The organism is Ectothiorhodospira shaposhnikovii, assembly GCF_016584105.1.
Lineage (GTDB): Bacteria > Pseudomonadota > Gammaproteobacteria > Ectothiorhodospirales > Ectothiorhodospiraceae > Ectothiorhodospira > Ectothiorhodospira shaposhnikovii.
On sequence record NZ_NRSM01000007.1, the window covers coordinates 1 to 57,671 of the forward strand.

At 61.3% G+C, this 57,671-nt stretch carries 45 protein-coding genes and 1 pseudogene (1 of these 46 running past the window's edge); 9 read left to right on the forward strand and 37 right to left on the reverse strand.

All coding sequences use genetic code 11. The features are described 5' to 3' along the window. Positions 1-421 precede the first annotated feature (421 nt). Both CKO35_RS05405 and CKO35_RS05410 read left to right on the forward strand, forming a co-directional pair. Positions 422-1,417: a glycosyltransferase family 2 protein gene (locus CKO35_RS05405; protein ID WP_200173400.1), complete on the forward strand. Its 996-nt coding sequence runs from the start codon at positions 422-424 to the stop codon at positions 1,415-1,417. A gap of 40 nt (positions 1,418-1,457) precedes the next feature. Beyond that, the gene (locus tag CKO35_RS05410) at positions 1,458-3,014 is read left to right on the forward strand and encodes an asparagine synthase-related protein (RefSeq protein WP_200173402.1); all 1,557 of its coding nucleotides are present in this window, start codon (positions 1,458-1,460) and stop codon (positions 3,012-3,014) included. On the opposite strand, the gene CKO35_RS05415 is transcribed toward CKO35_RS05410, so the two are convergent. The 12 genes from CKO35_RS05415 to CKO35_RS05470 form a co-directional block, all read right to left on the reverse strand. Further along, on the reverse strand, positions 2,965-4,785 hold the full coding sequence (locus tag CKO35_RS05415) for a hypothetical protein (protein WP_200173404.1): 1,821 nt from the start codon (positions 4,783-4,785) through the stop codon (positions 2,965-2,967). The two genes, CKO35_RS05410 and CKO35_RS05415, sit on opposite strands and share 50 nt — an antisense overlap. A 28-nt stretch (positions 4,786-4,813) precedes the next feature. Beyond that, on the reverse strand, positions 4,814-6,220 hold the full coding sequence (locus tag CKO35_RS05420) for a putative O-glycosylation ligase, exosortase A system-associated (RefSeq protein WP_200173405.1): 1,407 nt from the start codon (positions 6,218-6,220) through the stop codon (positions 4,814-4,816). Further along, positions 6,221-6,910: a tetratricopeptide repeat protein gene (locus CKO35_RS05425; protein ID WP_200173407.1), complete on the reverse strand. Its 690-nt coding sequence runs from the start codon at positions 6,908-6,910 to the stop codon at positions 6,221-6,223. Between the two features lie 157 nt (positions 6,911-7,067). After that, the gene (locus CKO35_RS05430) at positions 7,068-7,775 is read right to left on the reverse strand and encodes a GNAT family N-acetyltransferase (RefSeq protein WP_200173408.1); all 708 of its coding nucleotides are present in this window, start codon (positions 7,773-7,775) and stop codon (positions 7,068-7,070) included. A 36-nt stretch (positions 7,776-7,811) separates the two neighbouring features. After that, a complete protein-coding gene (locus tag CKO35_RS05435; protein WP_200173410.1) occupies positions 7,812-8,693 on the reverse strand; it encodes a hydrolase 1, exosortase A system-associated in 882 nt (293 codons plus the stop codon). Beyond that, entirely contained in the window at positions 8,690-9,493 is an 804-nt protein-coding gene (locus tag CKO35_RS05440) for a hydrolase 2, exosortase A system-associated (protein WP_338031752.1), read from the reverse strand. Before CKO35_RS05440 ends, CKO35_RS05435 begins: the two co-directional genes overlap by 4 nt. 32 nt (positions 9,494-9,525) lie before the next feature. Then, positions 9,526-9,786, reverse strand: a complete 261-nt coding sequence (locus tag CKO35_RS05445) for an acyl carrier protein (protein ID WP_200173412.1) — start codon at positions 9,784-9,786, stop codon at positions 9,526-9,528. 125 nt (positions 9,787-9,911) lie between these two features. Beyond that, on the reverse strand, positions 9,912-10,895 hold the full coding sequence (locus tag CKO35_RS05450; RefSeq protein WP_242467039.1) for a polysaccharide deacetylase family protein: 984 nt from the start codon (positions 10,893-10,895) through the stop codon (positions 9,912-9,914). Continuing rightward, positions 10,895-12,145, reverse strand: a complete 1,251-nt coding sequence (locus CKO35_RS05455; RefSeq protein WP_200173414.1) for a glycosyltransferase — start codon at positions 12,143-12,145, stop codon at positions 10,895-10,897. Before CKO35_RS05455 ends, CKO35_RS05450 begins: the two co-directional genes overlap by 1 nt. A gap of 74 nt (positions 12,146-12,219) precedes the next feature. Continuing rightward, positions 12,220-13,563, reverse strand: a complete 1,344-nt coding sequence (locus CKO35_RS05460) for a phenylacetate--CoA ligase family protein (protein ID WP_207143513.1) — start codon at positions 13,561-13,563, stop codon at positions 12,220-12,222. 12 nt (positions 13,564-13,575) lie between these two features. After that, positions 13,576-14,790, reverse strand: a complete 1,215-nt coding sequence (locus CKO35_RS05465) for a glycosyltransferase (RefSeq protein WP_200173416.1) — start codon at positions 14,788-14,790, stop codon at positions 13,576-13,578. Further along, positions 14,787-16,103, reverse strand: coding sequence for a nucleotide sugar dehydrogenase (locus CKO35_RS05470; protein ID WP_200173418.1), 1,317 nt, complete (start codon positions 16,101-16,103; stop codon positions 14,787-14,789). The genes CKO35_RS05465 and CKO35_RS05470 overlap by 4 nt, the downstream gene beginning before the upstream one ends. A gap of 39 nt (positions 16,104-16,142) precedes the next feature. Between CKO35_RS05470 and CKO35_RS05475 the strand changes: the two genes are divergently transcribed. After that, positions 16,143-17,993: an asparagine synthetase B family protein gene (locus CKO35_RS05475; RefSeq protein WP_200173420.1), complete on the forward strand. Its 1,851-nt coding sequence runs from the start codon at positions 16,143-16,145 to the stop codon at positions 17,991-17,993. Positions 17,994-18,032: 39 nt separating this feature from the next. On the opposite strand, the gene CKO35_RS05480 is transcribed toward CKO35_RS05475, so the two are convergent. Next, positions 18,033-18,758 (reverse strand): hypothetical protein, encoded by a 726-nt coding sequence (locus CKO35_RS05480; RefSeq protein WP_200173422.1) that lies wholly within the window; start codon positions 18,756-18,758, stop codon positions 18,033-18,035. 330 nt (positions 18,759-19,088) lie between these two features. Beyond that, positions 19,089-19,817, reverse strand: a complete 729-nt coding sequence (locus CKO35_RS05485) for a class I SAM-dependent methyltransferase (RefSeq protein WP_200173424.1) — start codon at positions 19,815-19,817, stop codon at positions 19,089-19,091. Between the two features lie 121 nt (positions 19,818-19,938). On the opposite strand from CKO35_RS05485, the gene CKO35_RS05490 reads away from it, so the two are divergent. Together CKO35_RS05490 and CKO35_RS05495 are read left to right on the forward strand one after the other, a co-directional pair. Continuing rightward, complete coding sequence (locus CKO35_RS05490) at positions 19,939-21,015, forward strand: 3-deoxy-7-phosphoheptulonate synthase (RefSeq protein ID WP_200173426.1); 1,077 nt, start codon at positions 19,939-19,941, stop codon at positions 21,013-21,015. A gap of 239 nt (positions 21,016-21,254) precedes the next feature. Beyond that, positions 21,255-22,547, forward strand: coding sequence for a sugar-transfer associated ATP-grasp domain-containing protein (locus CKO35_RS05495; RefSeq protein WP_200173428.1), 1,293 nt, complete (start codon positions 21,255-21,257; stop codon positions 22,545-22,547). Positions 22,548-22,672: 125 nt separating this feature from the next. Here CKO35_RS05495 and pth read toward each other — a convergent pair whose 3' ends face one another. The 13 genes from pth to CKO35_RS05560 all read right to left on the reverse strand — a co-directional run bounded on the left by pth (position 22,673) and on the right by CKO35_RS05560 (position 39,276). After that, entirely contained in the window at positions 22,673-24,607 is a 1,935-nt protein-coding gene (gene pth, locus CKO35_RS05500; protein WP_200173430.1) for an aminoacyl-tRNA hydrolase, read from the reverse strand. Positions 24,608-25,030: 423 nt separating this feature from the next. Continuing rightward, the gene (locus tag CKO35_RS05505; RefSeq protein WP_200173432.1) at positions 25,031-26,923 is read right to left on the reverse strand and encodes an XrtA/PEP-CTERM system amidotransferase; all 1,893 of its coding nucleotides are present in this window, start codon (positions 26,921-26,923) and stop codon (positions 25,031-25,033) included. A 6-nt stretch (positions 26,924-26,929) separates the two neighbouring features. Continuing rightward, positions 26,930-28,087 carry a TIGR03088 family PEP-CTERM/XrtA system glycosyltransferase gene (locus CKO35_RS05510; protein ID WP_200173434.1) on the reverse strand — a complete coding sequence of 386 codons (1,158 nt, stop codon included), beginning with the start codon at positions 28,085-28,087 and terminating at the stop codon, positions 26,930-26,932. After that, positions 28,084-29,682, reverse strand: coding sequence for an exosortase A (xrtA, locus tag CKO35_RS05515; protein ID WP_200173436.1), 1,599 nt, complete (start codon positions 29,680-29,682; stop codon positions 28,084-28,086). The genes CKO35_RS05510 and xrtA overlap by 4 nt, the downstream gene beginning before the upstream one ends. Further along, the gene (locus tag CKO35_RS05520; protein WP_200173438.1) at positions 29,679-30,893 is read right to left on the reverse strand and encodes a TIGR03087 family PEP-CTERM/XrtA system glycosyltransferase; all 1,215 of its coding nucleotides are present in this window, start codon (positions 30,891-30,893) and stop codon (positions 29,679-29,681) included. Before CKO35_RS05520 ends, xrtA begins: the two co-directional genes overlap by 4 nt. Beyond that, positions 30,890-31,960 (reverse strand): FemAB family XrtA/PEP-CTERM system-associated protein, encoded by a 1,071-nt coding sequence (locus CKO35_RS05525; RefSeq protein ID WP_200173440.1) that lies wholly within the window; start codon positions 31,958-31,960, stop codon positions 30,890-30,892. Before CKO35_RS05525 ends, CKO35_RS05520 begins: the two co-directional genes overlap by 4 nt. Continuing rightward, a complete protein-coding gene (locus CKO35_RS05530) occupies positions 31,957-32,832 on the reverse strand; it encodes an XrtA system polysaccharide deacetylase (RefSeq protein ID WP_200173442.1) in 876 nt (291 codons plus the stop codon). The genes CKO35_RS05525 and CKO35_RS05530 overlap by 4 nt, the downstream gene beginning before the upstream one ends. Before the next feature lie 35 nt (positions 32,833-32,867). After that, a complete protein-coding gene (locus CKO35_RS05535; protein ID WP_200173443.1) occupies positions 32,868-33,890 on the reverse strand; it encodes an XrtA/PEP-CTERM system-associated ATPase in 1,023 nt (340 codons plus the stop codon). Positions 33,891-33,898: 8 nt separating this feature from the next. After that, a complete protein-coding gene (locus tag CKO35_RS05540) occupies positions 33,899-35,305 on the reverse strand; it encodes a TIGR03016 family PEP-CTERM system-associated outer membrane protein (protein WP_200173444.1) in 1,407 nt (468 codons plus the stop codon). Continuing rightward, positions 35,302-36,321, reverse strand: coding sequence for an XrtA-associated tyrosine autokinase (locus CKO35_RS05545; RefSeq protein ID WP_200173445.1), 1,020 nt, complete (start codon positions 36,319-36,321; stop codon positions 35,302-35,304). Before CKO35_RS05545 ends, CKO35_RS05540 begins: the two co-directional genes overlap by 4 nt. Further along, on the reverse strand, positions 36,318-37,880 hold the full coding sequence (locus CKO35_RS05550; protein WP_200173447.1) for an XrtA system polysaccharide chain length determinant: 1,563 nt from the start codon (positions 37,878-37,880) through the stop codon (positions 36,318-36,320). Before CKO35_RS05550 ends, CKO35_RS05545 begins: the two co-directional genes overlap by 4 nt. Positions 37,881-37,956: 76 nt before the next feature. Beyond that, positions 37,957-38,580 (reverse strand): XrtA/PEP-CTERM system exopolysaccharide export protein, encoded by a 624-nt coding sequence (locus CKO35_RS05555; protein WP_200173450.1) that lies wholly within the window; start codon positions 38,578-38,580, stop codon positions 37,957-37,959. Positions 38,581-38,856: 276 nt separating this feature from the next. Further along, complete coding sequence (locus tag CKO35_RS05560; protein ID WP_200173452.1) at positions 38,857-39,276, reverse strand: OsmC family protein; 420 nt, start codon at positions 39,274-39,276, stop codon at positions 38,857-38,859. Positions 39,277-39,436: 160 nt separating this feature from the next. Between CKO35_RS05560 and crp the strand changes: the two genes are divergently transcribed. After that, positions 39,437-40,075 (forward strand): cAMP-activated global transcriptional regulator CRP, encoded by a 639-nt coding sequence (gene crp, locus CKO35_RS05565; protein ID WP_200173459.1) that lies wholly within the window; start codon positions 39,437-39,439, stop codon positions 40,073-40,075. Between the two features lie 63 nt (positions 40,076-40,138). On the opposite strand, the gene recQ is transcribed toward crp, so the two are convergent. The 3 genes from recQ to pepN form a co-directional block, all read right to left on the reverse strand. Then, positions 40,139-41,974 (reverse strand): DNA helicase RecQ, encoded by a 1,836-nt coding sequence (recQ, locus tag CKO35_RS05570; RefSeq protein ID WP_242467040.1) that lies wholly within the window; start codon positions 41,972-41,974, stop codon positions 40,139-40,141. 124 nt (positions 41,975-42,098) lie between these two features. After that, on the reverse strand, positions 42,099-42,317 hold the full coding sequence (locus CKO35_RS05575) for a DUF2061 domain-containing protein (protein WP_200173461.1): 219 nt from the start codon (positions 42,315-42,317) through the stop codon (positions 42,099-42,101). 110 nt (positions 42,318-42,427) lie between these two features. Continuing rightward, entirely contained in the window at positions 42,428-45,058 is a 2,631-nt protein-coding gene (gene pepN / locus CKO35_RS05580; protein WP_200173464.1) for an aminopeptidase N, read from the reverse strand. Positions 45,059-45,196: 138 nt separating this feature from the next. Between pepN and CKO35_RS17895 the strand changes: the two genes are divergently transcribed. Beyond that, positions 45,197-45,514 (forward strand): BolA family protein, encoded by a 318-nt coding sequence (locus CKO35_RS17895; RefSeq protein WP_242467041.1) that lies wholly within the window; start codon positions 45,197-45,199, stop codon positions 45,512-45,514. Between the two features lie 16 nt (positions 45,515-45,530). Here the strand turns inward: CKO35_RS17895 and CKO35_RS05585 are convergent. The 4 genes and pseudogenes from CKO35_RS05585 to CKO35_RS05600 all read right to left on the reverse strand — a co-directional run. Next, positions 45,531-46,466, reverse strand: a pseudogene (locus tag CKO35_RS05585) (CobW family GTP-binding protein); the annotation flags it as partial. A 9-nt stretch (positions 46,467-46,475) separates the two neighbouring features. Continuing rightward, on the reverse strand, positions 46,476-48,656 hold the full coding sequence (locus CKO35_RS05590) for an HAD-IIB family hydrolase (RefSeq protein WP_200173468.1): 2,181 nt from the start codon (positions 48,654-48,656) through the stop codon (positions 46,476-46,478). Next, a complete protein-coding gene (locus CKO35_RS05595; protein WP_200173470.1) occupies positions 48,653-50,026 on the reverse strand; it encodes a glycoside hydrolase 100 family protein in 1,374 nt (457 codons plus the stop codon). The genes CKO35_RS05590 and CKO35_RS05595 overlap by 4 nt, the downstream gene beginning before the upstream one ends. A gap of 19 nt (positions 50,027-50,045) precedes the next feature. Further along, positions 50,046-51,125, reverse strand: a complete 1,080-nt coding sequence (locus CKO35_RS05600; protein WP_200173472.1) for an EAL domain-containing protein — start codon at positions 51,123-51,125, stop codon at positions 50,046-50,048. Positions 51,126-51,372: 247 nt separating this feature from the next. On the opposite strand from CKO35_RS05600, the gene msrB reads away from it, so the two are divergent. Next, positions 51,373-51,771: a peptide-methionine (R)-S-oxide reductase MsrB gene (gene msrB / locus CKO35_RS05605; RefSeq protein WP_200173474.1), complete on the forward strand. Its 399-nt coding sequence runs from the start codon at positions 51,373-51,375 to the stop codon at positions 51,769-51,771. Between the two features lie 24 nt (positions 51,772-51,795). On the opposite strand, the gene CKO35_RS05610 is transcribed toward msrB, so the two are convergent. The 3 genes from CKO35_RS05610 to CKO35_RS05620 all read right to left on the reverse strand — a co-directional run bounded on the left by CKO35_RS05610 (position 51,796) and on the right by CKO35_RS05620 (position 57,053). Beyond that, on the reverse strand, positions 51,796-54,912 hold the full coding sequence (locus CKO35_RS05610; RefSeq protein WP_200173476.1) for an efflux RND transporter permease subunit: 3,117 nt from the start codon (positions 54,910-54,912) through the stop codon (positions 51,796-51,798). After that, positions 54,909-55,991: an efflux RND transporter periplasmic adaptor subunit gene (locus CKO35_RS05615; RefSeq protein ID WP_338031753.1), complete on the reverse strand. Its 1,083-nt coding sequence runs from the start codon at positions 55,989-55,991 to the stop codon at positions 54,909-54,911. The genes CKO35_RS05610 and CKO35_RS05615 overlap by 4 nt, the downstream gene beginning before the upstream one ends. Before the next feature lie 69 nt (positions 55,992-56,060). Continuing rightward, the gene (locus CKO35_RS05620) at positions 56,061-57,053 is read right to left on the reverse strand and encodes a glutathione S-transferase family protein (protein ID WP_200173478.1); all 993 of its coding nucleotides are present in this window, start codon (positions 57,051-57,053) and stop codon (positions 56,061-56,063) included. 231 nt (positions 57,054-57,284) lie between these two features. Here CKO35_RS05620 and CKO35_RS05625 point away from each other — a divergent pair, with 231 nt between their 5' ends. Beyond that, positions 57,285-57,671 carry the 5' portion of a serine/threonine-protein kinase gene (locus CKO35_RS05625; protein ID WP_200173480.1) on the forward strand. 2,034 nt of this gene lie beyond the right edge of the window, so only the first 387 of its 2,421 coding nucleotides appear in the window; its start codon is at positions 57,285-57,287; its stop codon lies beyond the right edge, outside the window.

Here is a 57,671-nt window from a genome sequence, read left to right on the forward strand (position 1 = left end):
GGTCCGCCAGCGCGAAACAAGGATCAATTGAAACAGAAAGCACTGTCTCATCTTCGCAAACTGCAAAAACTGCCCAAGCGGGTTGCGAGCTATTTCCGGGCTGGATCCATTCAATATGCAGTAGTGTAGCTATTTGATTGCCGGGTTAATAACCCGGAAATCAAGCCTGTACGTGGGAGCAAATATAAGCAATCCATCATAATTAGAAAAACCCACATAAGCCAATCTACCTGACTGCCTGGCCAATAGCAAAAAAGTGATTTAGGGGCAAACCAGCCCGGCAAATGTCATGCATTCATGTAGCGCAGAATGCAACATCAGGTACAGGCTTCTACAAAAACCACATCTAGCAACTGGTGCATCGGCATCCAAATATGCAGACACAACACCACAAGCTATTAACCGGACCATGAGCATACCCATGCTATCAAAGCCCCCTGACATTGCCATCGTGATTCCCTTTTTCCAAAAGAAAAAGGGATTACTGCGACAGTGCGTGGAATCAATTCTGTCTCAGGCTGGGGATCTGGATTTCCATATCATTATTGTCGATGACGGCTCGCCCATACCTGCTGACGGTGAGCTTGCCGGCCTGATCGATCATGTGGAGGGCCGAATCAATCTGATCAGGCAACCGAATGCCGGGCCAGGTGCGGCACGTAACACAGGCCTTGATCACGTGCCCGAAGGCACGCCTTTCGTGACTTTCCTGGACTCTGACGACCAATGGACTGGCCCCTTTTTGGCCGACGCCATCCACATCTTGCGGCAAGGATATGACTTGTTTGTGGGCAACAGCGCTCGTGCAGGCAAGACGGGAACCCGCTTTCAGTGGGACGCAGACCCCTATCTCAATCTGGCATCGGAGGAGCACGATCTGCTTGATGCGGATCGGCAGCTTTATCGGTTCCGGGGTGACTTCTTTGACGTTCTGGTACGCCGCTCCAGCCTGATCAGCACCACCACCTTCGCCTACCGTTTCGAGGCTTTCCCGCATGTGCGGTTTGACCCAACCATCTATAATGGGCAGGACCGACTATTTAAGCTCATGCTGGGGCGGAATCTGCAAAATATTGCCTTTTCACCCAAAGTGTACGCCTTCGAGGGGGAAGGGCTAAACATTTTCGACAACTCCCAATGGGGATCCGAGGGCTCGGTAAGGCTTTCGGCCAGCTATATCCGACTGGCCCGCACTATACTCAACAACATTCGTCTTGACACAGAGCAGCATGCCTTCGTAGAGGGGCAATTAGCAGATGCGCGGCATGCACTAGTCGCCAATGTGCTGCACTTGGTCAGACGCCGGTTGCCGGTAGACTGGAACCGCGTGATTGCGGTCTTTAGAGAAGATCCCATGTCTGCACTTCTTCTTCCGACACAGCTGTGGCGCATCCTGCTAAAGCAACGCCGGAACTGACCCATCCGACCCTATGGAACATCGACAGGGGAAGCCTCCCATGCACAGCGTTTCGCTGGAAACCCTATCCGCCCATGAACGACCCTGGTTTTCCGCTCGCCTGCTCAAAGGGAAAGTCAGTGTAGCGGGTACCCATTCCTGCCAACTCGGCCACCGCCTGCAAAACACCAACGGCGCCTTGCCTGATGGCCTGTTCGTGGATTGGCACTGGGATGGCGAAACCTTGGCGGTACGAAATGACCGATATGGCATCTATCCCCTGTTCTACGCTTGTTACGGGGGGGAGATCCGCATCTCTCCCTGCATACTGCACGTACTACAAGGGGACTTTCCCAAGACAATTAATGAGCCAGGACTGGCCATCTTTTTACGCCTGGGGTTTTTCATACGGGAAGACACCCCCTTCGAACATATCCAGGTTCTGCCACCTGGCAGCGAGCTACGTTGGCAAAACGGATTACTGAGCCTGCAAAGAGGGTCCAGGGCCGCACCGCTACCCGCCACCCCGGCAAATTCATTCGATGAGGCGGTAGAGGCGTATGCGGCGCTGTTTCGCAAAGCCATCGAACGCCGGGCACCCACCGGTTCCGATTTCACGGTACCCATCAGCGGGGGCCGGGATTCCAGACATATCCTCTTCGAACTCCTCCGGCAAGGCCATAAACCGAGCCTGACCGTGACGGTTCGATCCCGGCCACCGTCAGCCAACGAAGACATCCGAATCGCACGCATACTGGCGCGGGAACTGGATCTGCGTCACGAGGAGATCGATCGACCACCATCATATTTTAAGGCCAATCTTAAGGACATCGAACTCACCCACTTCTGCGGCAGCGGCCATACTTGGCTGCTACCGGTGTCGGCCTATCTAAAAGGTAGGACACACACCCTTTACGATGGATTAGCCGGCAGCGTCATCTCCGGCGGATTCCAGGTAAATCAGGCAAAGCTCGACTTGGTCAGGTCAGGAAATACGCGTGATCTGGCCACTTACCTGCTGCGCGAGAATCGAATCGAACCGTTCCTGACTGCCACCCTGAGCCCCATAATGGCCAAACGCATGGATGAGGGTCTGGCCATTGAACAACTTGCGGAGGAGCTGGAAACCCACATGGATGCCCACCATCCACTGGTTTCCTACATCTTCTGGAACCGAACCCGACGGTGTATCAGCCTCATTCCATTTTCAATACTCGGCCATGTGGAACAGGTATTCTGCCCCTACCTGGATCACGACGTGTTCAACTTCCTGATGAATCTTGATGCCGAACACTCCTTGGGCAACGCCCTGCATGACGAAACCATTCGCAGAACCTACCCCGAGTACGCCCACCTGCCCTTCGAAGACCACGAAGCCCCGCTAGACAAAGGTAAAGATTACAGTGGATATTACCGGCGGTCCGTCCTTGAGTTCATGAGGTATTTCCTCCGCCATCCAGCAAAGGCGCGCTCAAGGATGATTCGGTCAGAACGTATCATGCTGATGTTGGCAAGGGATCTTTTCAAGCCTCACTGCGAACAGGCCTGGTATTTGCAGCCCAGCCTTTTCATGCTTGAACTGGAACGCGTGGCCAGTCAAGCTGGAGACATTGAGTAAAACATTGCCCTGAAGCCAACTCAAACGAAGGCAGGCAATATCCACTCGCATCGGCCAAAGCACCGTCCTGCTGCCCTGTAAGCCAGTCAGTCGACTCATATCCCTGACCTTGTAGATGAGGCCGCCCCCCCCCGGCAAGATGCCAGCGCCGGTGTATCGGCAGGGAATTGCTCACCAAGGCATGACCACATGGGTTCAAAAGGCGAACCGACTTCACACCCTCATCAAGCTCCAGTTTCAGAGCAGTGGTGATTCGGGGCCGATACAGATCAATCGTCAGTGTCATGGTGGATCTGATTGGCTTCATCGGCTCTCGGCGCAGGGCGGCCCTTCTTCCCCAGGCACCACCCAGCACACGCCAATCCAGCGCCTCGATCAGTCGTACACCAAATTTCGAGGAGGAATGCTTCAGCAGGGGTCGTGGCCATCCGGTGAACACCAGAGTGATTTGATCCTCCCCCTGTTCTTGCAACTCGCACTGCCAATCCGTCAACCCCCAGATTCCCCGGTCTGTTGCCAGCACCGTCACCCAGCCTGCCAGTGCTGGATTTTTCAGCAGTGACTCCAGTGACAATCTGACGGGTGGAGGGCATATCGGATGCCCCAGCCAGGCTGCATAAAATGGCAGGGCACCAGCATAGCGCAATTCGACTTCCTCTCGCGCAAAAGCTTGAGGCGCCTGCCCGGTGGTAGAGACCATGACCAGGAAACCGTCATTCGTTCCTACTCGCATGATGCCCGCCCGTGAGTCATGCATCACCATAGGCAACGATGTCTGATTCAGGATCTCGCAAGGAAGCCACGGGTCGGGCATTTCCGTTCGCCGCCAGCGAGCCCAGGCCAGCAGTCCCGCTGTCCAGGCGTTATAGACGGACAGATGCATGTAACTATCCCAACCGCTTCGATCTTCAGCCGCCGGGTTAAGCCGGAGAAAACCATCGCTGCGCCGCTGGTGACGCCAGCGATGCAACATGCCTCTCAACATGCGATACCCCACCGTCTCCTGATTCACCTTTTCTTCTGGGTCGGCGTATCCCATCAGCACCAGACAGGCAACCAGGCAGGCATCGCCAAACAGGGCATGGGTACTGCGGCCAAGCCCCCCCACATGCCCGCCACCGTCCCAACACATCATGGTCCATGTCAGCATCCGCTCCATCCGTTGCGCCCATGCCGGTTCACCAGTATGCAGGCTGGCCAAAGTCGTGAGCAGGAGCGCCTTGGAATGATAGGCGACAGGCGTGGCCAATTGGCCGGCTCTTTCGGGATGCCGGGGATAATCAATAAATCCTCCCCCTGACGTGAGCCACTGGTCCAGTTGGAGAAGGCTGCGCTCTGAAAGGCGGCGTGCCGTGACGCTGCCGGGATCGGTTTCCAGTAATTCACATACTTGCGCCAGCAGGGTCCAGTTGTTGGAAGGATAATGGCTCTGCAGTTTGCAACGGGTAATCTCCTTCATGACAAGCTCAAAAACAGGATCCGTCGCATCCAGGGTTCTGGACAACAAGAGCAGCACGAGACGATTGAACGGAGCGTGATCCAGCAATTCGGCGGGTGTGGCGCAACGGGCCTGGAAAGGAATTTTCCATAGAGCGTCGCAAGGGTTACGCAACAGTTTCAACGCCAGCGCCGTTGCCGTCTGCCCGTAGTGATCCGGCGGTGTCGCCTGCCCGATCAATGGGTCCATCAAGCCCAGATCAGCGTCCAGTTGCGCGGCTAAAGCCTTGCGGAACCCGACCAGGCAATCATCCAGCACTGCCTTGTTGTCCATCGTCAGTGGGGATATCGGGGAACGTAGATTAGCGCCGGTGTGCATGCCCATCATCCCTGACCGGAGCGGCAACAAAATCAGGGAACCTTATTCGTGAACCAGAGGACGGATCAGCAATAACACGCGCCACCCCGCCAGTGGCACCGAGTGACTCATCCAGCTCCCTGCGCATGATGATCGCCAATGCCACAAAAGCATAAAGAAGGTTGAAATAAGCTACATCCAGGAATGCACCGGCCACCAGGTACCCGACCAGCCCCACCTGGATAGCCCAAGCATATTCAGCCAGCCAGAGGTTGCCTGCATCTTGGACCGCACGCCGTCGGATACGGTTCAGAGTCATGAAAGTAAAGCCCACCAGCAGCAGAAAGACCGCCACCCCCCCGAATCCGTGAGCTCCCATCAACCCGAAATAGATACTGTGTGGTGACAGAACATGTCCCCATGTCCCCTCGAAATTGGCATAGCTAACCCACCAGTCATAGTCCATCCAGGTATTTCTGAAACCCATGCCTGTCAACGGGCGCTCCATTGCCATGTTCCAGTTGACCCCCCAAGCCTGGATGCGTTGCATCGCAGACTGATCCTCTTCATAGGTTTGAATGGTCTGCCAGCGCTCCACCAAGCGATCGGGCGCCGTGATACCCACCACGGATATCAAAATAAACGCCATGGCCACCAAAAACCACTTGTGCCTCATACGCAAGAAAATGAATGGGGCAACAGCCAGCAGCCCTACCAATGCCCCTCTGGAGTACGTTGCAAGAATGGCAATGACCGTCAGCCAGAATGCGCCATAAGCACCCCAACCAATGGGCCGGGCAAATCGATTGAGAGAAGGCCAAGGCCACTGCACCCAGCCTTGATGAAACATGCGTGCGGTAGCCAGGATCAGTGGCAACACCATGATCATGGCCAGACCAATGTAGTTGTTGCCCGAAAGAAAGGAACGCGGCGGACCCAGCACCATGTGAGCTCCACCGGTCATGACGGCAAACAGGCCACCCTTGATACCGTAGAATCCTATGGAAAAAGTGATCACCAACAGCACCGCGAGGATACGTTGCGGACCATGAATCAGCATGGGCGTGACAAAAGTGATCAGCAGGATTTTCATGAAGTGCAACCAGAAATCCCAGGCTTCGTGCGGCACGACGCCCAGCGCGCTGGTCATGGCAAAGTAACCAGCCAGCACGAACATCATGATCATTTCCCGTGTCATGGGCATGGGACGGCGATCACGGGCGAGAAACAGGGCCACCAGGGTGGTCAAGCCAATGACAGTCGCGATCGGAAAAGATCGCATGAACCCCCAGGTCAGGGCATGGGGCGCCATCAGGCCCACCCAGAACCAGGCCACGATGCCTGTCCAGGGACGCATAAGGATGATGGGGATCAACCCCGCCAATATCGCAAGGAGGGCAAGATCGCGCATTCAGGGCGTACTTTGACGCAGAGGATGACCCGCTCGTCTGAGCATGTCTCTAAGACCCGGTAACGGATACCCGGCGGCATAGGCCTTTTCAGCCTGCTCTCTGGCCGCTTCATAGTCTCCCAACCGGAACAGCGCCAAGCCCAGGTTATAACTGACCTCCGCATGTTCAGGCTCCATGATCACGGCCTCCATCAAGGCTGCGCGGGCCTGCTGATTTCTGCCAAGGCGCTGAAAATGCAAACCCTGAATCAGCCTGACGGCCGGATCCTCCGGAGCAAAACGGATGGCTCGATCAAAGTAGCATTCCAAGGTATAACGCGCCCCTCTGGGCTGCGGCATCCCTTCCCGCACGGCCAACCGTGACATGGCATCCAGAGCGGTGTGATGATTGGGGAACCACATCAACACATAATTCAGGTCATGGCCGATCAGGTTGCTTGTCTGACCCCGCCGCAGATTTTGAACATCAGCGTTAAAATGATGCCTCTCCACGATACCCAAATGATGCACTGCAGAGCGTTCGCCGCTGCGATAATCAAAGGGGCCATACCCTTCCTGCCGCTCCAGTGATCCACACAAACCCGCCGACTGCGCCACCGACGTCGCCGGCATGATCAATGACGCCAAGAGCAGCGCAAAAATGCACAAATCCTTTCTTGGTCTGAGCACTGGAAAAGTCTTTGAAATCATGACACCTCCCTTACCATAACTTTAGCAAGGCCAGGGAAACACTGAACAGGCCCTCTGCCGCCCCCTCGCAAAGGCGGGAGCCCAGAATTTCCAGTCTATGGCCAGACTCCCGCCTGAGCGGAAATGCCTTACTCAGAACATCCCTGGAGATATCGAACTAGACGGAACATTCCACGGCTACCAAAGGCACCGAGTCACGACCAAAATTGAAATGTATACGGGATGAATGACTCGATATCATGCACTGCCATTGCCCCAGACAAATGAATAGACAGCTTCCAACCGCACGCGCCCCCATTCTCTGATGAGATGTGATGGAGACCGGATTGAAGGCGGAAATCCTGCTGCAGGAATATTTCACGCCCTCACTGGTCAGAATCTGTCCGGCACTCTGCCAGAGCTTGAGAAATACCGGTGACAGCCGACATGCCGGTTCCACATAAACATCATAGTCCCACACCGCGCTTTGCACAGGCAATGGCCGAAACCGGCAACGCACCTCGTCTTCCAGATAATCTCCTTTCTGAAACCACAAAAATCCGGCAAACCGTTCATTGATGGTGGCGACAAGGCAACGCCCTCCTCGCTCAAAGCGACAAGCAATAACAGCCGGATCACGGGCGGACAACTGAAACAACGGAAGATCGCTTGGCAGAACCTCGCGCACCTGGATCTTGCCGCCACGACGACAAGGCAACAGTGGCTTATCAGTCACAGGCTGAACCATCAGATGATATTTGACGATACGCAGCCATGATCCCGTCAACTTGCCGCAGGCCGATGCCAGCAAGCTCAGCAGCCCATCGGCCCAGCCCAGTAACCGGATCCGCTCCTTGAGTCGGCTGAACAAAGGCTCCAGGATCATGATCGTCCGCGCTCCGCCTGATGCATGGAGATACCCTTACTCAATAGCCTGCAACCAGTCCAGCGACCATTGGGTCACCTGATCCCGCCATACCCGACGAGAGAAAGTGTGATTCGCATCACATAATTCCCTCACGGTTACCCGTGTCTCGTCAAGCAATTTCCGCCATGAGATCGATTGCCGGATACAGCCCCGGAATTCCTCCGCCGTCAGATCATCACCGCTCAGAATAAGTAGAATGGGCCCGGAGAAGCGCCGCCAGCCTTCCGCCATGCGTTCAGGCAACGGTTTTCCCGGGTCAATTTCCCACTGGGCATTGGGCATGTCTGTGCCCTCCTCCCCGGATTGAACACATTGTCGCCGCAGGGCGCGGCGGGCCATGCCCACCAGGGAGCGCACGGAGGACAGGGGATTGATGCGCCCCCCCATCAGTTCGGACCAGAACTCCCGGCCCAGCAAGCGTTTGAGGTAATACTGCCGGAGATAGGCGCGGGCCAACCCCTCCTCAGTACGTACCCAGGGGTTGAGGAGAACCAGCCCGGTAATGCGAGGGTCTCGCCAGGCATTGAGCAGGGCGGCGGAGGCCGCATCGCACAGCCCCCAGATGACCACACTTTCCAGGCCGGGGCTACGATTCATGAAGGTGTCTGTCGCAGCCAGAAGGTCCTGGGATATGTCCTCGAAGCTGCGCTGGGGACCTCCGGAATCCCCCATACCCCGATAATCAAAGCGCATTACTGGTATGCCGGCCTCGGCAAGGTGACGCGCCAAGAGCAGGAACTGACGGTGGCTGCCCACCCGATATTGAGGGCCGCCGACCACGATGAGCACACCCCGCCGGGCCTCGGGATTGCCCGGGTGCATGATGCCCACCAAGGGGGTCTCACCCACGTGAAAGATGAAGGCCTCGGTGGTCATGGCCCCGTGATCTCCACCAGTCGTTCGGTGGTCCGCTCCAGCAATTCCGGCAACTCGTAGATCTCCTGGGTACTCCAGAAGGCCTCGCCGGTCACTCGCAGGATATCCACATTAACGTGGGATTGCTTCCATGCCTGAACCAACCGATCACTGACCGGGGAGAGGGGCTGCTGCTCATTGGCCGACACGTCGAACCAGCTGATGGCTTCACCCTGAGGAGGTCGCAGGTCAGTTTGGGCAAGGGCACGCGCCCACTCGGGGTGCAGGGTGTAACCCGCCACTTCCAGGGAATGACCCGAATCCAGTTGCGCCCGCAGATCCTTGGTGGATTCCCTGCCCTGCCCCATCATCGCTGCGGCCACCCGCAAACGCAGCAACTGATTCAGGTATTGATCACCATTGCTGACCGGCTGCCAAAGGATGTTGAGCGCGGGATTGAGTCCGTGGATATGGGTCAGGTCAGACAGCAGAAGGCATCCGGCTCTCAGCCCCCACAGCACCAGAGGTCCGGGGTAACGAGCCTCCAGATCATCCACACAACACTTCAAATCTTCGATCCATGTGGACCAGCGGGCTTCCTCGAAATCGCCCTCGCTATCCCCGCAACCGTGGAGATCCAGCTGCACCACAGCCCAGCCCCGGGATGCCAGCTGGCAAGCCTGCAGTGCAACCATGCGGCGCGATTTGTTCTGCTCTTCAAAAAGAGCCTGACAGTAAAGCACCTTCCCCCGCGCGGCACCCTGGGCAGGGGTGTGAGTCACACGGAACAATCGCCCGAGCGTGCCGGCGAAAAAGTCCACGTCCAGTTGGGTGGCTTGTGCACTCAGAAGACTCAGGCCTCGGCCAGTTTACGATCCACGAATTCGGTAAGGGAACCCAGCGTCTCAAAGGTTTCCGCGCTGATTTCGTCATCATCCACCATGATGCCGAATTGTTCTTCCAAAGAGGTGATGATGGTCACCACGGCCATGGAGTCGAGTTCAGGCACATTTCCCAGCAAGGCGGTGGATTCATCAAATGAGGCGGCGCGCCCATTCAGCCCCAGCAGGCTGTCCAGCAGGTTTTTAATCTGATCAATGGTGGAACTCGACATGTGTTTTTTCTCAAGAATGAAATATCAGGTACTTGGTGAAAAGCGAAGTATACAGCAGTGATCATGTCCATTCTTAACGCTACATGCTCCGTTCGGATACCGGATATATGGCGGGATGCCTGCGCTTACGCCTTGCATTGCACCGGCGGCGGGGAGAGAAGATTTCGCCCCAACCGCACCAGATACTGTAGCGGTGTCTTGTCCCATGGAGTGAAGCGGGCCAACTGGTACGGGTCCGAGTCCATCCCGGATGCGCCGGGCGCGGTGCTCACGGCAACCCGGAAACCGGCACGCCTGACCATCTCCACATGCCGCGCCTCGTAGTCTTCGCCAGGCCGTCCATTAGGGTAGGCAAACAGGGTCACCGGCTCTCCCAACACATCCTCCAGATCCGATCTCCCCTGGCGGATCTCCCGCTGCGACGCGACATCGTCCAGACAGCGCAGAATGGGGTGGGTGACGGTATGCCCACCCACCAGCATCCCGGCCGTCCGCAGTGACCGCACCTGACCCTCGGACATCATCAGATCATCGGGCAGTGCTTCCAAGGCATGCTCGGACAGTCTGCCCGCAATGGCATCCCGCTCCGACTGTGGCAGATGCTTGATCCGCCGGATGACATCCGTGTAACCCTGGATGCGGCTTTGCGGATCGTGAATGGGGTACTGGCCCAGCCCCAGCCCGGTGAAATCATGAAGACCGTCATCCAGTCTGCGAAAGGTCTCGATCACGGTGTCATTGAACATCCGCCCACCACCAAGAAAACCCGTGGTGACAAAAAACGTGGCAGGCAAACCGGCAGCCTGGAGTATGGGCAGGGCTACCTGGGCGTTATCCGCGTAGCCATCGTCAAAGGTAATACAGGCAGAGCGGGCAGGCAGCGAGCCCTTACGCAGGCGATCCACGGCCTCGTCCAGGGGCAAAACCGTGAAATGACGGGCCAGCAGCGCCACCACCCATTGAAACCGCCGGGCATCCGGATCACCCGGCAATAACGGATCAGCCTCGGGCAGCACACGGTGAAAGATCAGGATGGACAAACGGCCGCGGGGTCCGGCGGGGGACAGCCGGTTCAGGACAGGACGGGTCAGCAGAGACATATCCGGCATCAGTCACTCCCCTCCTCGATAGCCAGCGGATCAACACCTCCCCGGGCTGCATGAATCTCCAGAAAGGCGTCGACCAGCAGCGGGATACGGGTCTGCCAGGCATTGCGCCGTGCATGCTCAAGTATCGCGGACCGATCCCAGACTCTGGACAGGCCCTCGTGCAAACCGGTCAGGAGGGCGTCGTTGTCTCCATAGGGCACGATGATGCCCACTGCGTCTGAATTGACCACTTCTGCATTGCCGCCCACATCCGTGGTCACAATCGGCAGACCACAGGCCGAGGCCTCCAGCAATACGTTGGCCCAACCTTCAAAACGGGTGGCCAGCACGAACATGTCCCCCGCCGAGTAGGCGTACCTCAGCTGATCCGGAGACACCGGCCCCAGCAGATGCACCCGGTCTTCCAGAGACAGGTGTCGGATCTGGTCACGCAGGGCCTGTTCGTTGTTGCCCTCCGGGGTGGGGCCGCCCGCGATCACGAAATGCAGATCTGGCCAAGTCTTCATCAATGACGGTAAAACGGCAATCACATGATGAAAACCCTTGCGTTCCATCAACCCACCGACGGAAACCAGGATACGTCCCTCCTGGGGCAGACCGAACCGTCGTCTTGATTCTGCCCGGTCTTCCGGCCTGAACTTTTCCAGATCCACGCCATTGGCCATTACCTGCACATGATCGGGATGCTGCCCCCAGGCAATCGCCTCCTGCCGCAGGGAGTCCGCCACCGAAAATACCCGCGCGGCATCGGTCAAGGCACGGGAGATCTGATGCCGGTGTGGGCTACTGGGATAGAACCGGTTAAGGCTGCCTCGCAGGGTAATGGTATAGGGGCAACCCAGCCATCTGGCCAGCAGGCGCCCAGCCACGCCATCGGGATAGATGAAGTGCGAGTCGATGATGTCGCACGCCCCTTCCCGCCGCAATCGCCCCATGAGCCTGTAGGAACCCAGGGCCTGAAACCAGCCATCGGTCCATTTGAATACCGCCGGAATACAGAAGAATCTGGGATGGTAAACCGTGATCCCTTCCTGTTCTTCCCGATAGGGGATGGGCGGCCGGGCATGAGGGCGAAACCGGCCCAGGAGTTTCTGGAACGGGAACCAGGGCGCGGGCGCCACCACCGTCACGTTCAGATCCTTTGCCACCCGCCGCATGCGCTCGCGCACGAACAGTCCGAAGTTGGGCTGCATGGTATTGGGATACACTCGGGTATAAACCACCAGATTGGGGCGGGAATCGGATGTCAAAACCGTCTCCAACGAGTCTTTACGGCTTTTGCATGAACAAGGCAAAGCATGATATGAGCGTATCTCACCGTCACTCACTGCCTCGCGGCATAGGCCTCCGAAATCAGGGTGGCATACTTGCCGGACTTCTCCGCCGGGATATGGTCGGGAAATGAGAACCTGATGGGAAGATCCGTGCCCATCATGCCCTGCATCTTGCGGCGCACGTCATCCAGCAGGGCCTGAGGAAACAAGGCATCGCGCACCAGCAGAATCTCGATGGACAGGTCCCGACGCTGGATAATGCGGAACTGTTTGAGATCCGGCACATCGCGCAGGACGCCGACCAAGGCGGTGCGATGAATCAAGCTGCCGTCCCGACTCACGATAAAGTCCGTCATGCGCCCCATGATGTGTCCCAGGGTGGGCAGCGTGACCCCACAGGAGCAGGGTTCCCGCTCCAATGCCACCTGGTCGCCAAGCCGATAGCGCAGCAGGGGCATGCCGTAGCCGTCCAGATTGGTCACCACCAGATCGCCCACACCCTGGGCATCGGGCTCATCCACCTCCAGCAGTACATGCTCGGCGGCGATGTGCAGGCGTCCGGCGGGGCATTCGTGGGCCAGGTGTCCGCCGTCACGGGAGCCGTATTCGTTGCCCACCGGACACTGGAAAATCTCCAACATCTTGTCCCGCTGGTTGGGGTAAAGAACTTCGGAGGTGCAGGTCACCAGCTCGGGACGCCAGCCGTCGAAGGCCCCGGGGTGACGTTCCATGTAGAGGGCCACATGGTAAAGGACGGTGGGATAACCGTAGACCAGTCGGGGACGGAAACGGCGCAGTTGCTCCGCTCCCCGGGCCAGGGCCGCGTCACGGAGGTCCAGGCCGGAGATCACCACCTGGTTCAGAAACCAGCGGTCCTTGAAGCGACGCAAGGCGTCCTGCTTGCTCAACTCCACCGGTGATCCCCAGAAATCCACCTGACGGCTGCCCGGTTCGATACCGAACCAGGCCCGCCCCCGCAGCTTGGCGGCGTTGTGCCAAGACTCCTTGAGGGGATCGGTGTAAAACACCAGGGGCTGGCCTGTGGATCCGCTGGTGGCATGACGAATCAACCGGTCCCGGTGGTCATCGGCCAGTAGGTCATCCAGATGCTCGCGGACATCGGCCCTTTCCAACAGGGGCAGCCGGGCAAGAACGCCGGGACCCAGTTCTTCCGGATGGGACACCCCCAGCGCCTCGAAGCGCCGGCGGTAGAAGGGCACATGGTTCCAGCAATGGGTCATGAGCCTTTGCAGCTTGCGATCCTGCAGGGCTTTAAGGGCGTCCGGAGACAGGCGCTCACTGCCCCTCAGCGAGGCATAACAGGCGGCAGTGCTGCGTCCCCGCAGGCGCTCATGGAGGGGGAACACCACCGAGCGAACGAACCCTTCATGCATGAAACACCCCCCCTACCCTTGCCCGGCCATGGTCCTTAGGCAGATATCCTCAAAACACCGGGCTACCGCCAAGGAGGAGCAGTGATCTTCCACATGGCGGCGGGCGGCCTGTGACAGCCGCAACCGCAGGGCCGAATCCGACAGGAGCCGGTCCAGGGCCTGGGCCATGGCCTCCGGGGTATCCGCCTGCAAAAACTGCTCGCCATCGGTGAGCGGCAGGCCTTCCACCCCCAGCCCTGTGGAAACCACCGGCAGGCCCATGGCCATGGCCTCGTAGGCCTTGATGCGGGTGCCGCCCCCCACCCGCAGGGGGATCACATAGGCCGTGCCACCGTATACATGGGGGCGGATGTCATCCACAAAGCCGGTGAAGGTCCAGGGCAGGTTGCGCCGGGCCGCCTGCTCCACCAGTTCCGGATGGGGCCTGCGTCCCACCACGGTCATGCGCGCACCGGGGCGACGCTGCACCAGCAAGGGCCAGACCTCGTCCATGAAAAAGCGGATGCCATCGATGTTGGCCTGCCAGTCCATGGCACCGGTGAAGATCAGATGGTCCCCGTCACCGGGCGGCTGGTAGGCAAAGAAATCCAGATCCACGCCGGTGGGGATGGCCTCCACCCGACGGTTCCGGGGCATGGCCCGGAATGCCTCGGCATCCCGTTCCGAGACTGCCACCACGGTATCGAAGCGGGGCAGTTCCCGGGCTTCGAAACGAGCCATCTTGCGATGCTGGCCCCGCCAGACGTAGCGTTTCAGGGGGTGGCCGACCACCTCGGCATGCCGGCGAAAAATTTCCGCCTCCACGTTGTGGGTGAACATCACGGTGGGGCACAGACTGTGGAGGGGGGCCAGGGTGGCGGCGTGGATGAAATCGAACACAGCCACCTGGGCGCCCTGCTGAAGCTGTTCACGAACCCGACGGCGGGCAACGGGGTTCACGCCGGCGGCCACGGAGACGGGCTTGAGGGACAATAAATGGCGCAGCCGGGTGATCCTGTGCAACGGCCCGACACTACGGGCCGGCCAGGCGATGAAGCAATCGCAGACCGATTCGATCTCTTCCCGATAAAGGGCCGTCTGTTCGGGCGTAGCCGGCGACATGAGGGTGATGTGAAACCGCCCGCCCTTCATGCCCCGCAGGATCTGGGTGGTGCGGATCTTGCCGCCTTCGTCGGTGGGAAACAGAAACCGGGGTGACACAAAGACCAGGGACGGGCACTCGCTCACCAGCAGATCCCCTGATAGGCGGCCTTGAGGGCGCCGCGGTCCTTGAGTCCCACCAGGTCCAGCACCTGCTGTTCCGGACCGGCGTGGGCCAGCAGCTGTGCCACCAGCGGAGCATCACTCAGCCCCAGGACGATCACTTCCGAGTGTTCGATGAGGGCACGGCAATCTTCCATCAGCAGGGAGGCGATATGAGGCAATGTCTCCTCGATGTAGCGCCGGTTGGCGCCGATGACCCGGGACAGCTGTACGTTGGGGTCGTGGATCTTCAGGTCCATGCCCTTGCCGATCAGACGCTCCGCCAGTTCCACCAGGGGGCTTTCGCGCATGTCGTCGGTGCCGCTCTTGAAACTCAGGCCGATCAGGCCCACGCGCCGCTTGCCGCTGTCCAGGACAAAATCCACCGCATGGTCGATCTGCTGCTGGTTGCTGGGAATGAGGCTGCCGAGCATGGGTAGCTCGGTGTCCTGCTCCTTGGCCATGTAGAGAACGGCCCGCAAATCCTTGGGCAGGCAGGAGCCGCCGAAGGCAAAACCGGGACGCAGGTAGGCCGGGGAAATGTTGAGCTGGCGGTCCCGGGTGACCAGTTCCATCACCTCGCGGGAGTCCAGGCCCAGGGACTGGGACAGGCGTCCCACCTCGTTGGCAAAGACGATCTTGAGGGCGTGGAAGGCATTGCAAGCGTACTTGACCATTTCCGCCGTGCCGATCCCGGTACCCACGAACTCGCAGGGCAGATGTTCGAAGATGGGCTTCACCTGGTCCAGGGTGCGTTCGGAATCGGCACCCACCACGGTGAAGGGGGGATGATCATAGTCCTTGATGGACGAGCCTTCCCGCAGAAACTCCGGCTGGAAGGCCAGGCCGAAGCCCTCCCCCACCCGCTTGCCGGATGCGGATTCCAGCGTCGGTCCCACCAGCTCCAGGGTGGTGCCGGGCTTGACGGTGGAGCGCAGCACCACGGTGTGATAGTGGTCCGTCAAGGCCAGGGCCTCGCCGACCTGCCGGGCCACGTTGCGCACGGCGGCAAGATCCTGGCTGCCGTTGCGGCTGGAGGGGGTGCCGACGCAGATGAAGGACACCTCCGAACGGCGGATGGCTTCGCTCACATCATCGGTGACCGTCAGGCGTCCCGCCTGTACCACCTGGGCAGTGAGTTCCTGGATGCCTTCCTCCACGATGGGGGAGTGCCCCCGACGCAACAGATCCAGCTTGTGCGGGTCGATGTCGACCCCGACGACCTCATGACCATCCCGTGCCAGACACGCGGCCGAGACCGCCCCCACGTACCCCATCCCAAAGATCGCGATTCTCATGCTGGTCCATCCCGATGGTTCGGATTACCATGATTATTCATGTTCCATGATGCACCCGCCATGACCGACTCCCCCAACTTGCACGACGTGCAGCCAACCCAGGGCATTGCAGGCGCGCTGACCACGGCCGACGACTTCGACACCGTGATCCGTTCCACACTTGCCGGAGGCCTGGAGGGCGGTGCCCTGGTCAGTCAAGGGCCGGCCTTCTGTGCCGCTGCCGGTGGTGGTGTGCTGCAAACCGATGGACTGATCCTGGCCCTGACAGGCCGGGCGCATCATGGCGACGCTACCAGCGTGGATGCCGTCCTGCAAGCACTGGCCCGGGATTACCGCCGTCAGGGCACGGCGGCACTGACCGCTCTCAAGGGGCCTTTTGCGCTGGCGATCCTGGAACCGGAACGCGGGCGCGGCCTGCTGGCGGTGGACAAGATCGGCATCCGGCAACTCTACTACGCCCAGGACGGCACCGGGCTGAGATTCTGCACCGCCCTGACCCCACTGGTGGAAGCGGGGCTGGGCGGTGATCTGGATGCCCAGGCGATCCATGACTATGTGTACTGTCATTTCATCCCCAGCCCCCGCAGCATCTACCAGGGTATCCGCAAGCTGCCCGGCGGACACGTGCTGGAGTGGGAGCGAGGGACGCTCCGGGTACGCCCCTACTGGCTGCCCCGCTTTGAGGAAACTCCCGTGGATGTGGCCGGGGCAGGCAAGGAGATGCTGGCGATCATCGAGCAGGCGGTGCGCGATGTTGCCGCATCGCCGGAAGCGCCGCGCACCGCCGCGTTTCTGAGCGGCGGACTGGACAGCTCCACCGTCACCGGGATGCTGGCCAGGGTGAGCGACGAGGCCCACGCCTACTCCATCGGTTTTGATGTGCCCGGTTACGACGAGATGGAATATGCCCGGCTTGCCCGCGGCCATTTCGGGGCCGTCGGCCATGAGTATTACGTCACGCCGGACGACATCACCACCTGGCTGCCGCATGTGGCGGCTGCTTGCGATGAGCCGTTCGGTAATTCCTCCGTGCTGCCGGCGTTTCTGTGTGCCCGCAAGGCCCGCGAGGAGGGGGTGGAACTGATGCTGGCCGGGGATGGCGGGGATGAGCTGTTTGCCGGCAACGAACGCTATGCCAAGCAGGGGGTATTCGAGCATTTCAACCGCCTGCCCGCCTGGGCCAAACAGGGGCTGATCGCGGGCACGGCCCCGCTGGCGAATCTGCCGCTGCTGCGCAAGGCCCACAGTTATGTCACTCAGGCGCGGATTCCGCTGCCGGACCGGATGGATACCTATGCCTTCCTGGAGCGCCACGATCCCCGGGAGGTCTTCACGGCGGGGTTCGTCGGCATGGTGGACCTGCACGCCCCCAGGGATCTGAAGCGAGGCCTGTTCGCGGCACCGGAAGGGGCCTCCCTGCTCAACCGCATGCTGTATCTGGACTGGCATTTCACCCTGCACGACAACGATCTGGTGAAGGTGAACACGGCCTGTCGGCTGGCCGGGGTGGAAGTAGCCTATCCGATGCTGGCCGAAGACCTGATGATGCTCTCCAACCGGATTCCGTCGGCGCGGAAGCTCAAGGGCAACCAGTTGCGGTGGTTCTACAAGCAGGCCTGCCGGGATTTTCTGCCGGAGACCATCATCCACAAGAAAAAACATGGTTTCGGCCTGCCCTTCGGCATCTGGCTGCGGGACCATCCGCCCCTGCGGGATCTGGCCCTGGATGCACTGACCCGTCTCAAGGGGCGGGACATCATCCGGCCCGAGTTCATCGACAAGCTGATCCGCCTGCACCAGGACAAGCACGCCGCCTATTACGGAGAACTGGTGTGGGTGCTGATGGCGCTGGAGCTGTGGCTGGCCGGACGCCGGCATTCGCCTCTTTAAGAACCTGCCGACGCCCATGCCACCGGCAGGTTTCATCTTTCAACCGCGAAGCACCTTACCCTGCTCCAGGCAGGGCTGGTGACCGATGACATCATGGCCAGCCCTACGGGTATTCCGACGCAACCCCGCTACCATCACCAACAACCCCATCAGCAGCAGTCCAATGACTTTCGGTTCCGGCACGGCGGAAGGCTGTTCCTGAAGGGAAGCCGTCCCCCACACTTCCAGCTGGGCGGAAAAGAGATTGAAGTTCTGCGAACCTATTCCCGTATGAGCAAACCACAGAAAGAGGCTCTGGCTGGCAACGATCTCGTCGAAGATGTCCAGCGTGCTGTCAAACACGAAGGTGCTGCTGGCACCCCTGCCACCCACCCGAGTCATGGAATACAGCGAGTCACTGGCCAGAACAGGGGATGCGGCCGGGCGTACATTCCAGAACTCCGTCGGCACCAATAAAAAAGAGGCATTGGTATTGCTGTAGCTGATCGTCAGCGCCAGATGGTCGATCTCACCAAAGGAGAAATTGGAAAAATCGAAAGCGTCGTAGAAGCGCTGACACTCGGAAGAATTGCGTATGGTGATGGAATTGCCGCCGCGGTCATCGCAGCTTCCCGCGCCCATGCTGGCAGCAGCCACCTTGCCCGCCCCCATGCCATAATCCTTTTCCAGAGTCCCCAGAAGCACTGGTGCAGCGGAAACAGCCGCCGAGCACAACATGACTGATACCAGCAGGATTGCCTGAAGAGCGCGTTTTTTGGAGCGCATGATAATGGTCCTTGGATGGGGATAAATAATTTACAAAATATATGCAAAAAATGAGCCAAAATAAAAAATGTGATGCATTTCAAATAAATTAAGGCGCCAATGTGCTAACCGGTTTCAAACTCTGAAACCACCTGTAAAAAAAACCTACACCCACCTCAAGCATCTGCCGCCCTCAAAAGCCGATAACCACAGAAATCTTCACCGAGCGGGCAGAGACAGGCCTCGCCAACAGACCGGACCCAGGCGCTTGATAAGCTGTAAACAGTTCCGACAGGCAATCCGGAAACACCTTAGACCACAGCGCCCCAATGCAAGAAGCCAGGGCCGGGCTTACAACCGTGCCCGAATGAGTACGGCATGGCTCAGCAAAGAACCCAATACGGGCACGCGGGAAAGCAGGGCCCGAAACGACCCGCTTTCCACCCAGGGCTGGAGCCTTTGCAAACGCGCGGGAAGAATCGGGATCCAGTGAATCTCCACTTCCCTGGCGCCATGGCGCCTCATCCAGGATGACAGTTCGCCTGGGGTGTCATAACGCAAGCCCAAGGGGCGCCGGCGCAATCGGGCAACGACCCGCTTGATCCGCGTGAACAGGCAGTCACGATTGAGGGCATCGACCCACACCTCGCCACCATCTCTGACACTTCCCACCATCTCTGCTACCGCCTGCTCCGGCCGTGACAGGGCCTGCATCACACCAAAGCACAGGACACCGTCCAGGGAAGCAGGGCGGATTGCCAGCTGCGTCACATCCCCCACGGCCCAAGTCATCGCCGCCGAACTGCGTTCCCGGGCCTTCTGTACCGAAGGCAGGGAATAGTCCATGCCGATGGGGGTGACGCCCTGCTCCGCCAGATAACGGGTATAACTGCCGGCCCCGCAACCCACATCCAGCCACAGGGCCCCCGGTACATCCCCCGGCCAGAGGCGCTGAAAGTTTCTCAGCCGGGCCTCCAGGCCGGACCGCGTCCAGCCGGCAATATCGGCATCATCCTGACAGACCGTGCCACGCTGGATAAAACGCTGACGCCATTGTTCTTCGAATTTTGGGCGGGGCATGAAGTCTTGGGGAAAATTCTGGGCGGGCTGATAGTTTGAGGCTTGGAACCGCATTGCACAATGCGATGCATTTTCGCGCTAGACTGTCAAGATTGTCACCCTTTTACGCCGGATCCCCCGCATGACCACAGCTCAGACCGAAAACCTCAACATCGCCGCCATGGACTACATGCCTTCCCCCCGGGAGATCAAGGCGCAGTTCCCCCTGTCCGACGCCGCGGCCCGCACCGTCCTCACCGGGCGCAAGGCCCTGTGCGATATCCTGGATCACCGGGATCCGCGCCTGTTCGTGGTGGTAGGCCCCTGCTCCATCCACGACCCCGAGGCCGGCATGGACTATGCCCGACGCCTGAAGACACTGGCGGACGAAGTAGCGGATGTCATGCTGCTGGTGATGCGGGTCTATTTCGAAAAGCCCCGCACCTCGGTGGGCTGGAAGGGATTCATCAACGACCCCCATCTGGACGACACCTTCCGCATCGACGAGGGCATGGCCAAGGCTCGGCGCTTCCTGATGGACATCAATGACCTGGGACTGCCGGCGGCCACCGAGGCCCTGGACCCCATCGCGCCCCAGTACTACGGCGATCTGATCGCCTGGACCGCCATCGGCGCCCGCACGGCGGAATCCCAGACCCATCGGGAGATGTCCTCGGGCCTGTCCACACCCGTGGGCTTCAAGAACGGCACCGACGGCGACCTGAGCGTGGCGATCAACGCCATCCTGTCGGCCGGCAGCCCCCACAGTTTCCTGGGCATCGGCAATGACGGGCAGTCGGTGATCCTGCGCACCCGGGGCAACCGTTACGGCCATCTGGTGCTGCGCGGCGGCAACGGGCAGCCCAACTATGACACCGTCTCCGTGGCCTTGGCCGAGCAGGCCCTGGACAAGGCCGGCATCCCCCGGAACATCGTGGTGGACTGTTCCCACGCCAATTCCTCCAAGAACCCGGAGCTGCAGCCGCTGGTGATGAAGGATGTGATGCACCAGATCCGGGAGGGGAACCGTTCCATCGTGGGGCTGATGGTCGAGAGTTTCCTGGAGGCGGGCAATCAGCCGCTGACCGCGGATCGTTCCAAGCTGCGCTACGGCTGTTCCATCACCGATGCCTGCGTAAACTGGGCGACCACGGAGGAGATGATCCGCAACGGCGCGCAGATGCTGAGAGAGCTGATCGACGATCGTATCTCGGCTTAAGACCTGGGCTCCCGCTTTCGCGGGAGTGTCGATAATTTGCCGCTGGATTGATAACCCGGCAATCAAACCTATCCTCATGGGTAAGCATAGGCAATTAATTTTAATTAGAATAAACCACTTACAAGCCAACCCATTTGATTGCCTGGTTAATAACAACCAGAAACTCTGCGCAACCACCAAGAATCAGGCTGAAAAGATTCATCTGCGATAAAATCAATCCGTGCGGGGTAACAAGTACCATGGCTCAAGATGGCAACGAAGCTGGAGACCTCGCCTCCATCGAATGGCAACGGGAAAAACCGGGATTAGTGTGGTCATACTGGCTGTCCAGGGCAAAATCCGATGGTCCAGGCCTTAGGCGATGGCAAACCTGGATTTGGTGGAAAGGACTTCATGATCCACGGAAAAAGATCAGCGCCTTCATTCTATCGATACGAGGATTTATCGAAGCGCCATATGAAACTTGGGCGGGCCTTCGCCGATTCGGCCACAAGACAAGACGCATACATCACATCCCTCTTTTTACTCAATACCATCACGCCCTAATACTACGTTGGCGATACGGCATACGACCGGAGCACTATTATAGACTCCAACTATTCAAACCGGAGCGCGCGGCGTTCGCACAGCACTTCATCATTAGCATCGGACCTATACTACAGGTCATCCATCGTCACAGCCCTAAAAAACACGATGGAGTGATTTTCTTAAATAAAAAACAGTTCAAGGATTGGTGCGCGCATAACGATATACCAACCGTCGAAAATCTCCTGGAGATTGACCGAGGAAAAATCGTATCCCGCACATCCGATCATTTGCCGGCTTCAGACCTTTTCATCAAACCTACAAACTGGAGGCAAGGTCGAGGAGCCTCTCGCTGGTGGTGCAAGAATCAATCGACCGGCCACTACTACACCGACCATTCCGGGGCAGTGCTGACACCAGTTGAACTTGAAGAGCTTGTTTGCCGAACGTCACTGGACCAGGACCGCCCTTACATTGTTCAAGAAGCCCTCGTGAACCACCGCAGATTACGCAACTTGACCAATGGCGCCCTGGCTACCGTGCGCTTGATGACGATTCGCGATTTGAAACAGCAGGCACACCCCCTGATAGCGGCCCTGCGAATGCCAACAGGTGACGCCGTGGTAGACAACTTCGACTCCGGCAGCATCGCTAGTCCGATCAACCTGGAAACAGGGCTTTGCGGACCGGGCCTTCAGAAGAAGGGATCGCTTCCTCCTGACGCCATACAGGTGCACCCCGACACAGGATCCGCCATCTCGGGGTTCACACTTCCATATTGGTCCGAATGCCTTGCGCTGACCTGCCGGGCGCATAATCTGCTAGAAGCCCAAATCCCCGTCATCGGATGGGATGTCGCCATACTGGATAATGGCCCTATTTTATTGGAAGCAAATCACTTACCAGGCGACGACATTGCCCAGATGCCCGGCGGCTTTCCCTTGGGCATAAGCCCACTGGCCGAAATTCTACTTAAACGTCTAAGAAATTCTTTCATTACTGAATAGCGAGCATCCCACAAGTTTTAGGGGGCTTCGAAAAACACAGTCATTCCAATCATAATATGTAGATCGCCCTCATCTCGCAACCCACTTGGCAGAGTCTACTCAAGCCACCTCAAAAACATCATTCATCACTTTCCCGCGCTGCGCATCGACTCCACGAGTTTATTCCGAATCTCGGCATTAGCACCCAGGAACTCCAACAGCAATACACCCGCATTTGCCACGCTTTTCTGTACTTCCGAAAAATCTTCCGATGAAAAACGTTTGAGCACCACAGATTTTGCCAACGATTCCGTACCCCCTGGGGTCCGAATACCAACGCGTATTCGCGGCATGAATCCATCATTGCGAAGAGCAGATATCAATGACCTTACTCCTCTGTGCCCGCCGTCACTACCCTTATATTTCAGGCGTACATCGGGCATTTCAAGATCCGCATCGTCATGGATAACAACAACCCGATCAATCGGAATATTTAATTTCCCACGAAATTTCTCTACGGCAAAACCCGCGCGATTGATGGCTACGGACGGCTTAAAGAGGATCACTTGGTGCGTTGAAATCTCCGCGCGAGCCATCATGCCATCGACACCTTCAACCCATTCAAGTATTAAATTTTTTGCCACATAATCAAGCACTTCAAAACCCATATTGTGGGGAGTACCCACATACTCATCCCCAGGGTTCCCTAAACCAATTACCAGCCAAATATCTTTTATTACCCCATCGGCATTCTCAGATAACCCTGCAAATCCTTTAATATTTCCCAACTCACCATCAGAACCATGAAAGGTACTTACCACTGGGAAAAAGGCATCCTCCACCATGTGCACAGGGCGATCAAGATAGATACAATCATCACAAAAAAAATTCCAACCACAATCACTTCTCCAGCAAGACACAGGTTGCTCGCGCGCAAGAACCAAGCGAACCAAATGATCGACCCGGTTTGTACCTTTTAGCAAGACAAGATCGCCTGACCTTAACTCGGAACGAAGAAATTCGTGGGCTTTTTTTATTTCCGTAAAGCCAAAAAGCTTATGCTGACTTGCCTCCGTCTTGGCCTTTAACGCCCTCAGTGCGTGAGGCCCAACAAACACAACCAAATCCGCAACCTCCAAAGCACGACGTGCAACTTTCGGATACAACTTTGATGCAGATAGTGAATAGTCCGACAAAGTACCAATCACAGCCACCTTTCGGCCCGCCCTAGCATCAATAAGATAATCATAAATGACAGGCAAAGACCAATGGGGAGACTTAAAGTCGTCACGAATGAAAGTTACGCCATCCGCACATTCGACCACCTGCATTCTTCCCGGCGTGGTCATTGGCTCCTTAATCGCTACTATGCATTCGTCAATACGCATGCCAGCGGCAAGACCAACCCCCAAGGCGGCCAAAACCGAAGTAGCCAGGTGAACACCATGCAGACTGGTGTTGACAGTATAAGATTCACCCTGATGCTCAACTTTCAGGGTCAGCGACTGTGGGAATCCAGACGATGCCGACAATAGACGCAAATCCGCTTGCGGCGAGGAACCAAACCAGACACAGCGGGCTGCCGCTTTCTCGCCGACGGCTCGCACCAAAGGATCATCAATATTTAGCACCGCGACCCCATCAGCAGGTAGAGCTGAAATCAGCTTACCTTTTTCAGCTGCAATCGCACCCATCGAACCAAACCTTTTTATGTGATCACGTCCCACCACGGTCATCACTGCAATCGACGGACGAACGAGATCAATTCTTTTATCAATGGTTCCCGGACCGCTTGTAGCAACCTCAAAAACTGCATACCGGCAAGCATTGGGCAGGAAAAGTATCGCCGACCCGATATCTTCCAGGTAATTAAGACCCTTCCGATTTCCTTGTGTCTTTCCTTTTTTACTTAATACAGCGACCACCAGATCTTTAGTCGTCGTCTTCCCTACTGACCCCGTGATACCAACAAAAGTCGTAGTTCGAAGCATTTTCCTTTTGAGACCAGCACTCGCCAGGATAATGATTTTCCGCCAATACCTCGCTCTCCATGCCAACGCCTGCTTCAAGTGAGTCAACATGAATTCAAGACCCCTCAAGCTCTGAATGGTTAATATGGAAACCAACTTACAATGCATGCGAGACCAGTCATGGCCCGGAAACTCTTGACAAGCTTACCGTATCGGATATCTATATACCAAGCATCCTTCAACCAACTCCAAAGATATCCCACAATATTCCTTTTTCAGTGGTGCAGATTGACATCGAGTCTCCAGGTCCATCGGGCCATCTTGGTGAAGACATCAATACAACCGCTCCAGCACTCTGATGAAAATGTCGTCATCCCTACAGTTTCGAAAGCGGTCATATACACGCATTCCAAGGATAAAATCGTTCCGGAAGATCAGGCCGCGAACACCCCTGCACTACAGGGCAGATACGGTAGCGCTGAGTAGCTCCAATCTGCTTCGGAAAGTTTACTCAGCATCTACTTCCACTTTCCCTCACCCCTCGCTACGCCGCAAAAATGCCTCGAACATGAACAGGGACCACAGGGGGGCGCTGTAATCCCTACGCCCGCTCGCATGGGCATCCACCAGATGCCGGAGGGTGTTCATCTCGAAAAGACCGGCATCCTGTAGCCGGTCGCCGAGGATGGTGTCCTGCAGACGCTGTTTCAGGGGGCCGCGGAACCACTGGTCCAGGGGCACGGCAAAACCCTGCTTGCGTCGGTACAGGATGTCGTTGGGCAGGTGCGGCTCCATGGCCTTCTTCAGCAGGTACTTCCCTTCCCCACCCCGGAGCTTGAGCGACGGCGGCAGGCCCGAGATCCACTCCACCAGGGGATGATCCAGGATCGGTACCCGAACCTCCAGGGCATGGGCCATGCTGGCCCGATCCACCTTGGTGAGGATGTCGCCGGGCAGATAGGTCTTCATGTCCAGGTACTGGACCAGGGACAAGGGGTCTTCCACCGGCGCGCGGGCGGCGTGGCGGCGCAGCACGTCCACCGCCGTGTGTCCCTCCAGCTGCCGCCGAAAGGCGGGGCTGTAGAGGTTCAGGCGCTGTTCGTCGCGGATGACCGCGATATTGTTGAAATACCCTTCCACTGCGTCCCTGGCCAGGGCCTGGAAGGTGGCGCGGGCGCGGAACATCCGGGGAGCCCGGTCCAGCTTGGGATATATCCGTCCCAGGGTGCCGAAGAGGGGACGCCGTAACCCCAGGGGCAGATGATTGCGCACCCGTTCCTCCTGTAGATGGAATCGATAACGCCGGTATCCGGCCAGGGTCTCATCCCCGCCATCCCCCGACAGGGCCACGGTGACGTCCTGCCGGGCCAGTTCGCAGACCCGGTAGGTGGGCAGGGCCGAGCTGTCGGCAAAGGGTTCGTCGTAGAGATCCGCCAACCGGTCCAGCAGGCTGAAGTCATCCGGGTCTACCTGCCGCTGCCGATGGCTGGTGTGGTAGCGCTCGGCAACCTGGGCGGCATGGGCGGACTCGTCGTAGCGGGGATCGCTGAAGCCGATGGAGCAGGTCTTGACCGGGTCGTCCATCAGGCCCGCCATCATGGCCACCACGGCGCTGGAGTCCACGCCGCCGGACAGGAAGGCCCCCAGGGGCACCTCGGCCACCAGACGGATGCGTACCGCTTCGCGCAGGCGCTCCACCAGTGCCTCCATGGCCTGGGCCTCGTCCATGGGGGCATGGGGCTGGAAGGGTACGTCCCAGTATTCCCGTGGCTCCCCCGGTGCGCGGCCCCGCTGCAACAGCAGGGTGTGGCCGGGGGGCAGCTTGTGTACGCCCTGGTAGATGGTGCGCGGCTCGGGCACGTAGCCGTAGGCGAAATATTCGTCCACCGCCCGGGGGTCCAGCGACCGGGGCAGATCCGGGTGGGCCATCAGAGCCTTGAGTTCGGAGGCGAAGATGCACTGGCCATTGGGCAAATGGGCATAGTAGACGGGCTTGATGCCCAGGCGGTCCCGGGCCAGGAACAGGCTTTGGCGGTTGCGGTCCCAGACGGCGAAGGCGAACATGCCGCGAAAGTGACGCACGCAGTCTTCGCCCCATTCTTCCCAGGCATGGACGATGACTTCGGTGTCGCAATGGGTGCGGAAGGTGTGTCCGGCGGCCTTGAGGGTGTCGGTCAGTGCCGGGAAGTTGTAGATCTCGCCGTTGTAGGTGACGGCCACGGTGTGGTCTTCGTTGAACAGGGGCTGCTGGCCGCTGGAGAGATCGATGATGGACAGGCGGCGGTGGGCCAGCCCGATACCGGGTTCCAGGTGGACGCCGCCTTCATCGGGGCCACGGTGGAACTGGGTCTGGTTCATGCGTTCCAGCAGGCCCCGGTCGATGGGGGCCTGGCCCTGGATGTCGAAGATCCCTGTGATGCCGCACATGTTTTTTTATCTCTTGGAGAGTCGGTCATAGACGTTCAGGTAGCCCTGCACCATGGCTTCCAGGCTGTAGCGCTGCCGTGCCCGCTCCCGGGCAGTGCCGCCGTGGGTCCGGGCCAGGGCCATGTCGTCCAGATAACCACCCAGGGCACCGGCCAGGGCCTCGGGATCGCCGGCGGGGATCAGGGTGCCGGTCTGGCCCGGCTCGATCAGGTCGGGATTGCCCCCCACCGCGGTGCCGATCACCGGCAGACCGGTGGCCATGGCCTCCAATATGGTGTTGCAAATGCCTTCCGCCAGGGAAGGCACCACGCACAGGTCCATCGCCGCCATCAGGTCGGGAATGTCGTCACGGTTGCCGGGCAGCCAGGCCAGGTCGGCGACACCGGCTTCCCGCAGACGGGCCTGCAACCCCTCCCGCAGGGGGCCGTCTCCGATCATCACCAGACGCAGCCTGCGCTTCAGCCCTTCATCCCGCCTCAGCAGGGCAAGCACGGCCTCCACCAGGATGTCCGGGGCCTTGACCGCCTGCATCCGCATGACCGCACCGATGACAACAGTCTCCGGGGGTGCGAATCCCTCCGGCAGGATGGAGCGGGCCCGGGCCTTGTCCCGGGGTGAAAAACGGACAACATCCACCCCGTTGCAGATATGGTTCAGGCGGACCGGTGCCACGCTGATCTGTCTTGACAGGTAATCCAGCTGGTGCCGGGACAGGGCAATGTACTGGCCCACCAGGGGTCGGAACACACGACGCAGGTGCCGGGTTTTGGCCCGGGAACCGTCCAGATCACCGATATCCCAGCCATGCTCGCCATGGACACGCCGCCTCACCCCCGCCAGGGCGGCAATGGCCTGGGTCTCCAGGGTGGCCATGTTGCGGGTATGGACAATGTCCGGTCGCAGTCGGCGCAGCAGCCGCCAGAGCCGGCCGTGGACCTTGAGGTCCTTGCCCTCCTGCTTGTGCAGGGCATGCAGCGTCACGTCGTCGCGGCGAATGCGGCGACTGAAATCGGTGTAGTCCGTCATGCACACGATGGCATGACGATAGCGGTCCGCCGGCATGTGGTTGATCAGGTTGACCAGACCGTTCTCCATGCCGCCCACGTCCAGACGATGAATGATGTGGGCCACCAGCGGCGGTGTACCCCGCGTGCTGTCGGTCATGAGCCTGACTCCGGCGGCCGGTATTCCACCTCGATCAGCCCGGGCATGCGGGTCAGAAAATCCTGCAGGACGGCCCGCCCCTCGTCGGCGGTGATCTGGAACTCCGTGGTCACGGCCACCAGCAGCGAGCCGTCCCGATGACCACTGAGCCGGGCCCAGGCCTCCAGGAGCTTGACCTCAATGGGTCGGGCGGTGGCACGATCCGCCACCTGGTACCAGTGCCAGACGATGCGGCCGCGATCTCCGGGACCGCGCATGACCGTTTCGCGGACCATGTGGGGCTCGCCGCCGGCAAGGGTCACGCCGCGCCCGGACTCGGAAATCCGGCGCCAGGTCTGACCGTCGTAGATCCGATTACCGTAAGTGATCAGATCCGTACCCGGCTGATCATGGTGATAGTGCAGGACGTGCAGCGCCAGCTCACGTCCGTTTTCAGACCGGTAGGCATGCTGGGACTGGTAATCCGGCTCGGCAAACCGGGGCTGCCAGGGCGGTGATTCGTCCCGCTGGGGCAGGGCCCAGCCCGTGACCTGGGGGGGCACCGGATAACGGTCACCGGCCAGGGCGGCCATGCGCTGATTGAGGCCCATCTCGGTCAGGGGGGCCATGGACAGAACCACGGCTGCCAGGACCAGGGGCATGACCACCGGGGAGACCGCCGTGGGGGACGGGTTCCCGGCCTGTGTAGTCGGCTGTTGCCGGCTCTCCTCTTCCGGATGGTCGTCTTCCCGGAACAGGCTGCCCACCCAGAACAGCAGGAACATCACCACGCCGAAGAACAGCCAGCCGTAGATCAGATGGTCCACCCCGACGGCGTGTTCCATGTCGGTCCAGTGAGCGATCATGATGATGCCGTAGGCCCGCAGGCCGTTGGCCACGATGGGCACGATGATGGCAAAAGCCGTGAACACCAGTCGTCGCCAGAGGCTGCGGTAAATCAGATAGGCGTACACCAGCCCCAGGGCCACCGAGGCAATCAGATAGCGGATGCCGCTGCAGACCTCGGCCACCACGAAATCCCCGGCGGGAATGCTGATGTAGTAGCCCTCGGCAAATACCGGCAGCCCCGTCAGACGCAGCATGAGCACGGTGAACCAGGCGGTATAGTCCTGCAGGATGGGGACCAGGAAGCTCCCCACCGGCCAGGCGAAGAAGAGATAGGCCAGGGGGAAAGTCAGCGCCCTGGAGATGCCGAGCCCCAAAATGGTGATGACCAGGGCAGGCACCATGGCCACCACGACGAAGGTCTGGACCACGGTGACATCGGCGGCCCGGGCAAGGATCCAGCCGAAACCGAGGGCGGCGATCAGCAGGATGCCCAGGTAGCTGGGCTGCGGGGTGAGTTCCGCCAGTCGGCGGCGCATGCGCCAGGCCAGAAACAGGCTGATGGGGAGGATGACCATGCCGTGGGCATAGGTGTCCGAGTTGAGCCAGATATGCACCAGCTTCTGCACGCTGGGCCAGTAGAGGAGCACCATGGCTCCCATGCCCGCGGCCAGGAGCCCCAGGGCCAGGGGCCATGACAGGCCCGGAATCCGGAGAGCTGCTGGGGCTGCTGATCGGTTTTCAGCCGATGTTGCAATGGTGGTGTTCATGGCGACTCCAACAAGGTCACGAACCGCTCCATGTGCTCGGCCCAGCTGTAATGTTCACAGACACAGGCCCGCCCCAGCCGCCCCAACCCCGGAGACAGATTACCGGACAGGACATCGCAGGCCAGCCGGGCCAGGGTGACCGGGTCTTCGCTCACCGGCCATTCCAGACCCTCGCAGGCACGCAGTCCATCCAGGGCCTGGGGGGTCACCAGCACCGGCTTGCCCATGGCCATGGCCTCCAGCACCTTGTTCTGGATCCCCCGGGCGATCCGCAGCGGCGCCACCGCCGCCTCGGTATGGGCCAGGTAGGGGCGCACATCCTTCACCGCGCCCGTGACCTGGACGCCGTCGATCTGCTCCAGTTGTTTCACTTCCCTGGCCGGCCGGGCGCCGACAATGGTGAAACGGGCATCGACGTGTTCCAGTCGCACCAGGGGAAAGACCTCCCGGGCAAACCAGCGCACCGCATCCACGTTGGCCCAGTAGTCCATGGCGCCGGTGAAGACCAGATGCTGCTCACCCACCCCGTACGGGCGGGGATACTCTCGTTCCGGGCTGAAATAATCCACGTCCACGCCGTTGTCGATGGCATGGATGCGACCGGCCGACTCCGGCGCCAGCGTCCGGAACAGGGCCGCCTCCTGCTCACTGACGAAGGCACCCGCATCCGTCAGGGACGCGACGCGTCGCTCGAAGGCCAGCAGACGACGGGATTCCCGGGCATAGATCCGGTTCATGGGAAAGCGATGGGAAGCGGCATACTGGCGCCACTTGTCCGAGTCCACATCGACGAAATCCACCACCACCCTGCGACCGGCATGGTCTTCCGGCCGCAGGTACTGGGCCATGGCGGACGAGAAAATCAGAACCCGTTCCACGCCCTGTTCCAGTATCCGGCGCACCCATTGCCGCATGGATCTGTTGTCGTAGTAAGGCTCCGACAGGGAGCGGCCGTCCATGAACCCCCGCAGACTCGCCAGCTTGGCCAGCGGCGGTCGCAACGGCAGCAGGCAGGTGCTCTCGCACAGGCGGGTCACGTCTTCCCGGTAACGCCAGTCGTGGGGGTCGTCCACGAACGCCCCCAGGTGAATGCGGTAGCGCCCCGCCAGGTGCTTGAGCAGGTTGAATGACCGGATCTTGTCCCCCTTGTTGGGCGGATACGGGATCCGGTGGACCAGGTAGAGCAGCGCCGGGCGTGTGGTGTCGTTCATCCCAGCCCCCGGGAGAGATGGGGACCGATCAGGTTGGCCACCGGGGTGGGCAGACGCTTCCAGGCCTCGATGAAGAGACGGTACTTGGGGTTCAGGGGGTTGATCTCGGGGATGGCATCCGCCTTCACCAGATGGTACTCGTAGTAGAGCGGCTGGGGCTGGAAGCCCCAGTTCTTCTTGAAGCTGAAGGAGCCGGTGCCCCGCTTGCTGCGACCGTAGTCGAAGCACCGGTAGCCGGCGGCGCAGGCGTGGCGCATGACCTCCCAGTAGAGGAAATCAAATCCGGCCAGTTCCCGGGCCGCGGGCATGCCGCCGCCGTAATAGGGCAGTACCTCGTCGCGGAAGCAGAAGCTGAGCACGCTGCTCACCGGCTGGTCCCGGTGAGTGACGGTAAGGATCCGGGCATCCTGGCCGAAGGTGTCCAGCAGGCACTGGAAATAGCGGAGGGAGAACACGGGGGTGCCCAGGCGACGCACGCTGTCGGCATAGATGCCGAAAAAGGTAGCCACATCATCCTCGAACCGGGATGCAAGCCCGTGCTTGATGCCCTTGCGCACCATGGCCCGCTGCTTGCGGGGGATCGCCAGCAGGTTGGCTTCTTCCTCCGGCTCGATGGGCCTGCGAAAGGTGACGTAGAGATCATCCTTGCAGGGCCACTGGGGGCAATGACGACGCAGGTGACGCAACTCCAGATAATCCACCCGAAGTGCCTCCGCCAGATCCCGGGCCGCGTCGATCAGGGCCTGGGCCGTGGCTTCGTCGTCGGCGGCCACGCCGCCGTAGACACAAAAGGGCATGGAGATGAGAGCATTGCCGAACAGCAGGGTCTTCACATGGCCCAGGGGCAGGATACCCCGTATCCGGCCGTCCTGTTCCGCGTACAAAAAGTGCGCGGGATGTCCGAAGGCCTCCCGCAGTACCTGGCGCCAGCCGCTGCGGTGAAAGAAGCTGGCTTCCGGGCATGCCATGACATAGGCATCCCAGCGGGCCTCGTCGCCATCCTCAAGATGACGGATGGTCAGTGCTGCCCGGGCGTCACTACCCCTGGTCTCCAGGACTGCATTCATGCGGGATTCACTGCCTGTTCAAGAAAGATCCGGTCCATGCGTCCCCATTGAAAATCCGACAACAGCCGTTTGAGCCTGCCTTCGGTGCGGGACAGATTGAGATAATGACGCACCCGGGTCTTGAGCCCGAGCCCGTTCTGACGGGGCTGATCGGGGTCGATCTCCCAGGGGTGGAAATAGAACACGGCGGCCTGCCGGTCCCGCTGGTTGACCTGACGAATGGCCCAGCGGGAGATTTCATAGGGCAGCAGGCGGAAATAACCGCCGCCGCCACAGGGAAGCTTTTTGCCCAGGACTTCCACGGTGGTGACGGGGATTTCCACCAGATCGCCCTGCCCCGGCCGGAAGGAGAAGCGCGGGGCCTCGGGCATGCCGTAGAGATCGTGGTGGACGGGATAGATGCTGGAACTGTAGCGGTGGCCGGTCTCCTGCAGGGTGTCCAGGGCCCAGAGATTGTCGCGACCGATGGAGTAGCTGGCGGCCCGGTAGCCCAGTACCGGGGCACCCACGGTGTCTTCCAGCAATGCCCGGGTCCGGCTCACATCCTGGCGGAAGGCCTCGGGAGTCTGCTCCGTGGCCCGGATGTGGGACCAGCCGTGGCTGGCAATCTCGTGGCCTTCGGCCTGGGTGCGCCGGACCAGTTCGGGATAGCGTTTTGCCACCCAGCCCAAATAGAAGAAGGTGGCCTTGGTGTCGTGTTCCGCAAAGAGCTGGAGGATGCGATCCACGTTGCGTTCCACCCGGCAGGGGAGTTCGTCCCAGGTGCCGCGACAGATGTGGTTTTCAAAGGCGGAAACGTGGAAGTAGTCTTCCACATCCACGGTCATCGCATTACGAATGCCGTGGTTGGGGACGGGTCCGGCTGTGTTCATGAGGTACTGCCTCCCCCTGGTTGTATGCAAAAAGATCACTCTTTCATCAAGTGCTTCACTGCCCGCCGCAACAGGGAGAGCTCCCGGTAAAATGATTTCTCCAGAGTCTGAATCCGGCTTTCAAGCGCAGATACCCTTAATTCGATATTGCCCCAGGAATAATGGGCGGGCAGACCCTGTCCATCGTAGATACCGCGGCTCACGCTGTCTTCCAATGGCCCGACCCCGGCATCCTCAGGGATGGCATTGATTTCTTCAGACAACTCCCTGGCCACCGTCTGGACCACCTCGGCATCGATCTCGTGGCGCTCCTCCAGAAAGGCATACAACAACAGCCGATCCGCCAGGCTGTTGATCCGGCGAGGGATGCCCTGGGTCTGCCGGTATATTTCCGCAAAGGCCCCGGCCTCGAAGGCCGGATCGTTCTTCCACCCCGCATGTTCCAGCCGGTAACGGATGTATTCCTCGGTTTCTTCCTGTGACAGCGGCGTAAGATGGCAGGCAGCGATGAAACGCTGGCGAAACTGTTCCAGTTCCGCCATCTGCAGGGTACGGCGAAACTGGTTTTGCCCCAGCAAAAAGCTCTGCAACAGCGGCCGACCGGCAAGCTGGAAGTTGGACAGCATGCGCAACTCTTCCAGGGCATGGGGCGGCAGGTTCTGGGCCTCGTCGATCACCAGCAGGACCCGCTTGCCTTCCCGGGACTTGTCCACCAGAAACCGCTCGATGCGGGTGAGCAGGTTGGCCTTGCTGTCGCTGCCCACCTGCATGCCGAAGGCCATCGCCACCATGCGCAACAGATCATCGGCGTGGAGCTGGGTGGTGACGATCTGGGCGGCGAAATAATCCCGCTCGGAGATGTCGTTGAACAGCATGCGCACCAGGGTGGTCTTGCCCGTGCCCACATCCCCCGTGATGGCGATGAACCCCTCCCCCTGACTCAGGCCATACTGCAGATAGGCCAGCGCCCGCTTGTGGATGCGACTGCCGAAAAAACACCGGGGATCGGGGCTGAGCTGGAAGGGCTTTCGGTCCAGTTTGAAGTAGGCTTCGTACATGAGGGGCCCTAGAAGGTCTTGCTCAGGGTGGCGGTGACGCGGTTCTCCTGGTAATCGAAACCGTCCTGATTGGAGTCACGTTCCTGGTAGCGGTACTGAAGTGACGCGGAAGTGGAAGGACCGAGGGTACGGTTCAGGCCGATACCCAGGTTCCACAGGTCGTCCTTACGGCTGTCCAGGTCGTAATCGGAACGCTGCCATCGGGATGACAGGGTGGCCTGGGTACGCGGAGCAACCTGCCAGCCCAGATTGGCGTTGAAACTGTGTATTTCCTGATCGCCCCGATCGGTCTGGTAGAAGCGCTCTTCACGGGTAGCCGCAAGCCCCCAGGAAAGTCTGGAGCGCTGTCCCGATACCGAAACGTCCAGGCGCTTGGCAATATAGGCATCGGGCACCAGTTGCGGATCCAGCACCAGCAGAAGCTCGTCGCCCACCACGATGAATCCAATGGGCACGAACTCGATTCGACTCAGGGAAGTGATGGACTCGGAATAACCCACTCGCCAGGTGGCGTGCCGGAAGCGATGGCTGAACGTCAGGCCGTAGGTATCACCAAAGAATCTTTCGCCATAGAAAGCATCCAGACTGGTGCGGGGGCCCGGTAACCAGGTGAATCCGGCGCGCCAGAAGGTATCGTCCGGCTCAGCGTTCCCCACGGCGCGGTTGTAATCATTGCGCTCCTGACCGCCTGCGGCATAAACACTGAACTGGGAGCTCAGATTCAGGCGTACCAGGGCCTCCAGGGATTCCAGAGTCACATCGGTACCGTCGTCATAGGTAGACTCGTCCCAGGAATAGGACAGACCCCAACCAACCGTGGTGAACCGGGGGCCGCTATTCAGAGTGGCCTGAATCCGCTGGTTCTCACTGTTGTTTCTGGTGATGTCTCCGGACTGGTAGTCCACCTTATCCCAGGTGTAGCGCACCTCCCCCGTGGCAAAACTTCCAAAGCCCTGGCGCCAGTAGGGGGACACGGAATAACGGGCCACATCGGCACGCTCACTGGTGACAATATTGTCACCGGCAAATCCGTCCCGCCCATCCAGCAATCGCTGCCCGTAAGTGGCCGAGGCGTCCAGGAACAGGGTTTCACGAATCAAAGTGGTGGTGCTGTCGCCTGCAAACTGGTGGTAGACAGTATTGCGGCCGTCATCCTGCCAGTAGGCCAGGCTCTGCAGGTTGTAACCCAGGGAAAGATCGGTACGCCCACCGGAGCGCTGCAGGGAAAAACCGGTATTGAGCTGGGAGACCGAATCACTCTCCTTGTCCTCGCTCCGAGGCGCCAGGTTCACGTTATCCGTATAGGTCTGGGAAACGGATACACGGGGCGTGAAATCCCAGCTCCCGGCCTGGGTGGCACCAGCATGGACCAGCGCCAAAGAGCCCAGCAGGGTACCGAGAGTGATGATTCTCATGCAGGCGTTTCCTTGGCGGTATCGGGCTTGCCATGGTAACCGTAGCCGTAACCATACCCATAACCGTACCCGTAGTTGCCCAGACCGCGGCGGACCTTGTTCAGCACCAGACCGATGGGCTTGGAAGTATCCAGCATGGCCAGCGCATCCTTGACCGAACTTTGCAGGGTGCGGCTGGATTCGACCACGAACACGATCTGCCCCACCAGACCGGCCACCACCACCGACTCACTGGTCAGCAACAGCGGCGGTGAATCAAAGATGACCACCCGATCCGGATAGCGCTCCGCCAGTTCCCGGGTAAGCCGGAACATCTCCTCGCTGGCCAGCAGTTCATTGGAATGGGGATGGTAGCGCCCCATGGGGATGACCCGCAGCTTGGGGATGTTGGTCTTGATGATCACGTCCCCCACGTCCAGATCCTTGTCCAGCAGCAGGTCGATGAGCCCGGGTCCCTGGGGGGTGCCCAGGACGTGGTGGACGCGGGCACGTCCCACGTCGGCATCCACCAGCAGCACCGTCTTGTCCATTTCCATGGCGATGCTCATGGCCAGGTTGATGGCGGTAAAGGTCTTTCCCTCCCCCGACTTGGCACTGGTCACCATGATGAGATTACCGTGCTCGACCAGTTCGGCACCACGCCCGAAGGCATTGGCCAGCAAGGGACGCTTGATCATGCGAAATTCCTCCGAAACATGATTACGTTCGGAGTTGGCGGTGATGAAGCCCTGTTCCCTCAGATGGGCCAGATTCAGCTCCACGTACCGGTCCGAGGCCGGGTCCACATCCGGCGGCGGAGGGGGGATATCCGGCAGGATGTCAAAGGGCGGCATGGGGGCCGATACAGGCGACATCTCCCGTTGATCGTCCGCTGGTGCCTTGTGACTGCCCCCGGCGGCCGCCTTCGGCGGCTGTGAACCGGCATCCGCACGAGCCTGGCCCCGGGTATCCGACCCAGCCTCCAGCCGACGCACCGCCTTTTCAATGAGGCTCAGATCGCTCTGTTTGTCGCTCATCCCAGCAGCCTCTCAACAATGGACAGGTGAATGCCGCCGACAGCCACCACAGTGAAGTACGCCACCAGCAGCAGCCCCCCCATGCTGGCGAAGGAGATCAGCTCGACCCGCTCCCGCAGGCGCCGCTTCGAGCTGGTGAGCAGACCCACCGTGCCCAGCACCGGGAAGCCGGTGATCTTGTTCAGGGAACGGCGATTATCGAAGACCGGCCGGAGCTGACCAATCAGAAAGGCAAGACCACCACCGATGCCCAGGCCCGCCAACAGGGCCATGGAGAACATGCCGGGACGGTTGGGGGCGGACGGCGATGAGGGGACTCGCGCTGGCTCGATGACCCGGAACTGAACCTGCTCGCCACGTTCTTCGACACTACGACTCAGGGCGGCTGACTCCCGGCGACGCAGGAGCTGTTCGTACTGTTCACGGTTGACGCTGTAATCCCGGTCCAGCCGCGTCATCTCCGCCTCAATGTCGGGGATGATGTCCACCAGACGCTGCAGCTCCGTCACCTGACCCTGATGCTGCTGCAGGCGGACTCGCAGGCTGGCGATCTCCACATCCGCATTGGACAGGGTCATGCGCATCTGTTGATACACCGGATTGGTATCCAGTTGCTCCATGCTGGGACCGCTCTGGCGGGCCAGCCGGACCTCCTCTTCCCGCTGGGCCTGGAGGTCTTCGATGGTGCGGCGGATGCTCTGGATGTCAGGATGCCGTTCCGTAAAGCTCAGCAACAATTCATCCAGGCGGGCCTGAAGATTTTGAATGCGGTTATCAATGGCCGCCGTGGCCTGGGTGCTCCGGGTGCCGCCCATGATGCCGAACGTGGGCTCTTCGCCTATCAACTGCCGCCGTATTTCCTCACGGCGATTTTCCGCTTCCCTCAGACGCAACTGGGTTTCTTCGAGAAGATTTTGGGCCTGCTGAAGACGGGAATAGTAGCCACCCCTGTCCCCAGGCAGCAGACCCACGTTATCACGGCGAAAGTCCGCCAGACGCCGTTCTGCGGCCGCCAGCCGCTGCTCGTACTCCCGAATCTGCTGATCCAGAAAACGTCGGGCCACATCGGTATCCGTACGGCTATCCCCCAGTGCCCCTTCCACAAACCGGTTCAACAAGGCCTGGACCACGTCATAGGCATGCCTCGGATTGCCGTGGGTGTAGGCGATCGTATAGACATTGTCCTGACGTCCCGCGGAGATACTGATGCCGTTGCGCAACTGGCCGATGATGCGCTGCATGTCGGCGTCGGTATGTGCCTGGAGATGCAGATCCGTGGCCCGGGCCACCTCTTCAAGATTGGGGCCGGTGAGCATGGTGCGGGTCATGAAGGCCACCCGCTGGGAAACATTGGTGTCTACCGCCAGCCCCCTGAGCAGGGGGCGCAGCATGGAATCCGTATCCACATGTACCTGGGCGGAGGCACGGTACTGGTTGGGCAACTGGGAAACATAGAGCCAGCCAGCCATGCTCACCACCCACGCAACCACAAGGACCACCCAGCGATAGCGCCAGATGTCACGCAAGTAGCCCAGGATCTGAGAGATGATTTCCTGCATGGCGGTCTCCTCGCCTTCGAATACCGCAGGACGCCGAACCAGCGTCCATCTTGCTCAAGTGCGGGGCGGGTCCTGCCTAGAACCAGGACTCGGGAATAATGAGAATGTCGCCGGGCAGCACGGCCACGTTGGCCCCGATATCCCCTTTATTGATCAGATCATTGATGCGGACCCCGAACTGCCTTTCCTCGCCGTTGATGCTGCGCACGATGGAGGCCCGGTTGCCGGCGGCAAACTCGGTCACGCCACCCACGGCGATCATGACATCCAGCAGGGTCATGTTCTCGTTATAGGGAATGGCCTGGGGGTTGGTCGCCTGCCCCACCACCCGGATCTGCTGGTCATAGGGCCCGCGAAACCCGGTGACGATCACGGTGACCACCGGATCGCGCACATAGACGGAGAGCACTTCCTCCATGTCCCGGGCCAGCTGGGTCGGGGTCTTGTTGGCGGCGGGGACATCTTCGATGAGGGGGGTGGTGATCTTGCCGTCGGGGCGAACCGGCACCGACATGGACAGCTCTGGCTGGCGCCAGACGAAGATGTTGACGTTATCTCCCGGACCGATGATGTAATCGGGACTGCCGGTGAACTCCACGGCGGCCAGAGGCGGGTGTCTGGTAGCGCAACCGCTCAGCACCAGGATCAGCAACGAAACGACGAGAAAACTCACAAAGCCTGGCAGACGATGCGTGTTCACGTACACCTCCTTTTCACGGACCCAGGTTGATCAAGCAGTTCGGCAGTCACAGAGAGGGGGTTTGATCCAGGACCCATTGATTCCACCCGCCCTGATCCGGCCCGGGATGCAACCGGATTCAAATCAAAAATGCCCCTTGAACAGGGACAATAAATGAGAGATCCATCACAAATCAACAGCCAATCGCCAGACTTGAATACCTATCCAGGTAAAAACTTGCTCGGTTTATGGAGTCTATTTATTCAGTCTATCATCGCGGCGGCAGGGCTCGATAGATCAGTCAGGCTCGCGAATCTCGAAGTCATGGGTGATCGCGGCGGTCTTGCCAAGCATGATCGCGGCAGAACAGTATTTCTCTGCGGAAAGCTCCACCGCCCTGGCCACATGCTTTTCGGACAGTCCCCGCCCGGTAACAACAAATTGGACATGGATACGGGTGAAAACCTTGGGGTCAGATTCGGCACGCTCGGCCTCCAGGAGAACTTCACAGTCGCTGACGGCCTGGCGGGATTTTTGCAGGATCTGAACCACATCAAAGGCGGAGCATCCCCCCATCCCCATGAGCAGCATCTCCATGGGACGCGGCCCCAGATTTCGGCCGCCATACTCGGGAGGACCATCCATGACCAAGGCATGGCCACTGCCCGACTCGGCCATGAACGTCATGTGGTCAACCCATTTTACTCTTGATTTCATTGCCATCTTCGTTTCTCTTGGTGAAGCCGCTACCGGCTCATTCGACAAGGTGGAGGCTTTACCATAAACTGTATCCGGGCAAAAGAAGAATAATCACCCCCAACCAGATCACCCGTCGTTCTCGACGGCACCCCACCCGTCCTTCTCTATGAGGTGGACAATGAGTATGTTGCCAAGGCAAAAGCAGATGCCGGACCCGGCACTGGATAAACTGCTGGCTCATTGCCATCGGCGGCAATACCCTGCGCGCTCCACGATCATCCATGCCGGCGACCAGCCGGAAACGCTTTACTATATCATTCAGGGATCGGTCAGCGTGACGATGGAAGACGAGCAGGGACATGAAATCGTCCTTGCCTATCTCAATCCGGGTCAGTTCTTCGGTGAGATGGGGATTTTCGCCTCCCAGGCCCGCAGCGCCGTGGTCATATCCCGCACCGCCACTGAAACCGCCGAGATCCACTACCCCAAGTTTCTGGATCTGGCCATGCAGGACCCCCAGATCATGTTCCTGCTGGCCACCCAGCTCGCCGCCCGGCTTCGGGAAACCAGCCGCAAGGTGATCGACCTGGCCTTTCTGGATGTCACCGGGCGTATCGCCCGCACCCTGATGGAACTGGCCCAGCAACCCGACGCCATGACTCATCCCGACGGGATGCAGATCCGGATCACCCGCCAGGAACTGGCCAAGATCGTGGGATGCTCCCGGGAAATGGCCGGCAGGGTACTCAAGGAGCTGGAGGAAAAAGGACTGATCACGGCCCACGGCAAGACCATCGTGGTGTTCTTCGTCAGGTGAGGGGCACAGACCGCCCCCTTCCCAGGGCAAAATCACCCGGGCCGGGATAGCTGTTGCATTCGGCTACACTTCGAATTCCCGGATGACCTCCAGAAACTCCGCACCATAGGACTCCAGTTTCTTTTCTCCCACCCCGGAAATCCCCGCCATCGCCGCCAGACTGTGGGGGCGGAGCTGGGCCATTTCCTGCAAGGTGGCGTCATGAAACACCACATAGGGCGGCACCCCCTGCTCGTCCGCCAGCCGGCGCCGACAACCACGCAATGCCTCGAACAGACGCTGGTCCTCGGGGCTGTCCAGTTGCAGCGCCCTTGAGCGACGTGGCTCCCGGCTGATCCGGGTGGGGACAGTCTCCTTGCGCAGCATCAGGGGAACCTCCCCTCGCAGCACAGGGCGGCAGGACGGGTTCAGGTGCAGCCCGCCGTGCCCTTCCAGATCCACCGTGAGCAGGCCGCGGGCAATGAGCTGGCGAAAGATCCCCCGCCATTCATTCACGGTCAGATCGCGGCCGATGCCGAAGACACTGAGCCGGTCATGACCGAACCCCCGGATTCGCTCATCTTCCTTGCCCCTGAGCACGTCCACCAGATAATTCACGCCGAAACGCTGCCCGGTGCGATGAACGCAGGACAGGGCCATCTGGGCGGGCACCGTCGCATCCCAGGTTTGCGGCGGCTCAAGGCAGTTATCGCAGTTGCCGCAGGGTTCGGTGAGTGGTTCCCCGAAATAAGGCAACAAGGTCTGGCGACGACAGGTAACGGTCTCGCACAGCCCGAGCATGGCATCCAGCTTGTGACGCTCGACCCGCTTGTGGGATTCATCGGCGTCGGAGGCGTCCACCATCTGCCGCAGGGTGATCACGTCCTGCAGGCCGTAGCTCATCCAGGCATCCGCCGCCAGCCCGTCTCGCCCGGCACGGCCGGTCTCCTGATAGTAGGCCTCGATACTTTTGGGCAGATTCAGGTGGGCCACGAAACGGACATTGGGCTTGTCGATACCCATGCCGAAAGCGATGGTGGCGACGATGATGATGCCTTCCTCATTGAGAAAGCGCCGCTGATGGGCCTCGCGCATCTCCGCGGGCAGACCGGCATGGTAGGGCAAGGCGGTGAGTCCCTGTCCGGTGAGCCACTCGGCCACATCCTCCACCCGTTTGCGGGACAGGCAATAGACAATGCCCGCCTCGTCCGGATGGGTGTCGCGGATGAAGCGCAGCAACTCCCGCCGGGCATTGCCGGCGGACTGGTTGATGCGATAGCGGATGTTGGGGCGATCGAAACCGCTGATGAACACCCGGGCCTGATCCAGACACAGGCGGCCACGGATCTCCTCGCGGGTACGGGCATCGGCGGTGGCGGTGAGGGCGATGCGCGGTACCCGGGGCCAGCGCTCGGCCAGCAGGGAAAGCTTGATGTATTCGGGGCGAAAGTCATGGCCCCACTGGGAGACGCAATGGGCCTCGTCGATGGCAAAGAGGTTGACGCGGACCCGGTCAAGAAGGTTCAGGGTACGTTCGGTCAGAAGACGCTCCGGAGCGACGTACAGCAGATCCAGCCGCCCATCCAGCAACTGGGTTTCCACCGCCCTGGCTTCATCCGACGCAAGAGTGGAATTGAGATAGGCGGCGCGCACCCCGGCCTGCCGCAGGGCAGCCACCTGGTCCTGCATGAGGGCGATGAGGGGGGAGACCACGACACCGGTGCCAGGCAGGGCCATGGCCGGGATCTGGTAGCAGAGGGACTTGCCGCCGCCGGTGGGCATCAGCACCAGGGCGTCCATGCCTTGCAGCAGGGTCTGAATGACCTCGTCCTGGGGGGAACGGAAGCGGTCGTAGCCGAAGGTGTGCCGGAGGATGTCCAGGGGCTGATCGTCCATGATCGGTGCGGTTGAAATCTGCATGGGTTGCCATCGGAGCTGTGCGGGTGAGGTGACATCCCGATTCCCTGGGGATGCCACCGTGTGGCTCAGGATAGCCCCGGCCACCGATCAGGGCAACCGCCCCGCGGGCACCGACGCCCGGACCTCAGACAGGAACCCGGGCAACACCGGTGGCCTGATCGCGGGCGGCGCGGCGGGCACGAATACGATCCCAGACCTTTTCATGGAAGTGATAGGCCACGGTGTTGATCATGGGCTCGATCAAGGCGGCGAGTCCTCCGATCACGAGACTGCCGGTCAGGGCATAGACCACGGCGAAAGCGACAGTGAAATGTACAACGGCGAAGCTGGCGGTCTTGATCATGGCGGCGTCTCCCGAATCTGGTGTGTCCTTGATTGGGAGACTAGCCAAATGCGAATGATTATTGAAATTGATTCTTGCAATATCCCTGATAGAAGTACCGAATAACAGCTTCAATCAAGACTCCGCGAGGCGATCTCGTACACGTCCCGGGACAGTCCGGGATGGGCCACGATCCGCTCCAGGCAGCGCCGCATCGACCCCTGGCGCACCTCATCAAAACGCCGCCAGCGGCTCAGACTGCTCACCAACCGAGCCGCGATCTGCGGGTTGAGGGCGTCCAGCTCCAGGACGCTGTCGGTGATCAGCCCGTGACCGGACCCGTCCAGGGCGTGGAAATGCACCGGGTTGGCCATGGCAAAGGTGCCCAGCACTGCCCTCACCCGGTTGGGATTGCGGATGCTGAAACCGGGATGGGACATCAGTCCCCGCACCCGTTCCAGCGCGCCCGGGGCCGTGGCCGCGGCCTGCAGGCCGAACCACTTGTCCAGCACCAGGGGATCGTCGCGCCAGCGGGCCTCGAAATGGGCCAGGGCCTGGTCACGGGCCTCCCCGTGGCAGTCCAGCAAAGCCCGCAGGGCACCCATGGCATCGGTCATGTTGTTGGCGGACGCATAATGGGTCCGGGCCAGGGCCACCGCCTCGGCCTCACCGGAGGCGCACAGATAGGCTAGGCACAGGTTGCACAGACGGCGGCGTCCCATGGCCGTCGCGTCCATGCCTTGCGCCCCCGCCGTGGCCTCGTAGACAGCACGGAATCGATCCCCCAGGGCGGCGCCCAGGGCCTGACGCAGGAACTGTCGGGCCTGATGGATCGCATCCACGTCCACCACCGCCATCTGCTCCGCCAGATAGCCTTCTCCCGGCAGGGTCAGGGCCTCGGCCACCAGGGCGGCATCCAACGCCCCGTTGGCCAGCACCTGGCCGAAGGCCTGCGCAAAACGGGCATCCAGCATCAGGGGTTGTTCCGTCTGGACGGCCTCGATCAGTCCCTGCAATACCTTGAGGGCAAACTGCTGGCCCGCCTCCCAGCGGTTGAAGTCGTCCGTGTCATGGGCCATGAGGAAGGCCAGCTGCTCATCGGTGTAGGGGAAGCGCAGATTCACCGGCGCCGAGAATCCCCGCAACAGCGAGGGGACCGGCAACTCCGGCACGTCCTGGAACACGAAGACGTGGGTGGGAGCGGTCAACTCCAGGGTGCGCTCACCGGCAACGGCACTGTCCTCCCCCTCCAGGCGCAGGGGGATCTGCTGCCCCCGGGCATCCAGCAGGGCCATGACCAGGGGAATGTGCAGGGGCAGCTTCTCCGGCTGGCCCTTGGTGGGAGGGCAGGACTGGCGCACCGTGAGACGGTAGGTGGCGGTCCGCGAGTCATGCTCCCCGTTCACCTCCAGCAACGGCGTTCCTGCCTGGTCATACCAGCGGCGGAACCGGGACAGGTCACGGGCATTGGCATCCTCCATGGCCCTGACGAAGTCGTCCGTGGTCACCGCCTGACCGTCATGGCGGTCGAAATAGAGGTCCAGTCCGCGGCGGAATCCTTCACGACCCAGCAGGGTCTGGATCATGCGCACCACCTCGGCACCCTTTTCATACACCGTCATGGTGTAGAAGTTGTTGATCTCGATGTAGGACTGGGGCCGCACCGGGTGGGCCATGGGACCGGCGTCCTCGGGGAACTGCAGGGTGCGCAGACGCTGGACATCCTGGATCCGCTTGACCGCCCGCAGACTCTGGTCGGCGGTGAATTCCTGGTCGCGAAAGACGGTAAGGCCTTCCTTGAGGGAGAGCTGGAACCAGTCGCGGCAGGTGACCCGGTTGCCGGACCAGTTATGGAAATATTCGTGGGCGATGACGCTCTCGATGGCCACGAAGTCGTCGTCGGTGGCGGTATCCGGACGGGCCAGCACGTACTTGGAATTGAAGACGTTGAGCCCCTTGTTCTCCATCGCCCCCATGTTGAAGTCGTCCACCGCCACGATCATGTAGATGTCCAGATCGTATTCCCGGCCGAAGGTGTCCTCGTCCCAACCCATGGATGCCTGCAGGGAGCGCATGGCGTGGTCGCACTTGTCCAGATTGTGACGCTGCACGTAGATGCGCAGGTCCACCTTCCGTCCCGAGCGGGTGGTGAAATGGTCCTGCCGGCAGACCAGATCCCCCGCCACCAGGGCAAACAGATAGCTGGGCTTGGGGAAGGGATCGTGCCAGACGGCAAAATGGCGCCCCTCGGGCAGGTCGCCGCTGTCGGTGAGATTGCCGTTGGAGAGCAGCACGGGATAGCTGGCCTTGTCGGCCTCGATGCGCACCGTGTAGACGGCCATCACGTCGGGCCGGTCCAGGAACCAGGTGATGCGCCGGAACCCTTCCGCCTCGCACTGGGTGCAGAAATTGCCGCCGGAGACATACAGCCCCTCCAGCGCCGTGTTGGCCGCCGGCGCGATGCCCGTCTCCAGGCTGAGTTCACAGTGCCCGGGCAGATCGTGCAGGGTGAGGGTTTCTCCCTCCAGGTGATAGTCACCCGGCTGCAGGGGGCGGTCATCCAGACGGATGTCGTGGAGCACCAGATCCTGACCGTTGAGCCGTAGCGGGGCATCCCCCAGGCCATTGCGCACCAGGCTCAGGCGGGACCGCACCCGGGTATCCTCGGGGTCCAGCACAAAGCACAGGTCCACGGAAATAATACGCCACTGCGGCGGCGCGTAGTCCTTGAGATGAATGGCGGCGGGAGCGGTCTCTTTCATGGCGGCAACCGGGTTAGGCGTGTGCTTGACTTCCATGGTGCACTATAGCGTTTCGCGAAGGGGGGCGTCCAAACTTGCCAAAAGGAAGGCTCTTGTTGATCATAGCCCCTTATCCGACCATTGCGCCAGGATATAACCATGAGCATGCAGGCAAGCATTGAGCAGAAACTGTTCGAGGGGCTGGACCCGGTTCATCTGGAAGTGGTGAACGAGAGCGGCAAGCACAACGTGCCGCCGGGTTCCGAATCCCATTTCCGGATCACCGTCGCCTCACCCCGATTCGAGGGCCTGCGCCTGCTGGCACGGCATCGTCAGGTCCATGGTCTGTTGGCGCGGGAGTTGTCCGGGGGCATCCACGCCCTGGCGCTGCATACCCTGACGCCGGAGGAGTGGACTGCCCGGGAAGGCCGGGTGGCCGAGTCTCCCTCGTGCCGGGGTGGGGGGAAGCGGCGCTGACCGCCCTCAGGAATCCGGCCTCGATGGCGGCCCAGTCCATGGCGGCTGTCGACGCGATGCACTCCACCCGGCTGTCACGGCGCCAGGCCACCGGCTCGGCGCTGAAACGTCCTTCCGCCCAGTCGAAACGCTGCCATTCCCGGCCGGTGCGCAACACCCCCTTGGCCCGGAGCAGGTCCCGCCAGGGGGAGGTCGCGAACAGCGCCTGCACCCGCGACAGGTCGAAGCGCTGTGCGTGGTCGAAGTGCCAGCCCCGGGCGGTGTCTGCTTGCGGGGCCTGGACGGCACGGCCCAGCGGACGCAGGACCGGCCCGGACACCCCCGCAACCGGCAGATCCAGCACCGCCGCGTCCACCTCGCCCCGCCGGGCATGAATGATGGCCCGCTTGGGTGGGTACAGGCCCTTGAGGTAATCCTCCACGGCCTGGATCCGTTGCGGGGTGGCGACGTCCGTCTTGTTGATGATCACCACGTCCGCCAGACTGATCTGGTCCCGGTAGATGGCTGAACGGGACAGACGATCCGCGGAAAAACCGCCGGGATCGACCACGCACAGGCTGTTGCCCAGGGTGACCGCCCGGGCCAGCCAGGGATCCCGCAGGGTGTCGATGATGCCGGCGGGATGGCCGAGGCCCGTGGGTTCCAGCAACAGCCGGTCGGGCCGGATCTGCCGCAGCAAACGGGTGAGGGCCACCCGCAGGCTCATGGCGCCGGTACAGCAGATGCAGCCACCGGATACCTCCCTTACCGCCACGCTGTCATCACCCGCCGACGAGACCAGCGCGCCATCGATACCCACTTCCCCGAACTCGTTCACCAGCACCGCCCAGCGCTCGTGGGCAGGACGCCGGCCCAGCAGGTGCAGCACCGTGGTGGTCTTGCCGGCGCCCAGAAAGCCGGTGATCAGGTTCAGGGTGGTGACCGGGGGTGTCGGGTCATCCGGCGGGGTCATGGCAGCCGATCACTCCTCATCGTCATCCCCGGGCACCCCGCAGCGACCGAAGAAGTCGTAGTGATCGAAGGCCTCCGCGATGCCGCCCGCATGGGTGGCATCGGCGAAGTACACCCGCTGGAAACTGTAAAGATGCTCCAGTTCGGGCTGGTGATTGCCGACCACCACGCCCAGGGTACTGCCCCGCAGCATGTCCTCGTCATTGCCCGAATCCCCCGCCACCAGGGTATGGTCCAGGGGGATGCCCCACTTGTCGGCGAAGTAGCGCACGGCAAAACCCTTGGAGGCCCGCACCGGCAGCAGGTCCAGGAAATGGTCATGGGAATAGATGATGTTGGCGTGCAGATCTTCCTGATGCAGCAGTCGCTCGATCTCCTTCATGCCGGGGGCCTTGGCCGGGTCGACGAAGAAGCTGAGCTTGTGGCGGCGCTGATCCTCCGCCGGCTGCAGGGTGATGCCCGGCAGGTCCAGCAACAGACGGCGCAGGGTCTCCGGGTTCCAGCGGTGATCAATGTGGCGGGACCAACCCTGGTCCTCGGTCATCTCCGGGCCGTAATGGATCTCGGCGCCCACGGAGGTGATCATCACGTCCGGCGTGGGCACGCCCCATTCCTTGAGCACCTGGATGGCCGAATCCAGGCGACGACCGGTGGCAATACCGAAGGCCACCCCCCTGCCCCGCTCCTTGAGCCGTTGCAGCATCACCCGCAGGGAGGCCCGGTCACCCAGCAGGGTGTTGTCGATGTCGGAAATCAGCGCCCGGTCCGCCTGGGACAGCTTGCCGGAGAGACGCTGCTGCCCCCGGCGATGGCGGCTGGCCTCCCGGCGCAGCCCCTTGAGCCGCTTGGTGTAGCTGTCCGCGTGACCTTCCCAGGCATAGTGCCGACGCACTCCCTTGAGACCGTTGTCGGACAGGCGCTTCCAGCGGTCGGAATCAACGAGGATGCCGTGGATGGCCTCCGCCATGGCCCGGCTGTCCAGGGGATGCACCAGTTCCCCGTTGTTGCAGTGGGCCAGGATGTCCCGGGGACCGCCGTCTTCCGTGGCCACGATGGGGGCGCCGCTGGCGGACGCCTCGATCAGGGTCAGACCGAAGGGTTCGGTCAGGGCCGGATTGACGAAGACGCCCCGGGTGCGGGTCACCAGACGGTAGAGATCGGGCACGTCGTCGGCCGCGTGATGCTTGGGGAAGGCCACGGAGCCGTAGAGGTCATGGTCATCGATGAGCATCATCACCTCGGTGAGGACATCCCTCGGTCCCTTGTCCATCTCGCGGATGCTGTCCCGGTTACCGGCGACGATGACCAGATTGGCGATCTTGCGCAGTTCCGGGTGTTCGGCATAGGCCTTGACCAGGGTGGGAATGTTCTTGCGCTCATCGGGTCGGGACAGGGTCATGATCATGGGCTTGTCCGGATCCTTGAGAAAGCGCCGCAGGGTCTGGTAAATGGACGGACGGGGAGCGCGGGCCCGGGGGGGATGGAAACGGCTCAGGTCCGTGCCCGGCGGAATCACCACCATGCGTTCCGGGCGGTAATGGTCGTAGAGGGCATATTGTTCCTCCACCTCCTGCCGGGTGCTGGCAATGACCATGTAGGCGTTGCCCAGGACTTCCTCCTCGGCCTCGATGCGGCGACCAATGTGGTAGCGGCGCTCGATCTCATCCGCCGTGGCACCCTTCTCCAGCAGGCGCTCCCGCTTGACCCGACCCAGGGAATGACCGGTCTGCACCAGCGGCACCCCCATCAGGTTGGCCACCCGCACCGCCACGTGCCCGGCATCGGCATAGTGGCCATGCACCACGTCCGGCATCAGACCCACCTGGCGGATGTGCTTGATGGCGTTGTCGGCAAAGCAGTCCAGATAGGGCCAGAGATTTTCCTTGCGCAGGTAACGGCGCGGGCCGCAGTCCAGGCGGATGATCCGCACCCCGTTGCCCAGGTCTTCCTCCGGCTGGGCGTAGTCGTCGGAAACCCGGTTGTCCACCACCCGACGGGTGAGCAGATCGACGCGCCCCACTTCAGGATGGGCGCCCAGGGCACGGGCCAGTTCCACCACGTACTTGATCTGTCCGCCGGTGTCGGCATCCCGCCCCAGTTCCAGCTCATCCCCACGGACCAGGCCGTGGATGCTGATCAGGACGATGTACAGGCCCTCGCCCTGACGGGCCTTGCTTTGGGTTTTCTTCATCGTTTCTCGTATCCCTTGAGGCTCAAGACGTCCAGGGTGGACGGGTCCTCGATGAACTTGTGTGACAGGATCAGCGCGGTGGCCGACCAGGTCTGATTGAAGTTGGAGCGGCGGCCGATGAGACGGCCGTTGCGCCCGTCGTAGTATTCGGGCCAGCCGTTGGCGTAGAGGCGGGGGGCGGCGGTGTCATGGGCGCGGCGGGCCAGGTCTTCCCGCCCGGCGTGGAGGGCGGCGGCGACGAAGGCCCACAGCAGGGCCGGCCAGTTGCCGCCGTTGTGATAGGACCAGGGGATATTCTTGGGATCGGAACCGGTCATCAGCCGCCATTCATCCCCTTCCATGGCGGGGAAACAGATCTTCACCGGCATCATCCCCGCCAGATCGCTCCAGCGCTGGTCGAACAGGGCCATGATGCGCCGCCCCTGCTCCGGGTCCGCCAGATCGAACAGCACCGCCAGCAGGTTGCCCAGGGAAAAGAAGCGAAAATCCATCCGCCCCGGTCCCAGGTTGCCCACCAGGTAGCCGGTCTGCGGAGGCAACCAGTCGCTGACCCAGGCGGGGATGCTCTCCGGATGGATGTTCAGGGCATTCTCCGAATCATGGCCGAAGATCTCGGTACGGTAGCGATGGATCCGGTTGAGCCGGTCCTCGTCCAGCCAGTAATAGTGGCGCACGTACTCGGTGAGCTGGTCCAGACGCTTGCACGACTGCTGATGGATGGCCTGGCTTTCCGCGTCTTCCGGGTCCAGCAGTTCCAGGGCCGCCCGCAAAGCGCCGAAGAACAGGGACTGGATTTCCAGGGGGTGACCGTAGACCCCCATGCGCCGGTCGATCATGAACGAGCCGTCGGGCACCAGCAGGGTCGGGAAGATCTCGAACCGATCCTGCAGGCAGATGTTGAGGATCATGCGCACGCCCCGCCGGCACTCCGGGGAACGGGTGAAGGCGGTATCTCCGCTGACCCGCTCATAGGCCACCAGCAGGATCAGCCACCACATCATGGAATCCACCGGTGCCACCCGGCCGATGGCCCGGTCACCGAAATCGGTGTGGATCTCCTCCTCCCCGGCCTCGTTGCACAGCACCCGGAAACTGGCGGGCATCACCTTGGCCACCGCCCGGTGACCCTCCACCTCTTCCTGCTGATCCCGCAGCTTGAGCACCAGGGCCAGAAAGTCGCGGACAATGTCGTGGCGACCGTCCAGCAGGAACACCAGGCCGGAGGGGACGAAATCCCGGACGAAGCAGTCGGCGTAATTCTCGGCGGGGGCTTGTGCATCCAGGCTGGCGATGGTGCCGACCACCCGGCCCTGGTAGTGCACCTGGGAGGCCTCAAGGAGGCGGTAGGCGGAGCTGATGGGGTCGGTCAAGCGGGGGTCTCCCTCGTCGTCATCTCGGATCTTCGGGCACCTCGGGGGCCGGCGGCGGTGTCGCCGGACGGGCGAACAGATAGCCCTGTACATAGTCCACCCGCCGGCCACGCAGCCAGTCCCATTCGGCGCGGTTTTCCACCCCTTCGGCAATGGTGGAAATGGCCAGATCGCCAGCCATTTCGATCAGCTTGGCCAGCACCTTCTGCCGAAAGGGGTCCTGGTCGATCCCTTTCACCATAGCACGATCAAACTTCACGAAGTCCGGACGCAACTCCGTCAACAGGTTGAGGGAGGCATAGCCGGCACCCAGATCATCAAGGGCCACGCGAAATCCGGCGTCGCGATAGAAATCCACGATCCGGCGCAGGTGGGCGGTGTCGGACACGGCCTCGGTCTCCACCACCTCGAACACGAAACGCTGCGGATCGGCACCGAGCCGATGGATTTCATTCAGGGTGGTCTGGAGACAGTAGGCCGGATCGTAGATGGCGGAGGGATTGAAATTGATGAAGATGTTGCAGCGAATATCATGTTCGATCGCCTGACGGATGGCATTGATACGCGCCACCCGGTCGAGCTGGAACATGAGCCGGGCGGCTCGGGCCTGGTCCAGGAGGCGGACCGGATAGATAAGCGGGTTCTCACCGGGGAGCTGTCCACGCATGAGGGATTCGTAGGCAAAGACCTGATCCGGGCACCGGGTGTGGACGATGGGCTGAAAATGGAACAGCAGGCTTTCCGATTCGATGATGTCCACCAGCCAGCCGCCGCAGGCCCGGGCCAGAAGGGAGTGAAGGGTCTGGGTGCGGGGGAGATGGGTGATGCCGAAGGACTGATCCCGGGGCAACAGGACTGCCTGACAATCCCCTATCTCGGTCTCGCTCATGAGATCCCGCAGCAGATAGGCCAGCGGCTGCAGATCACCGTCATCCAGCCGGACCTCCAATACCCCCTCGATGCCGTTGTGAACCGGATAGCCGCGGGTCTGCAAGTGTCTGAGGAGTTTTTTGAGGGTGTGAGACAGGAACGGCGCCAGATAGAGCCGCCCCGGCCCCGGGGTACAACGCTCGACGACCTGGCAATCTTGGCACGTCATGGCAGACACCTCTGCAGGGAATCGTTTCCCATCCGGGATTGTCCCAATGTAACGTGATGAACACTTACCGCGCCTTCCCTTCCGGAGAAAGGTCCCGACGGATCACCGTGAACAGGCTCCCCCTCATCCCCGCCCTTCTCCCCCCAGAGAAGGGCGGGGGCCTCTCTGTTACGGAGGGAGGTAAGCGTGGCGATATGATCATAACCGATCCCCGATGGGGATCAAAAAACGACGAGGTGCCTGCACCATGAACGAGAAGGTGAGCAAGTCCGAGGCCCGGTGGCGTGCCGAACTGACGCCGGAGCAGTACCGCGTCACCCGGGAGGCGGGCACGGAACGGGCCTTCACTGGCTGTTTCCATGACCACAAGGGTGCCGGGGTGTATCACTGCATCTGCTGTGATGCCCCCCTGTTCAGCAGTGATCACAAGTACGACTCGGGCAGCGGCTGGCCCAGCTACTGGCAGCCGGTGAGTGAGTCGGCCCTGGAACGGCATGAGGACCGCAGCCTGTTCATGACCCGGGTGGAGGTGCGCTGCGCCGGCTGCGATGCCCACCTGGGGCATGTGTTCGAGGACGGCCCACCGCCGACCGGGCTGCGCTACTGCATCAACTCGGCGGCGTTGCGGTTTCAGGGGGCGGAATAACCCCCCTTCTCCCCGGTACCTCGACTACACCCCGGCTTCCCCATGTTGCCGATCCAGTTCGTCGATGCGCCGCCCGGTCTCGCCCGGCGAGGTGGTGTTGCGGGCCAGGGTCTGATAGGCCACCGGTACCACGAACAGGGTGAACAGGGTGGCGAACAGCACGCCGGCAAACACCACGGTGCCGATCACGAACCGGCTCTCCGCACCCGGACCACTGGCCAGGATCAGCGGCAGGGTGCCCATCACCGTGGTGAAGGCCGTCATCAGCACCGGCCGTAGCCGGATCTGCGCCGCCTCCACCAGGGCTTCCCGGAACTCACGTCCGGTATCCCGCAACTGGTTGGTGAACTCCACGATCAGAATGCCGTTCTTGGCCGCCAGACCGATGAGCATGACGATCCCGATCTGGCTGTAGATGTTGAGGGTCTGGCCGGTCAGCAGCAGTCCCACCAGCGCCCCCACCACCGCCAGCGGCACGGTGGTGAGGATCACCGCCGGCTGGACGAAGCTCTCGAACTGGGCCGCCAGCACCAGAAACACCACCACCAGGGCCAGCACGAAGATGAACAGGATGGCGCCACCCGCCTCCTTGAACTCCAGGGACTCACCCTTGTAGTCGATGCGTGCCTCCGCCGGCAGTTCCTCCGCGGCGATACGCTCCAGGTACTCCAGGGCCTCCCCCAGGGTGTAACCCGGGGCCATACCCGCGGTGATGGTGATGGCGCGCATGCGGTTGTAGCGGCTCAAGGTGGCCGCGTCCGCCTGTTCCACGAAACTCACCACGTTGGACAGGGGGATCAGCGCCCCCGTGGTAGTGGAGCGCACATAGATGTTGCGGATGTCGTCGGGGGTCTGGCGCTGACCGGGGATCCCTTCCAGGATCACGTCATACTCCTCGCCACGATCGATGTAGGTGGTCACCCGCCGCGAGCCCAGCACCGTTTCCAGAGTCCGGCCGATGCTCTCGAAGGACACCCCCAGATCCGCCGCCCGGTCCTTGTCGATGGTCACCATCAGCTGGGGCCGTGTTTCCTTGAAATCGGAATCCAGGTTTCTCAGGTTGGGGTTTTCCGAGGCCCGCTCGATGATCAGATCCCGCCATTGCACCAGTTCGTCGTAACTGGGACCACCGATGACGAACTGGACCGGCTGACCCACCCGACGCCCGCCCAACCCCTGACGCATGACGGTGATGGCGCGCACGTCCGGGATCTGGGCCAGTTCGGCGGACAGGGCGCTCATGATTTCCCAGGCAGAGCGCTCACGGTCATTCCAGTGAGACAGCACCACGATGCCGAAACCATTGTTCACCGCCTCCGCGCCGCCGAAGCCCCGCGGGGTGCGGGCCAGCACCCGGATGGCCTCGCCGGATTCGATCAGGGGCATGAGCCGGGCCTCCACCTGGCGCATCTGGGACTGCATGTGCTCGTAACCCGCCCCTTCCGGGCCGTCCACCAGGACGAAGAAGGCCCCCCGGTCTTCCGGCGGGGCGTATTCGTTGGGGATGCGCTCGACCAGACTGATGATGGCCACCAGCATGGCCACCATGACCACCCCGGTCACCACCGGCACCTTGAGGGAACCCCGCAGGGCCTTGCCGTAGAGGGCCGACAGACGATCAAAGGTCACCGCCATGACATGATTCAGGCCGGTCCTGCCGGTATCCTTGCGGATCAGGCGGGCACACATCACCGGCGACAGGGTCAGGGCCACGATGCTGGAAAAGGCCACCGCCGCCGCCATGGCCAGGGCGAACTCGGTGAACAAGCGCCCGATATTGCCCTCCAGGAAGGCCAGGGGCACAAACACGGAGATGAGCACCAGCGTGGTGGCCACCACCGCAAAGCCCACCTGCCGTGCCCCCCGGTAGGCCGCCAGCAGGGGCGGCTCGCCGGCCTCGATGCGCCGATGGATATTCTCCAGCACCACGATGGCATCATCCACCACCAGGCCGATGGCCAGCACCAGCGCCAGCAGGGTGAGCAGGTTGACGGAAAAGCCCAGGGCGTAGAGGGCGATGAAGGCCGCCGTGAGGGAGACCGGCACGGTCACCGCCGGCACCAGCATGGCCCGCACGCTGCCCAGGAACAGGTAGATCACCAGGATCACCACCATCATGGCGATGAACAGGGTGGTGAACACCTCCTTGATGGCACCGTCGATGAACACCGAGGTGTCATAGCTCATGGCGATGCGGGTGCCTTCGGGCAAGGTGGGGTTGATCAGGTCCACTTCCGCCCGCACCGCCTGGGACACCGCCAGGGTGTTGGCGGTGGATTGCTGGATGATCCCCAGGCCCACCATGTCCTCGCCGTTACCCCGCAGTTCGGTACGATCGTTCTCCGGCCCCACCGCCACCCGGGCCACCTCCCCCAGGCGCACCAGGTGGCCGTCATCCCCGCGCCGGATCACCAGACGAGCAAAATCGTCGGCGCTCTGATAGCCTCGGGCCAGTCGCACGTTGAACTCCCGCTGCAGGGAGTCCACCCGTCCGGCGGGGAGTTCCACGTTTTCCCGCCGCAGGGCGGACTCCACGTCCTCCACCGTCAGGCCGCGGGCGGCCAGGGCCTCCCGGTCCAGCCAGATGCGCATGGCATAGCGCTTGGCACCACCGATCCGGATCAGGGCCACCCCGTCCACTGTGGACAGGCGGTCCACCAGGTAGCGCTCGGCATAATCAGTAAGCTGCAGGCCGTCCATGTGTTCGCTGGCCAGATTGAGCCACATGATGGGATCGGCGTTGGTATCCGCCTTGAACACTTGGGGCGGGTCCGCCTCGTCCGGCAACTGACGCAACACCCGGGCCACCGCCTCGCGCACGTCGTTGGCGGCGGCGTCGATGTCCCGGTTGATCTGGAATTCGATGGTGAGGCGGGACTGGCCGTCGATGCTCTCCGAGGAGATCCACTTGATCCCCTCGATGCCGCTGACACGGTCCTCGATGAGCTGGGTGATCTTGGTCTCAATGATGGCGGCGTTGGCGCCCCGGTAATCGGTCTGCACCGTCACCACCGGCGGGTTGATGTCCGGATACTCCCTCAGGGGCAGACGATCAAAGGACAACACCCCGAAGGTGACCAGCAACAGGCTGATCACCACGGCCAGGACCGGCCGGCGGTTGGCAACATCGGAAAGGATCATGAGCGGCCACCGTCGCGCTGATATTCACGCACCACCTCCACGGCACTGCCGGGGCGGATGCGGACCGTGCCTTCCTGGACCACCCGGGTCCCGGCTTCCAGGCCTTTCAGGATCTCCACATAGCCGGGTACCCGGCGACCGGCCTCCACATCCTGTCGACGCACCCGGTCCTCGTCGGTGACCACGAAGACGTAGTGCTGATCCCTCACCTGCATCAGGGCCGACTCGGGAATGGACAGGGATTCCATCTGGTCCTTGACCAGGGTGACGGTCAGGAGCATGCCGGGGCGCAGGGCGCCGTCGGGGTTGGGGATGGCGGCGCGCACCATGGCGGCACGGGTGCCGGGGTCGACCCGGGTGTCCACGCTGGTGACCTCACCCTGGAAGGTGCGATCCCGGTAGGCGGCGCTGCGAGCCTCGATGCGCTGTCCCGAGGCCACCCCGGGCAGGAAGGTTTCCGGCACGCTGAAGTCCAGCTTGATGACGCTGATGTCATCCAGGGTGGTGATGACGGTACCCGGCGCCACCAGGGCACCGAGGCTGACGCGACGAAAACCCACCATACCGTCGAAGGGGGCACGGATCACCCGGTCGGCCACCCGGACCTGGGCCGCCTCCAGCCGGGCCTGGGCCTCGCTCAGGCGGGATTGCTGCTCGTCCAGGCGCTGCCGGGGCAGGTTGCGGTCGGCCACCAGGCCACGGATGCGCTCCAGTTCCCGACGCTGTTCCTCCACGCTGACCTGCCGTTCGCGGGCCTCGGCCATCTCCTCGGCGGCCGCCAGGCGCACCAGTACCTGGCCCCGGGTTACCCGCTGACCGTCGCTGAATTCGATGCTCTCCACCGGCGAAGTGATGCGTGCGGTGATCTCCACCGACTCATTGGCGCGGGCGGTACCGAGGGATTCCAGACTGGTTTCGAAGTAGCGCTGGGCAACGGGGGCGACCACCACCGGTACCGAGCCCTGGGAGCCTCCGGCCTGGGGCGGCGCGGCAGTATGATCCGCCAGCATCACATAGGCCGCTCCCGCCAGGATGGCCAGGCTCAGGATGCCCGGGGCGATCAATTTCTTTCCAGTCACGTTCAGTCCTCGACAGAATCGAACCCTTCGCCCCCCAGGGGAGAAGGGAGTCAAGAAACGCCCTTCTCCCTATGGGGAAAGGGGGTCAATATGATCACGGCCGTGGGGCGCCATGAAATCCAGCGCCGGGCCGCGGGGGATGATACCACCGGGATTGAGATGCTCATGACTGCCGTAGTAATGGGTCTTGATGTGATCCATGTTCACGGTCCCCGCCACCCCCCGAACCTGATACAACTCGCGGGTGTACGCCCACAGGTTCGGATAATCCACCAGGCGCTGCCGGTTGCACTTGAAATGGCCGTAGTACACCGCGTCAAAGCGCACCAGGGTGGTGAACAGGCGCCAGTCCGCCTCGGTCATCCGGTCGCCCACCAGGTAACGTTGCCGTGACAGGCGCTCCTCCAGCCAGTCCAGAGTCTCGAACAGACGGTCGAAAGCCCGCTCATAGGCGGCCTGCTCGGTGGCGAACCCGGCCCGGTACACACCATTGTTCAACGTCTCATAGATCCTTTGGTTGACAGCATCGATCTGCCCCCGCAGGGACTCCGGATAGAAATCCGCATGCTGATCGGTGCATGCCTCGAAGGCGCTGTTGAACATGCGGATGATTTCGGATGACTCGTTGTTGACGATGGTCCGGCGATGACGGTCCCAGAGGGTGGGTACGGTGACGATGCCGGTGTACTCCGGGTCCGCCAGGGTGTAGGCCTGATGCAGGTACTCAAAACCGTTGACATGGTCCTCCGTCGCCCCCGGCCAGGAATGAAAGCTCCAGCCCTGCTCCAGCATGAACGGGTTCACCACCGAGATGCTGATAACGTCCTCCAGACCCTTCAGGACGCGGAAGATCAGGGTGCGGTGGGCCCAGGGACAGGCCAGGGAAACGTAGAGATGATAGCGACCGGGCTCCGCGGGAAAGCCGCCCTCGCCACTGGGGCCAGGCTCGCCATCCGGGGTGATCCAGTGACGGAACCGGGATTCCTTGCGAATGAATTCACCATCCTCGGTTTCTTCGGAAAGCCAGTCGCTGCGCAACTGGCCCTTGATCAGAAGGCTCATGACGTCTCCGGAAAAGGGCTGATGCAAAAGTGTGTCACCATGTGTGACCGGAGTGCCCGGGGTTCGTTCAGGCACCGTCAGTCGATGTCAGCCGGGGAATGATGACTTCCCGGTCCACGCGGGCTATATACTGCACAGGACAATCCATGCGGAGCGCATCGAATCTTGTTTCGGTCAACGACCCTCCCCGACAACGGGGTACTCATACTCATAGCCGGTTTGACTCTGATCATGCTGCTGGCGACTTATTCGATGCCCATGCGCGCTTTCGAGCACGGCTTTTATCGGATGGCCACCCAGCTACTGCCCCGCCCGGACGATTTGAAGGATGTCGCGCTGATCGAGATTCGTGACCAGGATATACAGGAATACGCCCCTTTCTCCAGGGCCACCCTGGCCCAGGCCGTGGACAGGCTCCATGACATGGGGGCCGCGGGCATCGGTCTGCACCTGGACCTGGATTATCCCGAAACCCCTTTTCATGCCCCCCTGCCTGACCAGGATACCGACGGACTTCTGGCCCAATCCCTTTCCAGGCACGGCCATGCCCTCGTCGCAGCCCCCCTCCATCGGGGCACGGGCCAGGCCTCGCCCCCCTATGGGCGCATGCAGGCCGGT

Bases quoted from the DNA above. Each gene is read 5' to 3' on its own strand.
- CKO35_RS05405 (WP_200173400.1), top strand. From the start codon at position 422: ATGCTATCAAAGCCCCCTGACATTGCCATCGTGATTCCCTTTTTCCAA.
- CKO35_RS05410 (WP_200173402.1), top strand. From the start codon at position 1,458: ATGCACAGCGTTTCGCTGGAAACCCTATCCGCCCATGAACGACCCTGG.
- CKO35_RS05415 (WP_200173404.1), bottom strand. From the start codon at position 4,785: ATGGACAACAAGGCAGTGCTGGATGATTGCCTGGTCGGGTTCCGCAAG.
- CKO35_RS05420 (WP_200173405.1), bottom strand. From the start codon at position 6,220: ATGCGCGATCTTGCCCTCCTTGCGATATTGGCGGGGTTGATCCCCATC.
- CKO35_RS05425 (WP_200173407.1), bottom strand. From the start codon at position 6,910: ATGATTTCAAAGACTTTTCCAGTGCTCAGACCAAGAAAGGATTTGTGC.
- CKO35_RS05430 (WP_200173408.1), bottom strand. From the start codon at position 7,775: ATGATCCTGGAGCCTTTGTTCAGCCGACTCAAGGAGCGGATCCGGTTA.
- CKO35_RS05435 (WP_200173410.1), bottom strand. From the start codon at position 8,693: ATGACCACCGAGGCCTTCATCTTTCACGTGGGTGAGACCCCCTTGGTG.
- CKO35_RS05445 (WP_200173412.1), bottom strand. From the start codon at position 9,786: ATGTCGAGTTCCACCATTGATCAGATTAAAAACCTGCTGGACAGCCTG.
- CKO35_RS05450 (WP_242467039.1), bottom strand. From the start codon at position 10,895: ATGCCGGATATGTCTCTGCTGACCCGTCCTGTCCTGAACCGGCTGTCC.
- CKO35_RS05460 (WP_207143513.1), bottom strand. From the start codon at position 13,563: ATGCATGAAGGGTTCGTTCGCTCGGTGGTGTTCCCCCTCCATGAGCGC.
- CKO35_RS05470 (WP_200173418.1), bottom strand. From the start codon at position 16,103: ATGAGAATCGCGATCTTTGGGATGGGGTACGTGGGGGCGGTCTCGGCC.
- CKO35_RS05475 (WP_200173420.1), top strand. From the start codon at position 16,143: ATGTTCCATGATGCACCCGCCATGACCGACTCCCCCAACTTGCACGAC.
- CKO35_RS05480 (WP_200173422.1), bottom strand. From the start codon at position 18,758: ATGCGCTCCAAAAAACGCGCTCTTCAGGCAATCCTGCTGGTATCAGTC.
- CKO35_RS05485 (WP_200173424.1), bottom strand. From the start codon at position 19,817: ATGCCCCGCCCAAAATTCGAAGAACAATGGCGTCAGCGTTTTATCCAG.
- CKO35_RS05490 (WP_200173426.1), top strand. From the start codon at position 19,939: ATGACCACAGCTCAGACCGAAAACCTCAACATCGCCGCCATGGACTAC.
- CKO35_RS05495 (WP_200173428.1), top strand. From the start codon at position 21,255: ATGGCTCAAGATGGCAACGAAGCTGGAGACCTCGCCTCCATCGAATGG.
- pth (WP_200173430.1), bottom strand. From the start codon at position 24,607: ATGTTGACTCACTTGAAGCAGGCGTTGGCATGGAGAGCGAGGTATTGG.
- CKO35_RS05505 (WP_200173432.1), bottom strand. From the start codon at position 26,923: ATGTGCGGCATCACAGGGATCTTCGACATCCAGGGCCAGGCCCCCATC.
- CKO35_RS05510 (WP_200173434.1), bottom strand. From the start codon at position 28,087: ATGACCGACAGCACGCGGGGTACACCGCCGCTGGTGGCCCACATCATT.
- xrtA (WP_200173436.1), bottom strand. From the start codon at position 29,682: ATGAACACCACCATTGCAACATCGGCTGAAAACCGATCAGCAGCCCCA.
- CKO35_RS05520 (WP_200173438.1), bottom strand. From the start codon at position 30,893: ATGAACGACACCACACGCCCGGCGCTGCTCTACCTGGTCCACCGGATC.
- CKO35_RS05525 (WP_200173440.1), bottom strand. From the start codon at position 31,960: ATGAATGCAGTCCTGGAGACCAGGGGTAGTGACGCCCGGGCAGCACTG.
- CKO35_RS05530 (WP_200173442.1), bottom strand. From the start codon at position 32,832: ATGAACACAGCCGGACCCGTCCCCAACCACGGCATTCGTAATGCGATG.
- CKO35_RS05535 (WP_200173443.1), bottom strand. From the start codon at position 33,890: ATGTACGAAGCCTACTTCAAACTGGACCGAAAGCCCTTCCAGCTCAGC.
- CKO35_RS05540 (WP_200173444.1), bottom strand. From the start codon at position 35,305: ATGAGAATCATCACTCTCGGTACCCTGCTGGGCTCTTTGGCGCTGGTC.
- CKO35_RS05545 (WP_200173445.1), bottom strand. From the start codon at position 36,321: ATGAGCGACAAACAGAGCGATCTGAGCCTCATTGAAAAGGCGGTGCGT.
- CKO35_RS05550 (WP_200173447.1), bottom strand. From the start codon at position 37,880: ATGCAGGAAATCATCTCTCAGATCCTGGGCTACTTGCGTGACATCTGG.
- CKO35_RS05560 (WP_200173452.1), bottom strand. From the start codon at position 39,276: ATGAAATCAAGAGTAAAATGGGTTGACCACATGACGTTCATGGCCGAG.
- crp (WP_200173459.1), top strand. From the start codon at position 39,437: ATGAGTATGTTGCCAAGGCAAAAGCAGATGCCGGACCCGGCACTGGAT.
- recQ (WP_242467040.1), bottom strand. From the start codon at position 41,974: ATGCAGATTTCAACCGCACCGATCATGGACGATCAGCCCCTGGACATC.
- CKO35_RS05575 (WP_200173461.1), bottom strand. From the start codon at position 42,317: ATGATCAAGACCGCCAGCTTCGCCGTTGTACATTTCACTGTCGCTTTC.
- pepN (WP_200173464.1), bottom strand. From the start codon at position 45,058: ATGAAAGAGACCGCTCCCGCCGCCATTCATCTCAAGGACTACGCGCCG.
- CKO35_RS17895 (WP_242467041.1), top strand. From the start codon at position 45,197: ATGAGCATGCAGGCAAGCATTGAGCAGAAACTGTTCGAGGGGCTGGAC.
- CKO35_RS05590 (WP_200173468.1), bottom strand. From the start codon at position 48,656: ATGAAGAAAACCCAAAGCAAGGCCCGTCAGGGCGAGGGCCTGTACATC.
- CKO35_RS05600 (WP_200173472.1), bottom strand. From the start codon at position 51,125: ATGACGTGCCAAGATTGCCAGGTCGTCGAGCGTTGTACCCCGGGGCCG.
- msrB (WP_200173474.1), top strand. From the start codon at position 51,373: ATGAACGAGAAGGTGAGCAAGTCCGAGGCCCGGTGGCGTGCCGAACTG.
- CKO35_RS05610 (WP_200173476.1), bottom strand. From the start codon at position 54,912: ATGATCCTTTCCGATGTTGCCAACCGCCGGCCGGTCCTGGCCGTGGTG.
- CKO35_RS05620 (WP_200173478.1), bottom strand. From the start codon at position 57,053: ATGAGCCTTCTGATCAAGGGCCAGTTGCGCAGCGACTGGCTTTCCGAA.